Annotated in this window: 58 protein-coding genes and 9 tRNA genes (2 of these 67 cut by a window edge); 37 read left to right on the forward strand and 30 right to left on the reverse strand. The window is 40.9% G+C overall.

Going from position 1 to position 57671, the window contains the following annotated elements:
• The 5 genes from LS71_RS04240 to LS71_RS04260 all read left to right on the forward strand — a co-directional run.
• On the forward strand, positions 1-130 hold the 3' portion of the coding sequence (locus tag LS71_RS04240) for a CinA family protein (RefSeq protein ID WP_081946216.1). Its footprint begins 425 nt before the window's first position; 130 of the gene's 555 nt are visible here — the last part of the coding sequence; its start codon lies beyond the left edge, outside the window; it ends in the stop codon at positions 128-130.
• 102 nt (positions 131-232) lie between these two features.
• A tRNA-Lys gene (locus LS71_RS04245) sits at positions 233-308 on the forward strand.
• A gap of 13 nt (positions 309-321) precedes the next feature.
• Positions 322-396, forward strand: a tRNA-Glu gene (locus LS71_RS04250).
• A 24-nt stretch (positions 397-420) separates the two neighbouring features.
• Positions 421-496: transfer RNA gene (locus LS71_RS04255), tRNA-Val, on the forward strand.
• Positions 497-540: 44 nt separating this feature from the next.
• A tRNA-Asp gene (locus LS71_RS04260) sits at positions 541-617 on the forward strand.
• A 127-nt stretch (positions 618-744) separates the two neighbouring features.
• Here LS71_RS04260 and LS71_RS04265 read toward each other — a convergent pair.
• A complete protein-coding gene (locus tag LS71_RS04265; protein WP_034352400.1) occupies positions 745-1152 on the reverse strand; it encodes a helix-turn-helix domain-containing protein in 408 nt (135 codons plus the stop codon).
• A 365-nt stretch (positions 1153-1517) separates the two neighbouring features.
• Here LS71_RS04265 and LS71_RS04275 point away from each other — a divergent pair, with 365 nt between their 5' ends.
• From LS71_RS04275 to LS71_RS04330, 13 genes are all read left to right on the forward strand, one after another.
• A complete protein-coding gene (locus LS71_RS04275; RefSeq protein WP_052057759.1) occupies positions 1518-2213 on the forward strand; it encodes an ion transporter in 696 nt (231 codons plus the stop codon).
• Positions 2214-2270: 57 nt separating this feature from the next.
• Positions 2271-3077, forward strand: a complete 807-nt coding sequence (locus tag LS71_RS04280; protein WP_034352398.1) for a hypothetical protein — start codon at positions 2271-2273, stop codon at positions 3075-3077.
• 422 nt (positions 3078-3499) lie between these two features.
• Positions 3500-4780, forward strand: coding sequence for a phosphoribosylamine--glycine ligase (gene purD, locus LS71_RS04285; RefSeq protein ID WP_034352395.1), 1281 nt, complete (start codon positions 3500-3502; stop codon positions 4778-4780).
• Positions 4777-5247 carry an RDD family protein gene (locus LS71_RS04290; protein WP_034352392.1) on the forward strand — a complete coding sequence of 157 codons (471 nt, stop codon included), beginning with the start codon at positions 4777-4779 and terminating at the stop codon, positions 5245-5247. The genes purD and LS71_RS04290 overlap by 4 nt, the downstream gene beginning before the upstream one ends.
• Positions 5248-5306: 59 nt before the next feature.
• Entirely contained in the window at positions 5307-7424 is a 2118-nt protein-coding gene (locus LS71_RS04295; protein ID WP_138109829.1) for an LPS-assembly protein LptD, read from the forward strand.
• Between the two features lie 7 nt (positions 7425-7431).
• The gene (locus tag LS71_RS04300) at positions 7432-8094 is read left to right on the forward strand and encodes a phosphoribosyltransferase (RefSeq protein ID WP_034352387.1); all 663 of its coding nucleotides are present in this window, start codon (positions 7432-7434) and stop codon (positions 8092-8094) included.
• Complete coding sequence (locus LS71_RS04305) at positions 8094-10211, forward strand: polyribonucleotide nucleotidyltransferase (RefSeq protein ID WP_034352385.1); 2118 nt, start codon at positions 8094-8096, stop codon at positions 10209-10211. Before LS71_RS04300 ends, LS71_RS04305 begins: the two co-directional genes overlap by 1 nt.
• A 97-nt stretch (positions 10212-10308) precedes the next feature.
• A complete protein-coding gene (locus LS71_RS04310; RefSeq protein ID WP_034352382.1) occupies positions 10309-10620 on the forward strand; it encodes a F0F1 ATP synthase subunit C in 312 nt (103 codons plus the stop codon).
• 32 nt (positions 10621-10652) lie between these two features.
• A tRNA-Leu gene (locus LS71_RS04315) sits at positions 10653-10737 on the forward strand.
• Between the two features lie 40 nt (positions 10738-10777).
• A tRNA-Leu gene (locus LS71_RS04320) sits at positions 10778-10864 on the forward strand.
• A gap of 134 nt (positions 10865-10998) precedes the next feature.
• Entirely contained in the window at positions 10999-12459 is a 1461-nt protein-coding gene (locus LS71_RS04325) for a Na+/H+ antiporter NhaC family protein (protein WP_052057783.1), read from the forward strand.
• A gap of 58 nt (positions 12460-12517) precedes the next feature.
• A complete protein-coding gene (locus LS71_RS09430) occupies positions 12518-12688 on the forward strand; it encodes a hypothetical protein (RefSeq protein ID WP_194145662.1) in 171 nt (56 codons plus the stop codon).
• Between the two features lie 95 nt (positions 12689-12783).
• The gene (locus LS71_RS04330) at positions 12784-13194 is read left to right on the forward strand and encodes a class I SAM-dependent methyltransferase (RefSeq protein ID WP_034352376.1); all 411 of its coding nucleotides are present in this window, start codon (positions 12784-12786) and stop codon (positions 13192-13194) included.
• 18 nt (positions 13195-13212) lie between these two features.
• Here the strand turns inward: LS71_RS04330 and LS71_RS04335 are convergent, their stop codons facing one another.
• The 11 genes from LS71_RS04335 to LS71_RS04385 form a co-directional block, all read right to left on the reverse strand.
• Positions 13213-13830, reverse strand: coding sequence for a threonine/serine exporter family protein (locus LS71_RS04335; RefSeq protein WP_034352365.1), 618 nt, complete (start codon positions 13828-13830; stop codon positions 13213-13215).
• Positions 13831-13846: 16 nt separating this feature from the next.
• Positions 13847-14704, reverse strand: a complete 858-nt coding sequence (locus LS71_RS04340) for a threonine/serine exporter family protein (RefSeq protein WP_238700328.1) — start codon at positions 14702-14704, stop codon at positions 13847-13849.
• Positions 14705-14758: 54 nt separating this feature from the next.
• On the reverse strand, positions 14759-15493 hold the full coding sequence (truA, locus tag LS71_RS04345) for a tRNA pseudouridine(38-40) synthase TruA (RefSeq protein WP_034352361.1): 735 nt from the start codon (positions 15491-15493) through the stop codon (positions 14759-14761).
• Positions 15493-16512: an LptF/LptG family permease gene (locus tag LS71_RS04350; protein ID WP_034352359.1), complete on the reverse strand. Its 1020-nt coding sequence runs from the start codon at positions 16510-16512 to the stop codon at positions 15493-15495. Before LS71_RS04350 ends, truA begins: the two co-directional genes overlap by 1 nt.
• An 11-nt stretch (positions 16513-16523) precedes the next feature.
• Complete coding sequence (locus tag LS71_RS04355) at positions 16524-17195, reverse strand: prepilin peptidase (RefSeq protein WP_034352356.1); 672 nt, start codon at positions 17193-17195, stop codon at positions 16524-16526.
• Positions 17192-17824 carry a protein-L-isoaspartate(D-aspartate) O-methyltransferase gene (locus LS71_RS04360; protein ID WP_034352353.1) on the reverse strand — a complete coding sequence of 211 codons (633 nt, stop codon included), beginning with the start codon at positions 17822-17824 and terminating at the stop codon, positions 17192-17194. The genes LS71_RS04355 and LS71_RS04360 overlap by 4 nt, the downstream gene beginning before the upstream one ends.
• Positions 17825-17839: 15 nt before the next feature.
• Positions 17840-18550, reverse strand: coding sequence for a carbon-nitrogen hydrolase family protein (locus LS71_RS04365; protein ID WP_034352471.1), 711 nt, complete (start codon positions 18548-18550; stop codon positions 17840-17842).
• Between the two features lie 13 nt (positions 18551-18563).
• Positions 18564-19607, reverse strand: a complete 1044-nt coding sequence (locus tag LS71_RS04370) for a ribonucleotide-diphosphate reductase subunit beta (protein WP_034352350.1) — start codon at positions 19605-19607, stop codon at positions 18564-18566.
• A gap of 127 nt (positions 19608-19734) precedes the next feature.
• Positions 19735-19819 (reverse strand) — tRNA-Leu (locus LS71_RS04375).
• A 45-nt stretch (positions 19820-19864) separates the two neighbouring features.
• Positions 19865-21217, reverse strand: coding sequence for a peptidase U32 family protein (locus tag LS71_RS04380; RefSeq protein ID WP_034352347.1), 1353 nt, complete (start codon positions 21215-21217; stop codon positions 19865-19867).
• Between the two features lie 26 nt (positions 21218-21243).
• Positions 21244-21918, reverse strand: a complete 675-nt coding sequence (locus LS71_RS04385) for a hypothetical protein (protein ID WP_034352344.1) — start codon at positions 21916-21918, stop codon at positions 21244-21246.
• Between the two features lie 276 nt (positions 21919-22194).
• Between LS71_RS04385 and pseH the strand changes: the two genes are divergently transcribed.
• The 4 genes from pseH to miaA are packed head-to-tail and all read left to right on the forward strand — an operon-like array spanning position 22195 to position 26894.
• On the forward strand, positions 22195-23823 hold the full coding sequence (gene pseH, locus LS71_RS04390; RefSeq protein ID WP_034352341.1) for a UDP-4-amino-4,6-dideoxy-N-acetyl-beta-L-altrosamine N-acetyltransferase: 1629 nt from the start codon (positions 22195-22197) through the stop codon (positions 23821-23823).
• Positions 23820-24839: a pseudaminic acid synthase gene (pseI, locus tag LS71_RS04395; RefSeq protein ID WP_034352338.1), complete on the forward strand. Its 1020-nt coding sequence runs from the start codon at positions 23820-23822 to the stop codon at positions 24837-24839. Before pseH ends, pseI begins: the two co-directional genes overlap by 4 nt.
• 41 nt (positions 24840-24880) lie before the next feature.
• Positions 24881-25999: a pyridoxal-phosphate-dependent aminotransferase family protein gene (locus LS71_RS04400; protein ID WP_034352335.1), complete on the forward strand. Its 1119-nt coding sequence runs from the start codon at positions 24881-24883 to the stop codon at positions 25997-25999.
• Between the two features lie 4 nt (positions 26000-26003).
• The gene (gene miaA, locus LS71_RS04405) at positions 26004-26894 is read left to right on the forward strand and encodes a tRNA (adenosine(37)-N6)-dimethylallyltransferase MiaA (RefSeq protein ID WP_034352332.1); all 891 of its coding nucleotides are present in this window, start codon (positions 26004-26006) and stop codon (positions 26892-26894) included.
• Between the two features lie 263 nt (positions 26895-27157).
• Here miaA and LS71_RS04410 read toward each other — a convergent pair.
• Positions 27158-27234 (reverse strand) — tRNA-Arg (locus LS71_RS04410).
• A 117-nt stretch (positions 27235-27351) separates the two neighbouring features.
• On the opposite strand from LS71_RS04410, the gene rpsU reads away from it, so the two are divergent.
• Positions 27352-27564, forward strand: coding sequence for a 30S ribosomal protein S21 (gene rpsU, locus LS71_RS04415; protein ID WP_011115619.1), 213 nt, complete (start codon positions 27352-27354; stop codon positions 27562-27564).
• Positions 27565-27701: 137 nt separating this feature from the next.
• Here rpsU and ftsZ read toward each other — a convergent pair whose 3' ends face one another.
• From ftsZ to LS71_RS04440, 5 genes are all read right to left on the reverse strand, one after another.
• Complete coding sequence (ftsZ, locus tag LS71_RS04420) at positions 27702-28865, reverse strand: cell division protein FtsZ (RefSeq protein ID WP_034352328.1); 1164 nt, start codon at positions 28863-28865, stop codon at positions 27702-27704.
• A gap of 10 nt (positions 28866-28875) precedes the next feature.
• A complete protein-coding gene (gene ftsA, locus LS71_RS04425) occupies positions 28876-30267 on the reverse strand; it encodes a cell division protein FtsA (RefSeq protein ID WP_034352325.1) in 1392 nt (463 codons plus the stop codon).
• A 7-nt stretch (positions 30268-30274) separates the two neighbouring features.
• Complete coding sequence (locus tag LS71_RS04430; RefSeq protein WP_034352323.1) at positions 30275-31771, reverse strand: peptidylprolyl isomerase; 1497 nt, start codon at positions 31769-31771, stop codon at positions 30275-30277.
• Between the two features lie 199 nt (positions 31772-31970).
• Positions 31971-32047, reverse strand: a tRNA-Ile gene (locus tag LS71_RS04435).
• Complete coding sequence (locus LS71_RS04440; RefSeq protein WP_081946219.1) at positions 32009-33151, reverse strand: FtsW/RodA/SpoVE family cell cycle protein; 1143 nt, start codon at positions 33149-33151, stop codon at positions 32009-32011. Before LS71_RS04440 ends, LS71_RS04435 begins: the two co-directional genes overlap by 39 nt.
• Before the next feature lie 84 nt (positions 33152-33235).
• Here LS71_RS04440 and LS71_RS04445 point away from each other — a divergent pair, with 84 nt between their 5' ends.
• From LS71_RS04445 to LS71_RS04495, 11 genes are all read left to right on the forward strand, one after another.
• Complete coding sequence (locus tag LS71_RS04445) at positions 33236-34330, forward strand: RluA family pseudouridine synthase (protein ID WP_034352316.1); 1095 nt, start codon at positions 33236-33238, stop codon at positions 34328-34330.
• Positions 34314-35534, forward strand: coding sequence for a fibronectin type III domain-containing protein (locus tag LS71_RS04450; RefSeq protein WP_238700329.1), 1221 nt, complete (start codon positions 34314-34316; stop codon positions 35532-35534). Before LS71_RS04445 ends, LS71_RS04450 begins: the two co-directional genes overlap by 17 nt.
• Positions 35534-36730: a tRNA (guanosine(46)-N7)-methyltransferase TrmB gene (gene trmB, locus LS71_RS04455; RefSeq protein ID WP_034352311.1), complete on the forward strand. Its 1197-nt coding sequence runs from the start codon at positions 35534-35536 to the stop codon at positions 36728-36730. Before LS71_RS04450 ends, trmB begins: the two co-directional genes overlap by 1 nt.
• Positions 36731-36733: 3 nt before the next feature.
• Complete coding sequence (locus tag LS71_RS04460; protein ID WP_034352308.1) at positions 36734-37402, forward strand: cell division ATP-binding protein FtsE; 669 nt, start codon at positions 36734-36736, stop codon at positions 37400-37402.
• Positions 37389-38198, forward strand: a complete 810-nt coding sequence (locus tag LS71_RS04465; RefSeq protein ID WP_034352306.1) for a hypothetical protein — start codon at positions 37389-37391, stop codon at positions 38196-38198. Before LS71_RS04460 ends, LS71_RS04465 begins: the two co-directional genes overlap by 14 nt.
• Entirely contained in the window at positions 38195-39406 is a 1212-nt protein-coding gene (locus LS71_RS04470) for a murein hydrolase activator EnvC family protein (RefSeq protein ID WP_138109830.1), read from the forward strand. Before LS71_RS04465 ends, LS71_RS04470 begins: the two co-directional genes overlap by 4 nt.
• A gap of 67 nt (positions 39407-39473) precedes the next feature.
• Positions 39474-39866 carry a FlaG family protein gene (locus LS71_RS04475; RefSeq protein ID WP_034352301.1) on the forward strand — a complete coding sequence of 131 codons (393 nt, stop codon included), beginning with the start codon at positions 39474-39476 and terminating at the stop codon, positions 39864-39866.
• A 43-nt stretch (positions 39867-39909) separates the two neighbouring features.
• Entirely contained in the window at positions 39910-41958 is a 2049-nt protein-coding gene (fliD, locus tag LS71_RS04480) for a flagellar filament capping protein FliD (RefSeq protein WP_034352300.1), read from the forward strand.
• A gap of 10 nt (positions 41959-41968) precedes the next feature.
• Positions 41969-42352: a flagellar export chaperone FliS gene (gene fliS, locus LS71_RS04485; RefSeq protein ID WP_034352298.1), complete on the forward strand. Its 384-nt coding sequence runs from the start codon at positions 41969-41971 to the stop codon at positions 42350-42352.
• Positions 42336-42569, forward strand: a complete 234-nt coding sequence (locus LS71_RS04490) for a hypothetical protein (RefSeq protein WP_034352297.1) — start codon at positions 42336-42338, stop codon at positions 42567-42569. The genes fliS and LS71_RS04490 overlap by 17 nt, the downstream gene beginning before the upstream one ends.
• A gap of 140 nt (positions 42570-42709) precedes the next feature.
• Positions 42710-42997: an HU family DNA-binding protein gene (locus LS71_RS04495; protein WP_034352295.1), complete on the forward strand. Its 288-nt coding sequence runs from the start codon at positions 42710-42712 to the stop codon at positions 42995-42997.
• A 37-nt stretch (positions 42998-43034) separates the two neighbouring features.
• Here LS71_RS04495 and LS71_RS04500 read toward each other — a convergent pair whose 3' ends face one another.
• Complete coding sequence (locus LS71_RS04500; RefSeq protein WP_034352294.1) at positions 43035-43970, reverse strand: NAD(P)H-dependent glycerol-3-phosphate dehydrogenase; 936 nt, start codon at positions 43968-43970, stop codon at positions 43035-43037.
• A 33-nt stretch (positions 43971-44003) separates the two neighbouring features.
• On the reverse strand, positions 44004-44732 hold the full coding sequence (locus LS71_RS04505; RefSeq protein WP_420810250.1) for a hypothetical protein: 729 nt from the start codon (positions 44730-44732) through the stop codon (positions 44004-44006).
• Between the two features lie 237 nt (positions 44733-44969).
• Between LS71_RS04505 and gatB the strand changes: the two genes are divergently transcribed.
• Entirely contained in the window at positions 44970-46394 is a 1425-nt protein-coding gene (gene gatB, locus LS71_RS04510; RefSeq protein WP_034352291.1) for an Asp-tRNA(Asn)/Glu-tRNA(Gln) amidotransferase subunit GatB, read from the forward strand.
• Positions 46395-46448: 54 nt separating this feature from the next.
• Here gatB and LS71_RS04515 read toward each other — a convergent pair whose 3' ends face one another.
• From LS71_RS04515 to LS71_RS04560, 10 genes are all read right to left on the reverse strand, one after another.
• Positions 46449-47246: a glycosyltransferase family 2 protein gene (locus tag LS71_RS04515; protein WP_034352289.1), complete on the reverse strand. Its 798-nt coding sequence runs from the start codon at positions 47244-47246 to the stop codon at positions 46449-46451.
• A 39-nt stretch (positions 47247-47285) separates the two neighbouring features.
• Positions 47286-48551: a glycosyltransferase gene (locus tag LS71_RS04520; RefSeq protein ID WP_052057758.1), complete on the reverse strand. Its 1266-nt coding sequence runs from the start codon at positions 48549-48551 to the stop codon at positions 47286-47288.
• Between the two features lie 161 nt (positions 48552-48712).
• Positions 48713-48946, reverse strand: a complete 234-nt coding sequence (locus LS71_RS04525; protein WP_138109831.1) for a hypothetical protein — start codon at positions 48944-48946, stop codon at positions 48713-48715.
• Between the two features lie 72 nt (positions 48947-49018).
• Complete coding sequence (locus tag LS71_RS04530; protein ID WP_034352285.1) at positions 49019-50344, reverse strand: glycosyltransferase family 4 protein; 1326 nt, start codon at positions 50342-50344, stop codon at positions 49019-49021.
• A complete protein-coding gene (locus LS71_RS04535) occupies positions 50284-51279 on the reverse strand; it encodes a glycosyltransferase family 2 protein (protein WP_052057756.1) in 996 nt (331 codons plus the stop codon). Before LS71_RS04535 ends, LS71_RS04530 begins: the two co-directional genes overlap by 61 nt.
• Entirely contained in the window at positions 51263-51715 is a 453-nt protein-coding gene (locus LS71_RS04540) for a glycosyltransferase family protein (protein ID WP_034352283.1), read from the reverse strand. The genes LS71_RS04535 and LS71_RS04540 overlap by 17 nt, the downstream gene beginning before the upstream one ends.
• Before the next feature lie 87 nt (positions 51716-51802).
• The gene (locus LS71_RS04545) at positions 51803-52780 is read right to left on the reverse strand and encodes a glycosyltransferase family 10 domain-containing protein (RefSeq protein WP_034352281.1); all 978 of its coding nucleotides are present in this window, start codon (positions 52778-52780) and stop codon (positions 51803-51805) included.
• Between the two features lie 9 nt (positions 52781-52789).
• Entirely contained in the window at positions 52790-53656 is an 867-nt protein-coding gene (locus LS71_RS04550) for a glycosyltransferase family 2 protein (protein WP_034352279.1), read from the reverse strand.
• Positions 53653-54678, reverse strand: coding sequence for a dihydroorotase (pyrC, locus tag LS71_RS04555; RefSeq protein WP_034352276.1), 1026 nt, complete (start codon positions 54676-54678; stop codon positions 53653-53655). Before pyrC ends, LS71_RS04550 begins: the two co-directional genes overlap by 4 nt.
• A gap of 53 nt (positions 54679-54731) precedes the next feature.
• Complete coding sequence (locus LS71_RS04560; RefSeq protein WP_034352275.1) at positions 54732-56150, reverse strand: phosphomannomutase/phosphoglucomutase; 1419 nt, start codon at positions 56148-56150, stop codon at positions 54732-54734.
• Positions 56151-56352: 202 nt separating this feature from the next.
• On the opposite strand from LS71_RS04560, the gene hisC reads away from it, so the two are divergent.
• Both hisC and fliF read left to right on the forward strand, forming a co-directional pair.
• The gene (gene hisC, locus LS71_RS04565; RefSeq protein WP_034352273.1) at positions 56353-57468 is read left to right on the forward strand and encodes a histidinol-phosphate transaminase; all 1116 of its coding nucleotides are present in this window, start codon (positions 56353-56355) and stop codon (positions 57466-57468) included.
• An 8-nt stretch (positions 57469-57476) separates the two neighbouring features.
• Positions 57477-57671 carry the 5' portion of a flagellar basal-body MS-ring/collar protein FliF gene (fliF, locus tag LS71_RS04570; RefSeq protein WP_034352271.1) on the forward strand. 1518 nt of this gene lie beyond the right edge of the window, so the window shows 195 of its 1713 coding nt (coding positions 1-195); it begins with the start codon at positions 57477-57479; its stop codon lies beyond the right edge, outside the window.

Here is a 57671-nt window from a genome sequence, read left to right on the forward strand (position 1 = left end):
GCGAGGGAGCAAAATGCAAGAGGGTAAGACAATCGTGAGCTATAATCACTTTTCTGGTGATAGGCAGAGTGTGCAGCTGCAAAGCTGTGCTAAGGCGCTTGAAATGCTCCTCACACTCCTAAACTCTTGACAATTTATGCCAAAATCACTATAATGCGCTCTTTTGTGTCATTGCAGACGCGATGAGATGCTTTAAGCTGCAAAGGCGCAAGGCGAGGGTGTAAGGATAGATGACCCGTTAGCTCAGTTGGTAGAGCAATTCCCTTTTAAGGAATGGGCCGTTGGTTCGAATCCAACACGGGTCACCACCAAAATAAAAGTGGCCCCTTCATCTAGCGGTTAGGATACCACCCTTTCACGGTGGCTACAGGGGTTCAAATCCCCTAGGGGTCACCACTTTTATTTTCTTCATACTTCTTTGGTCGCTTAGCTCAGTTGGTAGAGCGCCACCCTTACAAGGTGGATGTCACAAGTTCGAGCCTTGTAGCGACCACCATTTGTTTAAAATCCTTAGACTTCTATACGAGGGTTTTGGGCGTTGGAGCGGTAGTTCAGCTGGTTAGAATACATGCCTGTCACGCATGGGGTCGCGGGTTCGAGCCCCGTCCGCTCCGCCACTTTGCGATACTTCTTTATCTTTCTTGATTTTTATAGAATCTAGCCTTAGCCTAAAGCGCCATATTTTGCGTTATAGATTTAGTCTTTATAGAATCTAGGCATGATATAAGGTGTAATAATTGAGGTTTATAGGTTTTGTATAATCTTATTAAGCTCAATAGTTTTTTGCTTTTGATTAATGAGCGTTTGCTCAAGCGTTTCAAGCGTTTTTGGTGAAATATAATCAAGCAGTTCTACAATGTGATTATATTTGATATGAGTAGGATTGTGAGCATAGACTTTGCGCAGGATTTTATGCGAGTCTGTATTGCCAAAAAGCTCTTGTTCGCATACATCTAGGGCTTCAGCGATAAAGGGTATCATATCGGCTTTAAGCTCGATATTGCCATTAAGATAGGCATAAAGGCTTGATTTTGCAGGGATTTCGCCCGTTTTGTTTGCTTTCATATCAAGATTGATGAGGCGCTCCACAAGCTCTTTTTTACTCATCTTTTTTGCTTTCAAAATTTCATTGATTCTATCGACTACTTTCATGGGCAGTATTATAAAATGTTACATTATACTTAAGAAAAAACTAATTATCGTTTAAATATAATAATATCGCTGTTTATACTATATCTGTATAAAAGACAAATTTTATTTTTAAAGGATGAAAAATGGCAGTTTATACTTGCAAATATTGTGGAAAGCAGTCAAGTGCAGCTTCTTTTGCCAAAAACTCATGTTCTAAAAGTCCCACCAAAAGTCATGTCTTAATGGAAGCGACTACAAAATTATCAAAATATGTTTGTAAGCATTGTGGCAGTTCAAGTTCAGTGTCTAGTTTTGCCGCAAACTCATGTTCTAAAAGTCCTACGAAGAGTCACGAATTAATAGGGTAAGGATTTAAGTAGGGTTTCATGCAGTTTTTACAAAAGTGTGTCAGATCCTCATTTTTTAGTTACTTTATCCTTGCTATGATAGTGCTAAATGCCATTGTTCTGGGGCTTGATACCATAGAACCCATTCAAACAAAAATTAGAAATACACTTAATTTCTTAAGCAATTTTTGTCTTTTTATTTTTCTTGTCGAGGTAAGCTTAAGAATAATTGTGTTCAAAAAAGATTTCTTTATTGGCAAAAACAAGGGCTACAATTGTTTTGATTTGTTTGTTACGCTTGTGAGTTTAGGCGGGCTTTCACAGCTTTCTATGCTTAGAGCTTTTAGTATTTTTAGAGTGCTTAGGCTGGTATCTGTTTTACCCTCAATGCGCCTTGTGGTCTCTGCTATGCTTAGAACTTTGCCCGCAGCTCTACCTATTGCGGTCATTTTGTTTATTTTCTTTTATGTCTATGGCGTGCTTTGTGTGAATTTGTTTGGCAAGGATTTCCCGCAGTTTTTTGGCACATTAGGCGAGAGTTTTTATACACTTTTTCAAATTATGACTTTAGAGGGCTGGAGTGAGGGCATAGTGCGTCCTGTGATGGTGCTTTATCCTTATGCGTGGCTAGTTTTTACAAGCTTTATTTTTATAGTAAGCTTTGTAGTGATGAATTTAGTTGTGGGCATTATCGTTGAGAGCATTGCTGAACTTAAAACGCAGGATAAAAAATAATACTTTTGCTGCAGATTCTAAAGCTTAATTTTTACAATACTTAATAGGGGGCTAGCGATGTTTTATAATCAAAATATACAAGAGCGCTTTAGCGTTAAAAATCAGGATAAGTATATTTATAGCTTTATAGATTCTCACTATAAGCCAAATGTCATTACACGCACCGCAAACGGCAATGGTGGGCAGAAGTTTAGAGCATTTTTTGATAAGTTTTGCCAACATTTGTTTGATATAAATCTCACATTGCTTGAGGATATGGGGGAGTTTCCTATCGCATATACTGAAGCGCAACAAAGTGCGCAAATTGCCATTGCGCTTTCACGCCTTACGCCATTTGTGATGAGTGAATATCGCGTGGATTGCAGAGGGATAGGCATTACAGATTATGAGGGGAGAGAGAGGAGTGGGCGGAGCATTGATTTTTGGTGTTCACCTTATGAAAACAATAAGACAGATTTTGATATATGGATAGAATCTAAGTCTTTATGGCTTAATGTTGGTGTGCAAGCGCAATGGAAGTTTGACACAACTTCTAAAAAGCGCATATATGATGCCTTAAAACAAATTGAAAATATTGATGAGCTTAAGGCAGGTGGTAGGCTAGTGGAGTTTCATGATTTTAAGGTTGCACTTTTTAGCATTCATGTGTATTCTCAGCGTGGGCAAGAGCCAGATATAAATGAGCTAGATTCTATCCCGCAAAGCATAGCAGACCAAATAGCCACGCTTTCTAGCGCAGATAAGGACGATAATATGGGTGTGCTGTGCGGTGTTTTAGATTTGCGTAAATGTGAGAAATATTGCCACTTCTTTAGGAATCACTATATGCCTTTTATCGTTGTGGCCGGTGCTGTGCGGGTGTAGCTCTCTTAAATAGTTGTGCTTTAATCAAGCTACTTCAATCTATGTATTTTATAGAATCTGCGCCTTTTAAAGCCTTATGCGGGAAGACAAATAAATCCTAGAGCAAACCCTCTAAATGCGGGCATTATAGAATCTAGATTCTATAAATATAACTTGTTTTTAAAACTCATCTGCTATAATGCCTCCTCCAACCTAGATGACGCGCCTTTCCTTTCATATCGCTAGTCTGTTACTAAAAGATTGTTGGGCTAATTGTAGTGATTTCTGTGTGTCGGTGTTTCTGCTTGAGCTATGCAAATAGTGAGGATTTGCCGCCTAAGGGGATTCTCTTGGCTCTGTTTGTGGCTTTTTTAGGCTACGCACATTGGGGTAACGCTCATTTGGGCTTTTATAATATTTCTACATAATTTCAAAGGATAATAATGCAAGAGCGCATACTCATTATCGGCAATGGCGGGCGTGAATACGCTATGGGGCGCGTGCTAGCAGCAGATAATAGAGTAGCAGCACTTTACTTCGCGCCGGGCAATGGCGGCACGCAAAATCTTGGCACAAACATCGCTTGCAATAAGCCAGCAGAGATACTAGATTCTATAAAAAAGCTTAATATTTCACTTGTTATCATCGGTCCTGAAGCGCCTATTAGCGAGGGATTAGGCGATTTTTTGCGTGAAAATGGAGTGCGTGTTTTTGCGCCATCTATGAAAGCGGCGCGTTTAGAATCTAGCAAGGCATATATGAAAGATTTTGTAAGTCAAGCCCATATCCCCACAGCGCGCTATGTGCAATCAAGCGATATAGAGGAGATTTATCATTTTATCGACACGCTCACCCCTCCTGTTGTGGTTAAAGCCAGCGGATTATGCGCGGGCAAGGGCGTTATCATCGCTCAAAGCCATAAAGAGGCAAAAACTTGCGCTAAAGATATGCTAAGTGGGGCATTATTTGGCGAGGCGGGTAAATGCGTGGTGGTGGAGGAGTTTTTGGAGGGCTATGAACTTTCAGTCTTTGCTATTTGTGATGGCAATGATTTTATTTTACTCCCCGCTTGTCAAGACCACAAGCGGCTTTTAGCAGGCGATAAAGGACCAAATACGGGTGGTATGGGAGCTTATACACCTACACCGCTTTGTGATGAAGCATTGCTTACAAAAATTCGCACACGTATCATCGCTCCAACGCTTAAAGCTTGCAAAGAGCAGGGTGAGCCATTTTTGGGCGTGCTATTTGCGGGCATTATGGTGTGTGAAAAAAATGGTGAGCTTGAGCCGTATTTGCTTGAATTTAATGTGCGCTTTGGCGACCCTGAATGCGAGGTGCTTATGCCTTTATTGCAAACGCCCTTGCTTGATGTGATAACTTATGCCATTGATGGCAAAATAAACCAACTACAATGCGCTTTTAAACCCCTTTATGCTGTGGCTGTGGTGGCTTGCTCAAAAGATTATCCCTACAAATCAAGCGCGCCTGCGCCAATTAGCATACATCATTTTAATGAGAATCTAGGACATATCGTGTATGCGGGCGTGGAGGTAGATTCTAAAGGGCAGCTTTTAGCAACTGGTGGGCGTGTGCTTTTGGCTGTGGGAATGGGGGAGAGCCTAAAAATTGCGCGTGATAATGCTTATGAGATTTTAGGGCATATATCATTTGCAGGTATGCAATTTCGCGATGATATAGCTCATAGAGCCTTAGCCTTATGAATGATGATAAAATCTTAGATATGCTAGAGCGAGAGAATCTGCACCTTGCTGATAAGGGTGTGCGCACTCTGGCGTGGTTTATTGATGTGTTTTTGCTCTCCATTATTTTTACACTCATTCATCTTGATACATTTAAGCAGCTAAGCGATACACAGGGGAATATAGATTATTATAAATTAAGAGATTTTATGGGGCTGTATGCGTGGCAAGTGTGGATTTTAAAAGTGAGCTATGATAGCTTTTTTGTGTGGTATTATGGTAGCTCCATTGGCAAGATTTTATGCAAGATACGCGTAGTGAGTGTAGATTTACTTGATAAACCAAGCTTTTTTATGTCATTTGTGCGCGCCTGTGGGAAATATATAGGGGAAAATCTGCTTTTTATTACTTATCTTTTTGGTTTTGCTGATAGATTCTCACGCACCTTGCATGATAGATTGGCAAAAACTTTGGTGATTACATATTGAAAAAATACATCTTAATGGGGTTTTTTATATGCTCAATGCTTTTTGCTAAAGAGCAAGATATGTTTGATTTATCCGCTGATGATGTGCAGGCAAAGGGTGATATTATCACGGCTAGTGGCAATGCGTTTTTGTTTTATGGCGACATATACATGGTGGCGCAAAAAATTATTTATAATAAACAAACCCAAGAAGTGCAGCTTGAAGGCGGTGCAAAAATCTATCAAGGTAATGTCATGTATCTTGATGTAGAGAGAGTGGATATAACTTTGCAAGATAAATTTATCAAAATGAGCCATTTATATTTGCAAAGTGCTATGGGGATTTGGATTATGGCAGAGCAGGGGCAGGGAAAAGATGGACATTATACCTTTAAGCGTGGGGTGATTTCAGGCTGCGATATAAGGAGTCCTTTGTGGCATTTAAATGTTACTTCAGGCACTTATGATACGCAAAAAGAATATATGAGCGTATGGAATCCACGCTTTTACATAGGGCGCGTGCCGGTGTTTTATCTGCCTTATTTTGTCGCACCAACGGGCAATGTGCGCAAAAGCGGCTTGCTTTACCCTGAAATGTCTTTTAGCAATCGCCAAGGCTTTATGTATATGCAGCCGCTTTTTATCGCGCCATATAATCGATGGGATATTACCCTTTCACCGCAGATAAGGACTAATCGCGGCTTTGGGGGTGAAGTGGAGTTTAATTTTGCCGATACAGATAATGAAGTCGCACGCCTGCAGGGGCGGTATTTTCAAAATAGCGATGATTATATGAATGTTAATAATCTCAAAAATCAGCATATTTATGGCGGGACTTTCCTTTATAAAACGCATAATGTGCTAGTTAAGAATAGTGAGCGTGTAAATGATGGCTTTTGGGCGAATGTTACTTATATGAATGATTTGGAGTATATGCGCTTACAGAGTTTAAATGCTGTGTTTAACACACGCCTTTATGAATCGCGCATAAATTATTTTTTAAATTCTAATAAACATTACTTTGGCACTTATTTGAAATACTATTTGGATTTATCTAAGCCTAATAATGATGACACTTTTCAAGCCCTGCCGCAGATTCATTATCATCACTACACAGATTCTTTATTTTTTAAGAATCTGCTTTACACTTTTGATTATCAAGGCAAGCATATTACGCGTCCTTCCGGCTATGGGTATTATCAAAATACCATGTCTTTGCCTATTGGCGTGGCATTTCCTATTGCTAAAGATTATTTTAGTTTAGGGGGCAGCCTTGATATGTATGCCACTTCTGTATTGCTTAAAGATGCCTTTGGGCTAACTGACGCCACAGGCAGCGCGTTAAATAAAAACATTAACTATGGTGTGGGCAGCTATAATGTATCTATTAATTCAGACATAGCCCGCCCATATAAGCATTTTTTTCACTCTATGCACTTTGAGGCGATTTTTAGCGGCGCGCTGTATAAATATACTTCTTATGCTGTAGCAGATGATAAATATCAAGCCTATAATGCACTCATTGACCAGGGACTATCCACAGAGGCTTTAAGTATGTATTGGAATCCTAGTGATATTGTTGATGTGGTGAAAAATAAGCACAAAGTGGATTTAAAACTCTCACACTATTTTTATGGCAAAAATGGCAAGGAATTATTTTATTGGCGTATATATCAGCGATTATTTTTGCAAGATAGCTTTTTGATGAGCAATCAAGTCCTAAGAAATGAAATTGGGTTTTTACCCTTTAGCGGGCTTAATGTGAGTGCTTCAGCATTTTACTCCTACACGCGCAAAGCTTTTAGTGAAGCTTCATTAAATGCCTCATTTAGCCGATGGGGGTTAGATTCTAGCCTTACTTATTATTTTAAGCTTGACCCGCTATATCTGGCTTCAGGCTTATATTCTGCGCAAGGTAATACTGGCTTTGCGCGCGCAAATTTGGGCTATGACTTTGGCTATTTTAGGCTTAATGCAAATGTGGGCTATGATGTGGGGCTTGGATATTTAAAGGATTGGTATGTTACAATCTCCAAAGATATTCGCTGCTTTGGTATTGGGCTAAAGTTTGCGCAAGATGTGCGCCCTATTTTGACGGCTGATAATCAAATTACGCCGATTACTAATCAATATGTCAAAATTGAATTTCGTTTCGTGCCTTTGGCAAATACAGGGCTTACTTATAGATTTGAGGAGTAGAGAGTATATGCAGCGTATTGTGTTTGAGGATACAGAATCTGCCATTAAGCCATTGCTAGATTCTGTAATGATTAAAAATCTTTCTTTAAATGATGCTATTTTGGTGGCTATTGGCAGAGATGGCATTATGCTAGCAGCTATGCTTGCCAAAGCGCTTAAAATCCCTATGACATTTCTTTTTACACAAATTATTGCCTCCCCTCTTAATCCTGAATGCCCCATTGCCGTAGTGAGCGAGGATATGGAAATTGTAATTAATGAAGAGCTAGTTAATGCCTTTGGGATTAGCCTTGATTATGTGTATGGGGAGGCTCAAAGGCAGTATGAGGAGGCGATTTTACCTGCGCGTTATCAATTAAGAAAGGGCGAGAGTTTAAGCTCATTTCATAATAAGGATATTTTGCTTTTTGACATAGGCATAGAAACGGGCTTGCGCGTGGGCGTGGCGATTAAGACTTGTATGAATTTGCTCGCAAAAAGTATTTGTGTTATTGCGCCTGTTATGCCTAAGAATATTTATGATTTTTTAAGTGAGATTTGTGATGATGTGTGCTGCCCTTATCCCATTGAATACTATGTATCAACTGCACATTATTTCCCACATCTACAAATGCTTGATGATGAGGCATTTGAGGAAATACTCACTAAAACCACCGCAAAGGATATGTAATGCACGAAATTCACATAGAGCTTGAGAATCTAGCTGAAAAATACACGCTTAATTATGTTGCGCAGGCTTCAAATGGCGCGCTTTTGTATCAAAATGGCGGGAGCGTGCTGCTTGCAAGCGTGTGTGCGCAAGAAAATGAGCAATATGATGATGATTTTTTGCCACTTAGCGTGCAGTATATTGAAAAATCTTACGCAAGCGCGAAGTTTCCCTCCGGCTTTGTCAAGCGCGAGGGCAAGCCAAGTGAATTTGAGATTCTCACCTCAAGGCTTATTGACCGCACTTTGCGCCCGCTTTTTCCTAAAGGCTACACGCTTAATACGGCTATTGTGGTAATGGTGCTAAGCTATGATGGCAAGAGCGATTTACAGCTTAATGCGCTTAATGCCGCTGCAAACGCGCTTTATATATCCAATCTACCATTGCCAAGTTTGCGAGATAATGCCGTTTGTGGTGTGCGCATAGGGCGCAAAAATGGCGCATTTATCATTAATCCCACAATGGAACAGCTTAGCCAAAGCGAGCTTGATTTATTTGTGTCTGGCAGGGGTGATGAGCTGCTTATGATTGAGATGAAAAGTATAAGGAGCGAAAATGGTGCTAATGAGCTTGATGAGTATGATTTCTTAAAAGCGCTTGAGTGCGCTAAGTCTTATATTAGTAATGCCACACAGGCGTATCATACGCATTTTTCGCCGCACAAAAAGCCGCCGCTAGCACTTGAAATTATAGAATCTAGCCTAGATTCTATAATATTAGAGCAAATTGCCACGCGCTACCACGCCCAGCTTACACAAGCCATTACGCATATGGCAAAATCAGAATCTCATGCCAAGCTTCAATCACTCATTAAGCAAGTAGCCAGTGAGTGTGAGCTGCCCCAAAAGGAAGCTCAAGCCTATGTGATGGCGTGTAAAAAGCAAATCGTGCGTGCTATGATTTTGCAAGATAAGCGCAGAGCCGATGGGCGTGGATTGAAAGAAGTGCGCCCCATTAGCATTCAAACTAATATTCTGCCCTGCGTGCATGGCAGCGTGCTTTTCACAAGAGGGCAGACGCAAGCGCTTGTGAGCGCGACTATTGGTGTAGAAAATGATGCGCAAAGCTATGAAATGCTAGGGAGCAAAACTGCGCTAAAAAAGCGGTTTTTATTTCATTATAATTTTCCGGGCTTTAGCGTGGGCGAGGCAAGTATGATAGGCGCTGTAGGGCGCAGAGAATTAGGGCATGGCAATTTGGCTAAGCGCGCTTTAGAATCTAGCCTTAAATCACCAGATAAAACTATCCGCCTTGTGTCTGAAATCTTAGAATCTAATGGCTCAAGCTCTATGGCTAGCGTTTGTGGAGGCTCACTTGCGTTGTGCGCGTGCGGCATCGAGGTAGATTCTCTCATCGCAGGCGTGGCAATGGGGCTTATTACACAAGATGATGAATATGCGATTTTAACAGACATTAGCGGACTAGAAGACCATGATGGCGATATGGATTTTAAGGTAGCAGGCGGTTATAAGGGCATAAGTGCTATGCAAATGGATATTAAACTAGGTGGCATCACACATACAATCCTCACACAAGCGCTATTTCAAGCCAAAGAGGCACGCGAGCAGATTCTTGGCATAATGGAGGGCGCAAAGGCACGCATTGTGCTAAATAGCGCGATTTTACCTAAAAGCGAGAGCTTTTTTATCCCTCCTCATAAAATTGCTGAAGTCATCGGCGCTGGTGGGCGCGTGATTAGAGATATTATTGAGCGATTTGGGGTTGGCATTGATTTAGCGCGTGAGAGTGGTGCTGTGCATATAAGCGCGACCAATTTAGAGAGCTTGCAAAAGGCAAAAGCCTTTATTTTGGGGCTTGTGGGTGATAAGGCGGAGAGAGTGGATTGGGAGAGCTATGCGGTGGGCGAGCGATTTATTGGTAAGATTAAAAATATTGTTGATTTTGGTGTGTTTGTGGAGCTGCCGCGCGGCGGCGATGGGCTTATTCATATAAGCAAGATTGCAAGGGATAAGTCTAAGAGTTTGAATGAGTTTTTACAAGGTGTGAGTGAGGTGGAATGCGAGGTGCTATCGCAGCATAAAAATAAGGTCGAACTTGGGCTTGTTAGGGTGATTTAATATTGTTTTTATCAAAGCTTAGGCATAATCCTACCTCCAAAGCGACAAGTAGGGGACATATCCGAACAGGCTTTGAGATAAAAAACGAGGTGATACAATGAGAATTTTAGCTCTTTTGTGCTTAGGTTTAGTAGGCTTTGCATTTGGTGCAGAGGTAAGTGGTATTGATATGATTAAATCATATTCAATCGCGGGTGCAATTATTGGTTTGGGTATTGCAGCACTTGGTGGCGCGATTGGTATGGGACATGCAGCAGCAGCGACTATTTCAGGGACAGCGAGAAATCCCGGCATTAGCGGTAAGTTACTAGGAACGATGTTTATTGCACTAGCTTTGATTGAAGCGCAAGTGATTTATACATTAGTTTTGGCTATCGTAGCCCTTTATTCAAATCCTTTTCTTGCCTAACCATAGGCAAATCCCCTAACTCTAGGGGATACGCGCTGGTGGTGGAACTGGTAGACACACCATCTTGAGGGGGTGGCGGGGCGACCCGTGCGAGTTCAAGTCTCGCTCAGCGCACCATACTCTTTAATATTATAGAATCTGTATGAGTTTTTAAGTAGCCGGAGTGGTGAAACTGGTAGACGCGCTAGACTCAAAATCTAGTAGGGGCGACCCTGTGTCGGTTCGAGTCCGACCTTCGGCACCATGGGGTTATAGAATCTATGAGATACAATAAAGCTTTTATCTTTAAATAATGATTTTTCTCAAGGATAATTTTTGGAACATTATGGATTTGGACACTCGGCTTTAAGCCTTGTTGTGCCTATTTTTGTTATTTTTATGGTAGTGCTTACGCGCCGCGTGGTGCTATCGCTATTTTTGGGGATTTGTTTGAGCGGGGTTATGCTCTATGGCTTGGGCTGGCAGGCTTTGGAGTTTATATATAAATCCATAAGCCGCGTGTTTTATGATGGTGGCATAAACTGGAGCGGGGCTTTCATTTTTGGATTTTTAGTGATACTTGGCATCATTACGCAGCTCATTCTTTATAGCGGTGCGATTGGGGCGTTTGTCAAGTGGGCTAGGCAGCATATTAAATCTGCTCAAGGCTCGGAACTTTTGGCATTCATCGCAGGGGTGGTGATATTTATTGATGATTATTTTAACGCACTCACCGTTGGGCAAATCTCGCGCTCACTTAATGACAGCTATCATTCAAGCCGCGAAAGGCTGGCTTACATTATTGATTCAACCTCTGCGCCTATTTGTATCCTCATACCGCTATCAAGCTGGGGTGCGTATAATATCGGGCTGCTTGGTGAGCAGGGTATTAGCGAGCCTTTTATGGTGCTTATACAGAGCATTCCTAATAATTTTTATGCGTTTTTTGCCCTTTTTGGTGTTATCTTAACGATTTTTTGGAAGGTCAATCTTCCTCCTATGCGCAATAATATCAATGTCGGTATGGAGGAGAAAAGCACACATCTGCGCGTGCTTGAGCGTAGAGCTGCGCTTTTATATCTTATATTGCCTATAATTGCGCTTATTGTGGGCATTTGCTCTATGATTTTTTATACAGGGTATGTGCATTTGGAGGCAGGTGAAGCGGGCATAATGGCTATGCTAGCGCGCACAGATACGCCTCTTTCGCTTTTTTGTGGAGGTTTGTTTGCCCTTTTTGTGACGCTCTTACTCACGCTTGGCATTATAGAATCTAGGGCGTATCCTATGATTTTTTGGTGTGGGGCAAAAAGTATGTTTGGCGCGATTTTAATTCTTATTTTGGCTTGGGCGATTGGACCTGTGATAAAAGAGCATATCCAAACGGGCATTTATCTTGCAAATGTGGCAAAACACTTCCTAAGTGCGGATATGATGGTATTTATGCCTGTATTTTTGTTTCTCATCTCTGCGTTTATAGCTTTCTGCACAGGCACAAGCTGGGGGACATTTGCCATTATGCTGCCCATTGGTATGGAGATAACGCTTCAAAGCGGAGATATGACATATAGCGCGTTTCTTGCTCTATCGGCTATTTTATCTGGCGCGGTTTATGGCGACCATACTTCGCCTATTTCGGATACCACTATTCTTTCTGCCATAGGTGCTGGCTGCTCGGTGCAAAGCCACTTTATCACGCAGTTTCCATATACGACGCTTAGCGCGCTATGCGCAGGTGTAAGCTTTGTAGTCGTATCATTTACGCATAGCACTATTGCGGCCTTTTTAGTTGGGCTAGCACTGCTTGTAGGAATATTTTATATCTTAAAGCGCAGATACGGCGGCGACTTGCCCGTGTAGATTGCGATGTTGCAGTATTTTTGTTACAATGCACTATAATTTTATAAGAAGGATTTTTATGCGGCAAGAATATAAATGCACCCTCAAGGGTATGGCTAAGTTTGAGCTTATTAGCTTTTATGGGCGTCATTTTCTTTCATCACGCAAGCTTAGTATCCAACCCGGCACAAATTATCTTAATCTTGGTTGTGGTCATAATATCCAAGATTCTCTGGGGGGGGGGGTATAACCATTATCAATGCTGATTTTTTCTCCCACCTTAAGCCTTTTAAAAAATATACTACACCAAAACCCCAATGGCAGCTTGATTTACGCTATCCACTTTTGTGCGCCGATAATGTGTTTGATGGCGTGTTTTCAGAACATGTGCTTGAGCATCTTTATATTGATGATGCTAGAGCGCTTTTGAAAGAGATTTATAGAATCTTAAAGTCTGGTGGCACATTAAGATTGAGTGTGCCGGACTTAGCTTTTAGAGTAGCAGAATATCTTAAAGATAAACAAGATTCACAAAAGAGATTTCTAGCGAGTGAGCATATAAGAAAACTTACACAAGAGTATTTACACCTAAGTGTTTGGGATTATGATAGGCTATATTATGAGCTAAACGAGCTAGGATTTGTCAATATTGAGCAAAGCTCGTTTAAAAAAGGGCGCAATAGTGAGTTACTTTTTGATTTAGAAGATAGGGCTTATGAATCGCTTTATGTAGAGGCAAGCAAGCCATCTTTATAGAATCCAGATTCTATGTTCCTATTTCCTGCTCTTGCGTAAATCGCGGAAAATATTATAAATCGAAATCCTTTTATGACCGCGAGTCATTCTAAAACTTTGCTCATAAAAAATGATAAAAGTAAGCAGCGCCCCTGCCACAAGGGAAGTAGAGACCGAAAGCATAATGGTAATATTATTAAAAAACGCCAAAAGATAGCCTAGCTGCTCGGGTTTATCAGCATTTTGCGTAAATGCTAGAATGCTAAGAATGCTTTTATACCCATAACTGCCCGGAAACATCGGCAGCAGCGCAGGAAAGACAATCACTTCGGCAGGCACTTTATTGCGCTTAGCAAGCAGCATCGTAACAAGCCCCATGCAGCAGCTCGCACAAAAACTAGCCCCAGCAAGGCTAAAAATAGGGATATTCATCAAAATGCTGCGGATAAAAAAGCCCAGCCCAGCGATAAACACAATCGATACAAACACGCGCTTTGGCGGATTAAACGCATAGCTAAAGCCAAAACCAGCCACCATCGCAAAAAGCGTATTAATCAAAATATGCTCAATGGAGTTTGAATTAAAAAAATCTGTGTAGAGAAACTCCAAAATTTGCGGATAAGATTCTAAAAGATTGAGTTCTAAAAAATTAAACATACTGCTCCTTTAGAATCTAGATATGTATGAGGGTTACTTGCGTGATACTAAGCGTTAAATACGCACCTACAGCGATACAGATAAGAAAAATACCCATATTTACCCCACGACTAATGGCCATTAGCGTGTATTCATGCAGTACATCAGCGAGTGAATTAATAATCTGCACGCCCGGAATGAGATACAAAATGCTAAAGCCCACCGCGATTTCAGGCGTTTTTGTCAGCCCAAAATGCACGCCGATATAGGCTACAAAGCTACACACAAAGCTTACAATCACATACATCGCGCGAATATCCACATGGAGTTTGCCCAAAATATAGCGCACGATAAATCCAGCAAATGTCCCCATAAATACGCATACTTGCGCTCCCACATCGCCATTAAAGAGCTTGCAAAAGGTAGCATTAGCAATGCTTGCAAAAAGTAGCGAGGATACAAAGCCAAAGTTACGCTCCTGCATAATGTGCTTGTATCGCACTTCTGCTTCTTTGAGCGAGATATTCTCATCATATATTTGCCAGCTTAGCGCGGATAGCTCGCTTATAATGCGAAAATTTGCGCCAAGTGGGGGATTTTGACACACTTGTGTGCGGCGATTAGCGTAATTATCCTTTTGGTAGAGGGTGAGCGTAATGGACTTTATCCACACGACCATACTCACATCATAGCCATAAGCACTGCCAATGCGCTGCGTGCATTTAATCACTCTTGAGGTGTAAGCACCATTTGCCATAAGCGAGGAGGCAAAATTCCCTAAAAATCTTATAAGTTCCTCTATGTCTGCGCTTTTAGATTCTGTATGTATAGAATCTAGCGTGCTAGGAGTTGCGTAGTCATTATGCTTTTGCGCGGCTAGGGTGGGCTGCTCCACTTTGTCTCCTTTTTTGTATTTTTAAGCAATGCTTAAATGTATTATATAATGATTTTAACTGAATGCATACCCCACGCCGCAGAGGTATAAGCCATTAGGGCTAATAGGATAGGTATAATGCTTAGCCTTTAGAGAGAGCTGCTCTTTTAATGCTTTAAGCTCTAGTTCGCCTCTGCTTACACATAGGGCTGCTCCAACCATAAGCCGCACTTGCGCACGCAAAAAGCCATTAGCGCGGATATAGATGATATTAGCCCCCTTATATGTGTAGTGCTTGCAGGCAAAAATAGTGCGAATATCACTTTTGGTATAAGAGCCATTTTTTTTAAAATACATAAAGTTATGTTCCCCCTCAAATGCCTTGAGTGCTGATTTTAAAAGCTTTATATTGCCTATTTTTTCACAACTTACATAAGAAGAGCAAAATACAGAGGGATTAGTGTAAAATATAAAGCGATATGCGCGCCACAATGCCTCAAAGCGCGGGTGAAAATCATCATGTATTTTGCAAAGCGAGCGAAGTTTAATATGCGGATAAAGCTTAGTGTTTAATAAATCGCGCAAAAGCTGCGTATTTTTAGAATCTAGATGACAAGCCTTAAAGCTTATAACCTGTGCGGTGGCATGCACGCCCTTATCTGTGCGTGAAGCGCCAATGATTGGGCTTTCAATCCCTACTTTTAAAAAGGCTTTTTGCAAGGCTTCTAGCACGCTTGGGCGGTGCTTTTGCAGGGCAAATCCGCTAAAAGCACTGCCATCATAAGCAATCACGGCTTTGTAGGTGGGCATTAATAAAACTTTGCAATAAATTTTTTATACAATAAAAAACTTGCTAAAAGCCATGCTAAGGGGATAATCACAATGCCAAGTAGTGCGAAATGCTCTGATGCAATATGCATAAGCACAAAATATAATCCCACAGAGGCAATCACATAAAAATATGACATATTTGAGTGGAAGCGTGGATTTGCAATGCCAAAAAGTGGCACAAGAAAGATAGAGGCAATGGGGAAAAGCGATACTATTACCGCTTGAGCAAGTTTGCGTAATTTTTGATGAGAATTAGCACTAAAAGCCTCACTCCAATACTCAAACAAATCATAACCCCTAAGCTGCGGCTCGCCGACATTTTGTCGCACGCTCATAGTTTCATAATCCACTCGCTTAATCTCTTCAGGTTTGGCAAAATAAGAGCTGCCTTGAGCGAGATTAAGCTCAAATAAGCCTTGATTATTATTTGTTTTGCCAGATTCTGCTACGATAAAAGTATCGCCCTCAAAGCCATTCTCGGAAAATAAAACGAGATTTTGATATATACGCTTATGCGCGCTATCCACATACACAAGCCAATCACCAAGCTTTTGCCCAAACTCGCCGGGTTTAATATTCACATCAATATCTGCCTTTTTTTGTGCGACAAAATTTTTAGAAGCACTATTAGCAAGTGGGAGCATAATGAGCGAAAAAACAAATAAAATAATAGTCGCTAGCAGCGTAATGGGTAGAAAGAATTTGACTATATCAAGGGGCTTTGCGCCTAGCGAAAAGCACACCATAAGTTCATAATCATAAGCCAAACGCGAGATAGCTAGCACTAAGGCTGCAAAAAAAGTAATGGGGATAATAAAAAATAAGCTACCCGGAATGAGATACATAAATAATGTCCCCAAATCTATAAAGCTCATTTTGACCACATAAGTGCGCCCAGCAATATCAATGAGTAGCACCACAGAGGCGATAAATAATAGCACTAAAAAAAAGGGGAAAAACACTTGTGCAAAAGACATAAAAAGATAACGTTTAAGCATCTCATCTCACTTTAAAGCATAAAAATCGCCGCTATGAGCAAAAAAAGCACGCTTAAGAATATGAAAAAGCAAAAAGGCAGCCTAAGCGTTGTTAGGTTTGCATTATAAAATATTTTTAAAAAGATTGCGTATATGAGGGCGATAATGCTCCCCACAAATACAATAATAAATGCCTTTACCACACCAAAAGCGATGCCTAGCGCGCTTAGCACGATGATATCAGCCTCGCCGATAATATCCTTTTGCCTTAGGCTTTGATAAAAGATTTTTAGCACAAAAAATAATCCACCCACGCCAAAGCCTAGCATGATTCTCTGCCCAAAGACATAATCATCAAAGCCAAATTCGCCCATAGATTCTATAAATGCATAAAACACACACAACAAAAGCAGTGCAAAATTAAGCACATCAGGCACAGCAAGGCATTTAATATCAATAAGCCCTAGTAATAATAAAAGCATAAGCACAGCATACATAAAGCCTATATCAAACCAAAATAGCACGCTAAATGAAAATATGCATAAAAGCACAAAGTAGATTCTATAAAGCTTTGATGAAAGGCAAAAGTGCAGGAGTGCCCTGAAAGGTTTGGGATTTATTTGCGTATAAAAGGCAATAGTGAGCGCACCTACAAAGCCAAAAAGCAGTGAGATAAGCGCATACGCGCTAATTATTGCTATCATCGCACCACACCATCTTGCACAGGGACAAAGTGGCATGGGGCTAAATGCTCTTCATGAGCTAGCCTGCCATTTTGCTTTTTAAAGCGCTTAATAATTTGCTTTCCATTTTCTACAATGGGCGCTACTAGCACGCCGCCCTCTTCTAGCTGCGCGATTATGGCTTGGGGAATGCTTGTAGCACATGCAGAAAATAAAATCGCATCAAAGGGTGCATATTCCGCCCAGCCTTTTTGTCCATCATCAAGCTTTACAAAAATATTATGAGAATCTAGCTTTCTAAATCGCTCTTTAGCTTCATGCAATAATTTATCAATGCGCTCAATGCTAAACACACGGCGAAACATTTTAGAGAGTATCATCGCTTGATAGCCACTTCCGCAGCCAATTTCTAATACAGAATCTCCCCCATTTGGCGCGAGATATTCGCTCATTTGCGCCACTGTGAGGGGCGAGCTAATCCATTGAGAATCTACCATAGGCAGCGCATTAATCTCATAGGCTAAGTGCCTAAACACCGCAGGCACAAATACTTCTCTATCCACAGAGCAAAGCGCGGTAAGCACTTTGGGCGATAGGGGGAGGGTTTTTTGTATTTCATCACACATTTTTTGGGCTATTTTTTTATACATTCACTCTCTTTTAATCTATAATGGAATGCCTGTATTTATGTATTTTCTCATACGCACAGCCTCGCTAATATCCACTTCTTTGGCTATAAAGTCTTTTTTATCATTTTTATACACCACACCATAAGGCGTGATAATCGCGCTTCCCTTTGCCATAGTATCATTTGCACTATCGCTTGCTACCACAAAGGCTTGATTTGCCACCGCTAAAGCAGTGGATAGAATCTCAAAATGATTTTTGCGCGCTTTGCCCCATTGCGCGCTAACAAAGATAATCTGCGCGCCTTTTATTTGCTCCCACAAATCTGTAAATCTTAATTCAAAGCAAATAAGTGCCGCGCATTTAATGCCATTAATTTCAAAAATACTAATCTCATCTTTTTGCCCAGCTTGAAAGTGCAACTGCTCATCGCCGAGCAAAAAAAGCTTATTTTTGCTTTGCTTGTGGATAATCTCACCTTTATGAAAGACCTTTAAATTATTAAAAAACTTTTTATTTTTTTCCTCAATCATAGTGATAATAAGCGTATTTTTATATTTGGCGCTGCAGCTTAAAAGTCGCTCTGTGGCGAGCTTTGAAAACTCGCTTGCTTCTTTCATACGCTGATAGGCAAAGCCTGTTAGCACGACTTCAGGTGCGCAAATAATGGCATTTTTGCCGCATTGGGAGATGAATTCCTCCACGCGCTCAAGGTTTTTTGCAAAATTTTGCTTAGTTTTAATCTGCATTGAATAGAGTTTTTTAAAAGTCGTCAAAATTAATACTCCCTTTTGAATAATTTGTTACCTTAGCTTCAAAGAAATTCGTCTTTTGGTCGTTAAAGCTAGCAAAGTCATCTACCCATTTGATGGGGTTTTTAGTATGGTAAAGCTCTCTTAATCCCACTGCCCTTAGGCGATTATCGGCTAGATATTCAATGTATTGGCGGATAATATTTGTAGTAAGCCCTAGAATCTGCCCTTGTGTGATGTATTCTCCCCATTTGGATTCTATATCCACAGCCTGCCTAAACATTTCAAGGACTTCTTCTTCAAGGCTTTGCGTGAATAAATGCGCCTGCTCCTTGCGCAGAGAGTTAATCATATTTTGAAATATAAGCAAATGCGTAACTTCATCGCGCTGAATAAAGCGTATCATTTGCGTAGAGCCTAGCATTTTGCCACTTGCAGCAAGAGTATAAAAATACGCAAACCCGCTATAAAAATAAATACCCTCTAAAATTTGATTGGCAAACATAGCTTTTAGCAGGCTTGTTTCGCTAGGATTTTTAGCCAGCTCCATATATACATTAGCAATATTGTCGTTTTTGCTCTTAAGCTGCATATCCACGCGCCACATATCATAAATCTCATCTGTATTAGCAGAAATAGACTCCACCATAACGGCATAACTTTGCGAATGCAGAGCCTCCTCAAAAGCCTGCCGCACGAGGATAAGATTAATTTCAGGGCTTGTGATATAGGGATTGACATTATCGATGAGATTATTAGTTTGCAGCGAATCCATAAAAATAAGTTGCGCCAACGCCCTATCATAGCCTAATTTCTCTTGTGTAGTTAAGTTGCCATTATAATCGCGCTTATCGCCATTCATATTGACTTCTTCAGGAAACCAAGTATTAGATAGCATAGTTTTCCATAGGCTATATGCCCATTGATATTTGATTTTATTAAGTTCAAACATACTGGTAGGATTGCCACCAAAGATTTTTCTATCATTAACGCTTTCATTAGACTGCGGATTGTAGATTTTTTTGCGTGAAATATGTGTTTGTGTATTATTCATAAAAAACCCTTGAGAAAATAAGAAAATAAGTTTTGGATTGTAGGCAAAAATGGCTTAAAAAACGATATCAAACTCTAAACAAAAACAAAAGCAAATAAAAGAGTGATAAGTAAGCCCAAAGAAGCTGTGGTGCGGGAAAGAGGACTTGAACCTCCACGCCTTGCGGCGCCAGATCCTAAGTCTGGTGCGTCTGCCAATTCCGCCATTCCCGCTTAAAATCCACAAGCGCGGATTTTACTTGAATAATCTTTAAATTTTTATAAAACACTCTCGCACTTTTGGCGCAAGAAGCTAAAAGGCGGGAGGGTGAAAGGGAGCTTAAGGGCATTTGTATTCCCGCTATGAATAGCCTCTAAAGTCCTGCCATCACGCAAAAGAATGTGATTAAAGCGCATCATTTTCACGCCATTTTCTTCAAAAATCTCGCCCAATTCATTTTTTCCACACGCCACATCTCTACCCTGTGGCAGCACTAACTCTTTTGCCTCACCTGCGCGAATAGTGTGTTTGCACAGCGCCCATTGCCCGCTTTCATCAACTTCGGCATTGACTTGATAGCTACCCTCACTAATGGCAGTAGCATGATTTTGCGTATTAGATTTCTCATAAGGGCGGTGAACAATGTAGCCATCGGTAAATCCACGATTTTTAAGCGTGTTTAGCTCACTTGCATAAAATACACTATGATTTTGCCCTTTATAGTAGTCATCAATGGCTGCGCGATACGCTCTTGCTGTGATGCCTGCATAATAATTTGATTTTGTGCGCCCCTCAATTTTTAGCGCATCAATGGCTTTAGAATCTAAAATTTCTTGTATATGTGCGCTTAAATTTAAATCCTTAGAATTAAAAATATGCGTGCCTACGCCCTCTTCTTCTTGTAGCCTCATCATTACGCCGCTATCTGGATTTTTTACATAAAATTCGCGCCCATCAAATCTCACCAATTCATCATTTGCTACATTTCTTACAAAGTATTCATAATCAAAGCGGCAGTCATTTGCGCAGCTCCCGCGATTTGGCACGCGCCCACTTTGCAAGGCAGAAATCAAACATCGCCCAGAAAATGCAAAACACATACTGCCATGCACAAAAATCTCAATTTCTAAATGCGGCAAATGCTTTTTAATCTCTTTAGCATCTTTGAGGCTAAGCTCACGCGCGGCAACTATGCGCTTAACGCCCATTTCATAAAACACCTCCGCATCAAGGACATTAAGCACATTGGCTTGCGTGGAAAGATGAATGGGGATTTGTGGCGCAATTTGTTTGGCTAATCTCACCACGCCCGGTGCGGCGACGATAAAGGCATCAGGCTGCAGGGAAGCCATTTTCTCAATATGTGAGGCTAGGAGCTTGAGTTGGGAATTAAATGGGAAGCCATTAATAGTTACAAACACCTTTTTACCTAAACTATGCGCGTAACGCACGCCCTCCCCAAAATCCTCAAGGCTGAATTCTTTGCCTGCGCGCGTGCGAAGTGAGAAATGGCTTACACCGCCATACACTGCATCTGCGCCATAAGCTAGAGCGATTTTTAATTTAGTGAGATTGCCAGCAGGAGAGAGGAGCTGGACTTTAGATTCTGTATGGCTAGATTCTATACTCATAGAGGCACTTTATAGAATCTAGCGCATTATTTTGCGCCAAATGAGGCAATCAAAGCTTCAATATCTTCTTCATTAGCCACATCATCTTTATTGTCTCCCGTGATGAATACAGCAGACCCTACGCGCTTGCTATCATCGATTTTGCCCTCAAACAGAGAATTCATATATTGCGCAAGGGCGCGCATAACATTAATCACACGCTCAATTTTTTGCCTATGAATATCCTGATACTGCATTAAATCCATAGCCTGCATAGAAGCGTCATTAATATCATTTGCCGCATCGACAATAGCTTTAGTATTTTTTTTGGCTTCTTTGGTAGATTCTAGAGCTGTTTGAAAGCTTTGAATATGCGGAAAGGTCGCGCAAAGTTTATCGAAAAGCTCCTCTTGGCTTTTAATATAAGCATTAATAAGCTTTACTTGCTTTTCAATCTTGCCCGCACCATCGCCCATAATTTCAAGCTGGTCAAAAATCTGCGTGCCTTTAACCTCTGTATCTTTGGTTACTTCATCAAGTTGATGGACAACTTTGTGGTCTTCTGTGGGAGGTGGTGGGGGCCACTTCTTATCTGCTTCTACGCGAAAATCATTAGGGTCAAAAGTCTCCTTGGTAAATTCCTCTTTTGCCTCCGAAGGTGTATCAACTTCAGCCACATCAGGCTCTCCACTCATAAGAGAATCTAGCTCTTCTTGTGTCATTACATTGTCCTTTTTTGCGCATGAAATAAACGCGCATTATACTCTAATATTTGTAAGTCCTGTGTTAATAAGCAAAAATAGAGCCATTTTTAGTGTATAAAATAAGTAAAATGTGTATTTTATGGAACTAACTTTGCTGTATTTTCTACACTTTTGTCGTGTTTGCAAGCTTAAATTTAAAAGCTTGTTTTATATTTAAGCGCGTTTATTTAAGGCTTTTGTAAGGGTTTATTAAAGTCGCGCAGGGCAAGTGATTTTGGATTTTAAAGGGAATATATGCGCGTTGATATTTTTTGTGAAAGCGGCTCACAATATGGCTTGGGGCATTTTTATCGCTGCTTAAAGCTTCTTGCTATTTGTGCTACGCTGCCTTGTGTGCGCGCTATTACGCTGCATAATCGTGGAGATTTTGCGCCTACATCTTTAGAGGCATTTTTGCCAGATTCTTTATTTGCTACAGAATCTAAGCATATAGAATCTAAGCATTATGAGTGGCTCTCCACCCTGCCAGAGATGCTTGATATTGCCATTGTGGATAGTTATGAGGCGCAGGAGTGGTTTTATCATCGCTTAACTCATCACGCCAAAGCCCTTATATGCCTTGATGACACACTAAGAGATGTGTATCCGCCTAAAAGTTATATCCTTAATCCCACGCCGCACGCAATGGAGCATTTTGCTAGCAAAATATATAAGGCAAGAGGGTATCATTTATGGTGCGGGGAGGCGTATATGATTATGCCTATTTTGCCCATCTTAAATAATAAAATGAGCGATACAAGCGGAGTGAATGAGGCGAGTGAAAATTGTCTAGATTCTATAAAGCATATATTTGTGAGCTTTGGTGGGGTTGATAGCACAAATTTAAGCCAAGCTTTGCTCACCCAGCTAGATTCTATGACCCTAGATTCTGTAATACATTTTCATATTGTGCTTGGCGCGGGGTATGCTTTTAATTTGCATATACCGACATCTTTAAACGCTCATACAAACATACAAGTGAGCATTTATAAGGCATTAGCGCCTTATGATTTTCTAAACCTTGCTGCAAGCTGTGATTATGCCATAAGTGCAGGTGGTGGGAGTATGCTAGAGCTTATTGCGCTAAAAATACCTAGCATAATTATAGAATCTGCCTTAAATCAGCATTTTCAAATAACGCAATGGGCGCAAAAAGAGGCTATTTATGCTGCAGATTCTATATCTAGCGCGCTTAAGACATTGCGTGCTTGGCTTGCGCCTAATGGGCAAGATACACAAATACCCACAAAAAAAGCTACGCAAAATATCGCACAAAAAGCCGCGCTAGAGCGCATAGAGCATACGCTTTTATATATATCACTTGGCACAAAGCTCCCTTTAGCGCTTAAACACCTTATATGCGCTAAAGACACAGGCGCGCTTCAAGCTATTAACTTTTGTGATTTAAATACTAATCAATCCGCCCTTGTCCTCTCCATGCGCAATCACCCGCAAGTAGCGCGCTATATGTATATGCAAGCCATAAGCCAAAATGCGCATAATGAGTTTCTAGCCCAACTTAAAAGTGAAAAGACAAAAATATATTGGCTTTTTCAAAAAGATAGTGAATACATCGGCGTAGGCTCTCTCTCGCGCATCAATCTAGCGCATAAGCACGCATTTATCGGCATTTATGCTAATCCCTTAAGTCAGCTTTCCCACAAAGGTGCGCAGATTCTATCTTTTATGGAATCTTATGCATTTGGGCAATTAGGCTTACATACTTTGCATATTGAAGTGCTGTACGATAATGAGCGCGCCATAAGATTCTATACGCGTATGGGCTATGTGGAGCAGGGCAGACTTCATCACTTCATCGCGCGTAAAGAGGGCGGCAAGCTAGTGTATAGTGATGTTATTTTAATGTATAAGGAGCATGAATGAAACCGCTTATCATCGCAGAATTAAGTGCTAATCACAATCAAAGTTTGCAAATAGCTAAAGATTCTATCCGCGCTATTGCTAAAAGTGGCGCGCATGGCGTGAAGCTGCAAACCTACACGCCAGAGTGCTTAACGCTTAAATCCACAAATGCGCATTTTCAAATTAGCGGCGGCACTTTGTGGGATAAGCAGTATTTATATGATTTATACAAAGCGGCGCAAACGCCTTGGGAGTGGCATAAGGAGCTTTTTTGCCTAGCAAGGGAATTAGGGCTTATTATTTTTAGTTCGCCTTTTTCTGTGGAGGGCGTGGCGTTTTTAGAATCCTTGCAATGCCCTATGTATAAGGTGGCAAGCTTTGAAGTTATGCACTATGAGTTAATTAAAGCCATTGCTAAGACTAAAAAGCCAATTATTCTATCCACAGGTGTTGCTACGCATAAGGAGATAAAAACAGCCCTTGAGATATGCCTAAAATATAATTGCCGCGATATTACGCTATTGCATTGTGTGAGTGAGTATCCCGCGCGTTTAGAGGATACAAATCTGCTCTGTATGCCCTTGCTTGCTAAAACTTATAAAAAATATGGCGTAAAATATGGCTTATCTGACCATAGTCTTGGCACATTGTGTCCTATTATTGCTACAAGTTTGGGTGCGAGTATGATAGAGAAGCATTTTATCCTTGATAAATCGCTAGGTGGGGTTGATAGTGCCTTTAGTATGGATAAAGATGAATTTAAAATTATGGTCGAGCAGGTGCATAATGCAGGCTTAGCGCTTGGCAGTCCAAAGCCCCATATTTCAAAGCAAACACGCCACAAAAGGCGGCAATTTGCCCGAAGCATTTGGGTGAGTAAAGATATAGCAAAGGGGGAGAAATTTACCCATCAAAATATTAGCGTGCTGCGCCCAAATGGCGGCGCACACCCCAAATATCTGCCGCAGATTCTAGGTAAAAGGGCAAAGCATGCTTTGCGTGCTGCGCAGCCACTAAGCTTAAAGGATATTAAATAGTGTATAATGCGCGCTTTATTTTATTGCTATAAGGAGTTTTTATGCTGCTTTTTACGCCGGGTCCAACCCCAGTGCCAGAATCTATTCGCAAGGCGATGAGCGAGCCTACGCTACATCATCGCACGCCAGAGTTTGAAGCTATTTTTGCGCGCATGAGGGAGGGGCTTTTGGAGCTTATTAAAATGCCTGAAGTGCTTGTGTTTGCAAGCAGTGGAAGCGGAGCTATGGAAGCTTGTGTGCGCACCTTTACGCGTAAAAAAATGCTAGGCATTAATAGCGGCAAGTTTGGTGAGCGATTTGGTAAGATTGCAGAAGCTTATAAAATCCCATATTGCGAGATTATAAACGAGTGGGATACGCCAGCTAGCGTGCAGAGCGTGCTTAGTATGATTGAGCAAGATAAGCAGATTGATTGCCTCTGTATGCAAATGTGTGAATCTGCAGGAGGCTTAAGGCATGATGTGGAGGGCATTGCTAAAGCTATTAAAGCGCGCTATCCGCATATTGCTATTGTGGTTGATGCGATTACAGCTATGGGCGTGGAGGCAATTGATACCACACATATTGATGCGCTTATTGGTGGGTCGCAAAAAGCCTTTATGCTGCCGCCGGGACTAAGCATTGTGGGACTTTCTCAATATGCTTTGGAGATAATAGAAGAGCATAGCGTGGGCTTTTATTTTAATCTCAAAACAGAGCTTAAAAATCAAAGACAAAATACCACCGCTTGGACAGCGCCTACGAGCATTATCATCGGGCTTGTAGCGTATTTTGATATGATTAAAAAAGATTTTGCAAGCATTTATGCTAGCACCAAAGCGCGCTCTTTAGCCACACAAAAGGCTTTAGAATCTATTGGACTTAAGATGTATCCCAAAGTGCCAGCATTAGCGATGAATACCATTTATGAGCCAGAGTGCGCTGCGCAAATAAGAAAAGTGCTTAAAGATGTATTTATGCTTAATGTCGCAGGCGGGCAAGATAGGCTAAAAACAAGCATTGTGCGCATTAATCAAATGGGGCTAATTCCGCTTAATGAAAGCGTATGGGTGGTCAATGCCTTTGAATTAGCGCTTGAAAAAATAGGGCGCAGGAATTTTGATGGAAGCGCAAATAAAGTATTTTTAGAGCAGTATTATGCGCTATTAGGGGCAAATTAGGCTTATGCATAAAAAGGTCATCGCTATACTTGGCGCTAGCGGGAGTGGCAAAAGCGAGCTAGCGCACAAGTTGGCTTTGGAGTATGATTGTGAGATTTTTAGCCTGGATTCACTAAGTATTTATAAATATGTAGATATTGCCTCTGCTAAGCCTACACCACTTGAGCAGGCTCAAGTGCGCTACTATGGGCTAAATGTCTTAGAGCCAAATGAAAAAAGTAATGCTTTGCTTTTTTTTACACTTTTAACCCAAGCTTTGCAAGATTCTAAGCATAAGCCGCTGCTCATCGTGGGCGGGAGCAGCTTTTTTTTAAAAAGTATAATAGAGGGTTTAAGCCCTATGCCAGAGCTTAGGGCTTATCAAACATGGGTAGATTCTATAGGCGATATAAACGCGCAGTATGCGTATTTGCAGCACATTGATAAAGATTATGCGCGCCGTATAGATAAGCATGACACTTATAGAATCTACAAAGCTCTAGCCCTCTTTAAAGCCACAAATACAGCTCCTAGCGCGTATTTTGCCACGCATAAACCTAAAGCCTTAAATATACCTTTAAGAATTTATTCCCTCGTGCTTGATAGAGATGAACTAAGGGCGCGCATAGCTAAAAGGAGCGAAGAGATGATAATAAAGGGCATTGTGCCAGAAACAGAGTATATTTTACAAACCTTTGGCGCGCAAGCCCAAGCCTTAAAAGGCATTGGCACAAAGGAGTGTGCGGCTTATTTGCGCGGTGAGATTGCAGATACGCGCACTTTGCAAGAGCAGATTTTTTATCACACTTGCCAGCTTGCTAAGCGTCAGCGCACCTTTAATCGCACACAATTTAGCACTATCACGCACTTAGAGCGCGATGCCCTAGAGCAGGCTTTAAGAAAAGAGCTAGCTTAAGATATTTACTTTGCTGCAGTTGTGTGGCGAGGGCTATTAAACCTAGAGTTTAAGTCTTTATATTGCTGCATAAAGGGCGGTGCTTATTAGCTTTTTTTGTAGGATTTAATCCAAATTATAGAATCTAAAGCTTAAAAATCGCGCTAAATGGACATATAAAAGATATGGCGAGATGGGCATAAAGTTTAGTAAGGTTTGTATAAGATTTAGCGCGAAGCTTGCGCAAGATTTATGATGATTTAAAGTGATTGAGATATTGTAAATGGCGTGCTCGGAGGGATTCAAACCCCCGACCTACAGGACCGCAACCTGTTGCTCTATTCAGCTGAGCTACGAGCACAAAACAAACCTTGCATTCTAGCTAAAAATGCTTAAAGCTATATTTAAATTTTAAGCATTTTTAAACAAAATTTACATATAATGCCCGCTCAAATCTAAAAGAAAGCAGGTGAAGTCTATGCCCGGAATTAAAGTTAAAGAGAGCGAGTCTTTTGAAGAGGCTTACAGAAAGTTCAAAAAGCAAACCGACCGCAATTTGGTAGTAACAGAGGTGCGCGCGCGCAGGTTTTTTGAATCTAAAACCGAAAAGCGCAAAAAGCAAAAGATTAACGCTAAGAAAAAAATGCTCAAACGACTCTATATGCTCCGCAGATATGAGTCTAAGCTTTAGGCACATTTCTTCCCAAACATCTTAGTTTCACTTGCGCTGCTAGGTTTCTTTTAAAGGAGCTTGTAGCGCAGGTTAAGGAATTTAAATCCCCTCACTCGCTGCCGCGCTTTTATAGAATCTAGATTCTATAAGCAGCACTAATCTTTTTGATTGCGCAGATATGTAGGCACATCAATGCTGTCATTATTAAATAAGCTATAATCATCGCTTGCATGGTAGCTCTCTCCTGAAGCTCTGCGGAGCTGGAGGCTCTTGCGAGAATGCTCTAAATCCTTATCTGCTGGTGTTTGCACAGAGGGCGTGTCACCTACTACTTCTTTTTCAAAGCCTGTAGCGACCACTGTTATACGCACAAAATCTTGCTGCGCATCGCCTTTGAGCGTGCATGTGCCAAATACAATATCCGCTTCAGAATCTGCAGCAATGGCATCTACAATATTCATTGCCTCAGCAATTTCGGCTAGTGGATAATCTCTGTGGATTTCAAAATTCACAAGCACGCCTTTTGCGTCTTTAATGGAAATATTATCAAGCAAGGGGGATTCTAATGCCATACGCATAGCATCGCACGCGGCGCTATCGCCATTTGCCTCACCTGTTCCCATAAGTGCTAAGCCTTTATGACTCATAACCGTCCTCACATCGGCAAAATCCACATTTATGTCGTTTGCCCCACTGCTCAAAATAACGCCTGATATGCCATTTACCGCGCGCGCAAGCACATCATTTACTATTTTAAAGCTCTCTTGAAAGCCACAATTTTTGGGGATAATGGATAACAATCTTTCATTGGGGATAACAATAATACAATCGCTCTCTGCCTTAAGATTGCGCAAGCCCTCTTCGGCTAAGCGCGTGCGCTTGCCTCCCTCCCATTTAAAAGGCTTAGTTACAATAGAGACGGTGAGCGCGCCCACTTCTTTGGCAGCCTTAGCCACCACAGGGGCAGCCCCCGTGCCTGTGCCACCGCCAAGCCCTGCGGAGATAAAGACAATATCAGAGCCACTAAGCGTTTGCTTAAGCTCCTCATAAGTCTCCAAAGCAGCTTTCTCGCCAACATCTGGGTGCATACCTGCTCCTAAGCCTTTTGTGAGTTTCTCACCAAGCTTCATTTTAACATTAGCGTTCGCGCCCTCAAGATGCTGCACATCGGTATTTGCAGCAATAAGCTTAATGGCTTTATGTGGGTTAGTCTTTGCAAGATGGCTTATCATATTTGTGCCACCGCCACCAACGCCAATAGCGGTAATCACCGCGCCTTCTGGTCGAATTTCTTGTATGTTTAAGTTGATGTTTTCCATATAGCTCCCCTTAAAATAATTGACTAATCCATTGACTGACCCATTTATAGAATCTGACAAATATATTACTATGCTTGTCATTCTCAAAGGTTCTAAGCTGGGATAAATCATCTGGTTTATGCGTAATCTTTGCGCTTGATGTGCTAGTTTCTTGCAATGCGTTCTTTGGCAGCTCGATATTGCTCATATCATTGCTATCTACGCTGATATTGCTCTTGCGATAGCGAATCTTTTTTTCATAATCCATTTCGTAATTGGTATGTTGCCCTGCGCCGTGAAGTATTAAGCCCACCGCAGTGGCACTCTGCGTGCCTTTTAATCCATCAAAAAGTCCGCCAACGGCTGTAGGCTTTGAAATCCTAACTGGGCGTCTAAAAAATATGCTTGAGGCAAATTCCTGCATACCCTCAAGATTTGCCATACCGCCCGTGAGGGTGATGCCCGCACCGATTTTATCCTTTAAGCCACTTTTTTCAATACTTTTTGCTAAAAGTTGCAAAGTCTCCTCCACACGCGCAGAAATCACAGCATGCACAATCTCTAAGCTCACATTTGTAGTCGCGCTCTCACTTGTCATAACAGGGACCTTAATAGATTTTGTTTTATCCTCATCGCTTAAAATTAGTTTGCCATATTCGGTTTTAATCTGCTCGGCAATGCTTGGGTGGGCGTTTAGCGCAGTGGCTAAATCAACGGTGATATTATGTGAGCCCACACTTAAAAAATCGCTATATCGCATAGAATAGCCGCTATAAATCATTAAATCACAAGTTTGCCCGCCCATATCAATGCAGGCTACACCTAGTTCTTTTTCCTCATTGCTTAAGACCGCAATTGCCGAAGCATACGCGCTTAGGACAATATTTTCAATTTCTATGCCGCTTTCACGCACGGCGCGCTTTAGATTCTCTAATGCAGTTTTTTTGGCTGTTACAATATGCACAAAGGCCTCTAGGCGCGAGGCACTCATACCCATAGGGTCTTCGGCATAGCTTTGGTCATCAAGCCTAAATTCATAGGGCAAGGCGTGGATAAGCACATGGTCTTCGGGGATAACGGCATTATAAATGGCTGTTTGCATGACGCGATTAATCTCTTTTAGTCCAATCTCACTATTTGGCACATTTACCACCGCAGATTCTCTAATGCTTTTTGTGTATGCGCCAGAAAGTGAGATGATAGCTTTATCTACCTTTTCTCCTGAAACTCTTTTGGCGTCATTTACAGCATTTCTAATTGCCATTGATGCGAGCTCAATATTAGTAATAGAACCCTTTTTAATGCCATCAGCCTTATGTATGCCCGTGCCAATAATATAGGGCGTGCCATCTTCTTTAATTTCAGCAATAATGGCACAAATTTTTGTTGAGCCAATGTCAATGCCTAATATGATTTTATTCACTTTTGCCTCACTTGCTTACATCGATGTAAATAGTTGTCTTATAGGTTTTATTAAGATAATCTGCTAGCGCATTTAAAAGGGCTTCGTATTTAGCACCCTTAGCAAGCATAAGGGCTTCATTATTTTGCACTAAGGGCGTTGCGGATTGCTCTAATATGCGATATAACACAGCCTTATCATCAAAGAGGACATAGCCTTGCTTATTTTTAGATTCAAATACTTGAGAGATAAAATAGCCCCTCTCCTGTTCATTTAGCGTGAGTATAGCGCCATTATAGAATCTATCAACAAATCCCATATCGCTACCGCTAAAATTTGCGACACTTCTTTGAGCTAGCTCTGCGAGTGCTTCTTTGCGCTTATTGCGTTCATACAATGCTTTGACCGCGCTTTTAGCCTCTTCAAAGCTTTGGTTAGCGCTCTCTTTTTTGCTCATTAGTCTTAATGTCACAAAGCCCTCACTTGCCTCAATGGGCTTTAGCACTTGTCCTACTTGAGCAGCTTTCATATCTGCGACAACTAAATCTATGCCGTCTTTCACAAAAAAGCGCTCATTATCTTTGATAGTGATGATTTCGCCCTTTTTGCTGCTATTTTTGAGATTAATATACTCCCTTTTAGCCGCGCTTTCTGCCTCTATTTTCTGCACATCGCGCACAAGTTTTTCTCTACTCTCTTCTAGACTCATTAAATGCCCACTATCATCGATATAGTCGCTTTTAAAATCATCATAATGCTTTTTAAGTGCCTCATCATCGGGAGTATAGGCATTAAAAGGCACAAGGATATATTCAATTTCAAATTCCATAGGCGTTTTCCAATTCTGAGCATTTTGCTCCCAAAATGCTCTAATGTCTGCCTCGTTTGCTGTAAATTTTACTTGCGTGATAGGGAGGCTTTTTACCATAAGTCTATCGCGCACAGAGCTTGACATCTCTAGTGTAGCCACTTCTAGGGGTGTAACGGAGATGAGCATACCCATTTGATTAGCATTCACAACGCCCAAAAGTTTTTGCACAAGCATTTCATTGCGCAGCATTTCCTCAAAATCACTCTTGCTTATTTGCATACTTTGTAGGGCTCTCTCATAGACCTCGTGGCTAAAATTGCCCTTTTCATCGACATACACATTAGCATTTAATATTTCTCTGCCTACTTCCTCATCGCTCACCATTAAGCCTAAATCTTGCGCAAAATTGCGAATTTGAGCTTGCTGGATAATCCTCTGCAATGCGATTTGTGGTATGCCTAATTGTTTGGCTTGCGCCTCATCTAAAATACCGCCTAGCTGCGGAATTTTAGCATATTCGTTTAGGACTTGATTATATACCCTTTGATATTCATCGATGTGAATGTCAATATCACCTACACTCGCCACTTTATCGCTACCAAAGCCAAATCCGTAAGAACCCCAATTTACCGAGCCTGCACCAATAAATGCAATGGCGCTAATCCAAATAGTGATGACAAGCCATTTTTTATGCTTTTGCATCCAAGTAATCATTGAAGTTTAACCTTTGTAGCTTTTTAAAAGCGCGTATTGTATCATTAAAAGGCGAAAAAAACAAATATTGTTTGTATCTTTAGGCACTTTCAAGCAAATTTGATAAAAATTATTCGCCCAACATAAAAGATTGAAAAATAAAAGTAAAATTATATAAAAGTTATTGTAAAAAATTGTGGGAAGTGTGTAAAAAAGTCTCTGGTGGACCTTGCAGGATTCGAACCTGCGACCAATCGGTTATGAGCCGAGTGCTCTGACCAGCTGAGCTAAAGGTCCCCGCTTGCTAGGGGTGGCATTATACTCAAAAACGAATCTAAAGGCAAGGACATTTTCAAGGATTGTAAAAAGTGTGATAAAGGTAATAAAGCTTGTGCCGCCATAGCTCATTAAGGGCAGTGGGATACCAACCACAGGGGCTAAGCCAATCACCATACATATATTAATGCCTACATACAAAAATATTAAAATAGCAATGTAGCCTGTCACCACGCGCAAAAAATAATCTTTCCCATAGGTAAATCCCAAACTTAAAATATGCACAATAATGCAAAAAAAGAGTGTTAAAAGCCCAAATGCGCCCAAAAGCCCAAAACGCTCGACAAAATATGCAAAAATAAAATCTGTATTTGCATAGGGTAAAAATTTGAGTTGGGATTGCGTGGCTTCTTCTTTTGATTTCCCAACTAAGCCACTCGCACCTACAGCAATAAGGGCTTGATTAACCTGATAGGGATAGTTTTCGGATACAAAATCTGTAATACGCTTTTTTTGATAGTCTTTTAAAGGATTTGCCACATACGCTACAGGGGCTAAAATAAGCATAATAAGCCCTAGTGAAATCCAAATTTTTTTATTCACTCCCACTAGAAAAAGCGTGCCAAATCCAGTGAGTAGAATGACCATAGCTGTGCCTAAATCAGGCTCTTTTAGAATAATCATAAAAGGCACAAGGATAAAAGAGCTAATAATACAAAATTCTTTTATCCCGTAGCCTCCTTTTGGCGGGGGATTTCTAGCGATGTATGAAGCAAGCAGCAGCATAAGAAAAGTCTTTATAATCTCGCTTGGTTGGATAGAAAAGCTCGTAAAGGGGATATTAATCCACCGCTGCGCACCAAGCTTTTGCGTGCCGATAAAATGCACCAAAATAAGCAGCATCAAGCACACAATATATAAAGCCACAATAATGCCATTAAGCTTTCTAAAAGGCACAAAAAAAAGCACCACCATAAGCCCACAACCCAAACTTATATATTTTATTTGTTTGGCAAATAATACAGAATCTAGCTCATTAATGAGGAATAAAGATAGCGCTACAAGCGGCAACACCAGCAGCAGCAAAATATAATCAAAATGTGCTAAAATCCGTCTATCAATCACTCTTAATCCTTAAAATTTATAGAATCTAGCTTATAAAACGCTCAAAAACTAGTGAGCCAAAATGTGTAAAATTAGGCAGGTAAAATGCAAGCATTTATTGTATCAAATCTTGACTTAAAAAATGGCAAATTGCGCCTTGATAGCTATCTAAGCGCGCAGCTTGCCTGCAGTAAAAATCAAATTCATCATCTCATTAAAGCGCAAGTAGTCTCCATAAATGGCGTGCCTTGCCACAAAAATGGCATATATCTTAAAGCTAGCGATAGTGTTAGCATACATCTAAACACAGATGGTGTAGATTCTATAAATGCCGCAAATTCCACAGATTCTATACATACAGAATCTAAAGCATTGCAAGCCATTATGCAGCATGATGCGCGCTTTAAGATTGATATTTTGCACCAAGATGAGCATATACTCATCATTAATAAGCCCGCGCATTTAATTATCCACAAAGCTCCTAGTGTGAAAGAGCCAACGCTCACAGATTGGCTTAAATCTCAATCTCATATTTTACACACACTAAGTGGTGAGGAGCGCTATGGCATTGTCCATAGGCTTGATAAGCAAACTAGCGGGGCTTTAGCCATTGCTAAGTCGCATTTAGCTTATGCTGCTCTGCCCAAAGAGCTTAAAAGCCGTGAAATGGGTCGCTATTATTTAGCCATTATTGATATGCCGCTGCAAAAAAATCAGCAAGTATCCTGCTATATGGGGCGTGCAGCGCATAATCGCCTAAAAATGAGCAAAATCCACATTGCCAATAATGCTCCAATTCCCAAAGGTGTGCGAGATTCAAAAAGTTCATTTGTAAAGCTTGCCACTTCAAATAATGGCGCACTTGAGCTTATTGCCATAAAGCTGCACACCGGACGCACACATCAAATAAGAGCGCATCTTGAAAGCCTCTCTCGTCATATTCTTGGCGATACACTCTATGGCTATAAGATAAGCCCTAAAACGCACAACTATCAGGATAGAATCTTGCTGCATGCTTATATCCTTTATCTCATTCACCCCCAAACGCAGCAAAAATGCACTTTTAAAGCGCCCATTGCACTAGATATGTTAGAATTTATACAAACCCACTTCACAAAGGATTTGCCCGATGGCTGCGAGGATATTATGGAGCTACTTGAAGTTGATAGGATTATGGGGCTTTTTGAGTGTTTTTCTTAGCGCGTGTGTTTCATCTTTGAATGAGAATCTAAAAGAAAATACCGCCTTGCCGCAGCTAGATTCTGTAAATACGCTTGTTGATGTCTCATCTGTGGGCTTTGAGTGGAAGTTTCTAAATGATGAAGCGGTGCAGGGCTTTGTCGTGTATCGCGCGCAATCCCTAAGTGGTAAGGGCTTGCAGAGGATTGCTATTATTAAAAACCGCTTTGCTACGCATTATTATGACACAGGTTTATCGCCTCAAACTAAGTATATTTATGCCTTTGCCACGCTTGGCAACAATAAAGATGTCTCGCCAAAGGGTGAGCCTATACATATTCAAACTTCTTTTATTGATGCGGTGGAGAGCGTTTTTGCTATTAACAACCAGCCGCGCAGCATTAAGCTGATTTGGTCGCCGCATGCTAATCCTAGCGTGGAGACTTATCTGCTGCAGCGGCTTAATAAGGCAGGTGAGTTTGAGACTATAGCGCATATTCCCCATCGCTTAAGCGTGGAGTATTTTGATAGTGATTTAAAAGATGGAGAGACTTATACTTATCGCGTTATTGCTAAAAATTTTGAGGGGATAGAATCTAAGCCCTCAAAAAGCGTGAGTGTAAGCACTATCCCACAACCTGCACCTATTGAAAATCTGCACGCTTCCAATGATATGCCGCGTGCGATTAATCTTTCATGGGAGGCTGCACCTGATACGCAAGGGGTAAGCAAAAAATATTATAAGGTTCTCTACTCAAGCGATGATAAAGACTATAAGACGCTTGCTACGACTAATCAAACACATTACACGCATAAGCTAAAAGCGGACGAAAATGGCATAAGCTACTACTATCAAGTCGTGCTTATAGGCGATAATGGCTTAGAGGGGCGTATGAATACACAATCAGCCAAAGGCTCTAGCCTCCCTCCACCAAGCCAACCTACGCATTTTGAGGGCAAAATCATTGATGGTAAAGCCACGCTTTCTTGGCAAATCCCAAGCGATGATAGAATCCAAAGCTTTATTGTGTATCGTTATGAGGGCGCAATATGGGCGCAAAGCACGCGTTTTGTAGATATAGAGGGCAATAGCTTTGTGGATAAAGAAATGCAAAAGGGCAAGAAATATAGCTACAGCGTGGTGAGTGTGGATAAAAATGGTATAGAATCTGCTCCCACAAAGAAAATTTTGCTCTTTGTAGAGGCTCAAGGGGCAAAGGAGTAATGCCTCATTTTCTCGCTTCTAGCATTACCTTGCCTGCTTTGCCTTTTGCTTGTGGCGATTTTGAGTTTGTCTATGAAGCCTTTGATATGCGCCATAAAGAGCGCTCTCTTATCCTTGTGCGCCATAGGGGGCAAGATTTTTTCCTGCGTAAGATTAAAAGAGCATCAAATATGATTTTAAAATGTGAGAAAAGCTCCCACACGCAACCAACGGGCGTAATTAAAAATGCGTTAAAAGTGCTTTTAGATTACCAAAGTAGCATTTTAAGCCATAATCTTAATAATAATTCACTAAGACAGAATCTACAATCACCTTATGTGAAAACTATGGATTTTTTCTTAGATTTTGCGCAGCCTTGCCTTATTGAAGTGGGCTTTGGCTCGGGGCGACATCTTTTGCATTTAGCACAGCATAATCCTATGCTTACTTGCATAGGTATTGAAATCCACACACCCTCCATTGAGCAAATTCTTAGGCAAATTCAACTTTTACATCTTAATAATTTATTTATCATTAAAGGCGATGCGCGCATTTTGCTTGAGATTATGCCCTCACACATTGCGGAGGGTATCTATGTGCATTTCCCTGTGCCGTGGAATAAAAAGCCTCATAGGAGAGTATTTTCACATCATTTTTTGCACCAAGCCCTGCGCGTGCTAAAAGGGCATAAAATGCTGCATTTGCGCAGTGATGATGAGACATATATAAAAGATGCACTTCATCTTGCTTTGCAGCAGGAGCATATAAGCCTTGAAGTGCATAAAAATATAAAAGATGTTGTTACAAGCAAGTATGAAGCGCGCTGGGAGCGTGAGCATAAAGATATTTATGATATAAAAATTTTTAGCACACAAAATAGCGCGCAAAATCATCAAAATAGCACAAAAATTGCGCAAAATATGCAAAAAAACTTCCTTTTTGATAAGATTCTAAGAAAAAATTTGGATAATTACACCAATTTTCCTTATAAGAAAATCGCTAAAGATTGGTTTTTACATATTGATAATGTGTATTGTGCGGGGGATACTTATGTGCTGGGCTTGTGTCTTGGGGACTTTAATCAGCCTCAAAATAAATTTTTGCAAATTGGCTTTTGTGAAAGTCAAGTAGCCCACTATATCAATGGCACGCCCATTCCCACACTTGCAGCTATCAAAGCACATAAGCATTTAATGCAGATTCTAACACAGGAGTGAAGTTTGAGCGCAATCATCGAGGCAAAAAATCTTAACCTTGGCTATAATGATGAATTAGTCATTAAAGATGCGACTTTTAGCATTAATGCCAAAGAGTTTGTATTTATCACAGGGGCTTCAGGAAGTGGCAAAAGCACTATTTTGAGTTCATTTTTTGGGCATTTGGGCGTAAAGAGCGGGCATCTTAATGTATTTGGCGTGAGTATGCAAAAGGCTTCAAAAAATCGCATTAATCACTTGCGCCGCAGCATTGGTATTGTCTTTCAAGATTATAAATTGATAAAAGAGTGGAATATCGAGCGCAATGTTATGCTGCCTATGGTGATTAATGGTTATAAAAAAGAAGTGTGCAAATCACAAGTAGAAAAGCTACTTGTGCATATTAAACTTTCGCATAAGGCGAGTAAATTCCCACTAGAGCTAAGCGGTGGGGAGCAGCAGCGCGTGGCAATGGCTAGGGCATTAGCGCATAATCCTACGATTATTTTAGCCGATGAGCCAACGGGTAACCTTGATGATTACTCAAGCGAGCTTATTTGGAATCTGCTCAAAGGCGTGAATGAGCAGCTTGGTATCACGGTGGTTGTGGTTACGCATAGAATGCCAGATAGGCTTAATATCCCATATAGACGATTGCATATTGAAGAAGGAGTGGTGTATGAATTTGCTTAGGAGACATTTGGCACTAATTATCCCCCTTCTTGCCTTGCTTTTTAGTTTGGAGAGCATAATGCTAGTTAATCGCGCTGTAAGCAAGCATGAAAGCAAACTTTCAGATAATTACTCACTTGTGATTGCTTCAAAAAACGCACTCACACTTGATAAGATTCAGAGCTTTATTCGTGAGGCTAGGGAGCTTAAAGCCATTACGCCAGATTATTTAATGAATGAGTTTAAAAAAGATTTAAGCCGAGAGAGTCTTGAGACTTTGCAGAGAGAATTGCCATTTTTCTATTCGCTCAAGCTCTCAAGTTTTCCCGATGAAGAGCGATTGCAAAAGATTAATACTACCCTTTCAAAGCTAAATGGCGTAACCAAAGTAGAATCTTTTAGCAAAAGCCACTCGCAAGTGTATAAATTGCTGCTCATTATTAAAAGCTCTATTGTGGTATTTGCCTCGCTCATTGCGATTTTAAGCTATATTTTGATGATTAAACAAATTGAAATTTGGAAATTTGAGCATAGCGATAGAATGGAGATTATGGCATTTTTAGGTGCGCCAGCGTGGATGAGAAATGGCATTTTATTCCGCCTTGCGTTTATAGATTCTATCATTTCAACCATTATCATCATCGTGGGTATGGCGTATCTTATTAACTATAACAAAATGCAAGAAGTGCTTCAAACTCTTGAAGTTACAAGCGATATATTCCGTATGGGCAGCGATTTTATTATTTTGCTTTTCACATCAATTCTTGTTTCTATCGTATCAGTTGTTTTTGTCATTATTAAGCAAAAAGACCTATGATGAGGTATTTTGCGTGGTTTGCACTCGCTCTTATTGTAAGTGCGAGTATGGCAAATATTGACCAAGATATTGCTAAAAATAAAGACAAGCTCGCCACCGCGCAGTCCCAAGAAAAAGCCATAAGTAAAAAGCTTGACGAATTGGGCAAGGCTATTAATAGTAAAAATGCTGAATTGGTCCAGCTAGGCAAGCAAATTGAGAATCTGCAAAAAGACATCACGCAAAATCAGGGCAAATCTCTCTCTCAAGAAAAAAGCCTTAAAGATTCTAAAGCACGCCAGATAGCCCTCATAGAGCAAAAGCAAGCGCTTGAAGCGCAGATGATTAAGCTTATCGCACAAGGCATTGCTTTTCATATTATTATCGAGCGCGAGGGGAGCGCAGATTCTGTAGATGGAGTGATAGAATCTTATGTGTATCAAATCTTGCACAAACACACTAGAAGCAGTATTAAAACGCTTAATGCCAAACAAAGTATATTAAATAATGAGATTGAAAAAATTACTAGCACCATTTCCCAGCTCCAAAGCTCTATTAAAATCCAAACAGATAAAAAAGATAGCCTCCAAGCTGCAAAAGCGCAGCAAAATGCCATTCTTAGCAAGATGCAAGATGAGCTAAACACCTATAATGAGCAGCTTAAAGATATTGTCAAAGAGCGCAAAAATCTTGATGAGATTTTAGAGCAGCTTAATATTGTCAAAGAGCAGAAGCAAAAAAGTGCTAGCCAGCAAGCCTTTATCAATAATCAAAAAAATCCAAATAGCATTAAAGCCCCAAAGCAGTTTGGCACTTCATACCGCGATGTGCCAACTATTGCCTACAAGGGAGCTAAGACATTTGCTCCACTTGAGCGATATACGATTGAAAAGCCCTTTGGTCCATATTTTGACCCGGTGTATAAGTTTAAAATTTTTAATGCGGCTATTTTGTTTAATCCCACTTCGCGCAATGCGCAGGTGAAAAATGTGCTTGATGGCAAAATAGTGTATGCCAAAGATGCGCCCGGACTTAAAAAAGTTATCATTATAGAGCATACAAATGCTATTCACACTATCTATGCGTATATGGATAGTATAGAATCTAGTATAAAAGTTGGGCAGGCAGTTAAAAAAGGCGCGATTTTGGGCAGGGTAAATGAGCGCTTAAGCTTTGAAATCACGCAAAAAGATAAGCACATTAATCCTGCTGATTTTATTAAGCTTTGAAGTTAAAAAAATAATATTTTAGCCGATATGTCTCTTGTTATATTCTAGAATTTTGAAGGAGGACGCTATGATTAATGGTATTAATAATGCCGAAGGCACGAACAATGCTGTTAAAAATCAGCTAGTCAATATGGTAAATGCGAGCGGAAAGGCAGTTACGCAGGATACCCGACCAACCGAAGTGCGCCTGCAGGAAGAAACTGCCCAATATCAAGACAAGGAAAGCAAGAAGCAGCTTGAGAATGAATTGCGTGATTTGAGTAAAAAGCTCAATGATGAGATGAAGCGCATAGGCACGGATATTAATTTTTCCTATAATGAGAATATCCCCGGACTTATGGTAACAGTTAAAGAAAGCAATGGCGATAAAGTCATACGCGAAATACCCTCAAAGGAAGCCATTGAGCTTATGAAACGCATGAGGGAAGTGATTGGCGTTATTTTTGATAAGCAAGGCTAGATTCTATAAATTTATAGAATCTAATGCAGGATAAGGAGGTAGTATGGCACTTGGTTCGTTAAGCTCGCTCGGGCTTGGTAGCAAGGTTTTAAACCATGATGTTATTGACAAACTAAGAAAAGCCGATGAGGCGTCTCACGTCGACCCTATTGATAAAAAAATCGAAAAAAATGTTGAGAAGCAAACCGAGCTTGTAGCCATTACCTCCGCTTTGCGCGAGCTTAAATCAAGCACAAGCAAGCTTGGGGATTACTCCACTTATCTAGGGCGTTCAAGCAATGTCATAGGCGATGCGCTTAAAGCCACTATCTCCGCTGGTGTGCCTACACAGGATATTAAAATTGATGTAGATTCTGTAGCCACTTCAGACATTAATGAAATAGGCTCAAAATATGAGAGTAGAGAATCTGTATTTAGCCAAAAGGATTCTGTATTAAAATTCCACCACAAAGGGCAGGATTATAAAATTGATATTAAAGCCGGTATGGAGTTAGCTCAAGTCGCACAGCTCATTACAGATACTACAAAGGGCGAGGTTATGGGCATTGTGATGAAAACAGGCGGCTCAAATCCCTACCAGCTTATGATTAATTCCAAAGATACAGGCGAGGCTTCAAGGGTGTATTTTGGCTCTACAGCGAGCGGCTCTGTCGTGCCAAGAGGTCCATTTGAGCTAAAAGATGGTGATTTAAACATTACGCTTAAAGATAAAAAAGGCGTGGATAAAACACTCTCCATTAAGATTCCAAGGACAGCTACAGAATCTAAATCACAAGATAATGCCCAAACACTTAAAGAAGCTATTATCGCGGCAATCAAGGCAGATTCTAGCTTTGAGGGATTACTTGATAATGACTTAAATATCGGTATAGGTGGGGCAAATAGCGATTCGCTTACCATTAATGATAGACGCGGTTATGGGGTTGTTATCGAGGGTGCTATGGCACAGGCTCTAGGCTTTGGGGCTGATAATCAAAGCACTAAAAAAGATGATTTAATGGTAGCCACCAAAAGCGTGGGTGCGGGCAAACTCAAAGGCACTATCAATATAGGCAGCATTCCGCTTGATTTATCCACACTCACAAAGGAGAAAAATACTGCTGCACAAAATGCTAAGAGCATTGCTGAAGCCATTAATAATATCGCAGGTATTTATGGTTCTGTTAATGATGAGGGCAAGCTAGTGATTAATTCTGATACGGGTGAAGTTAATATCTATGCCAATAATGATGCAGAGAGCAAAAAAGCGCTTGAGGACTTGGGATTGAAGCCCGGCACTACAATGGATTATGCCAAAACGCAAGAAGAGCTTTTCAAAATCCGCAAGGTGCAAAGCGCTGAAGATGCGAAATTCTCATACAATGGTATTTCAATGAAGCGCCCAACAAACAATATAGATGATATTGTAAGTGGCGTAAATATCGAGCTACTCACTACCACAGAGCCGGGCAAGCCCGCTGTGATTAGCATTACGCGTAATGATGAGGAAATTACAGAGAGTGTAAAAAAATTTGTAGAATCTTACAATGAGCTGGGCTTAAAGCTTGATGAGGTTACGCGCTATGATGAAGATTCTAAAATCGCTGGCATTTTTAATGGCGATAGCGATATTCGTATGATTCGCCCTACACTCAATCGTATTTTTTCTACCACTATTCCTACAGAAACAGAGCTTAAAAGCCTTGCAAAATATGGATTAGCGCTTGATGAAAAGGGCAAGATGAGCCTTGATGTAAGTAAATTGCAAATGGCTTTAAGCACAGACCCACAAGGCACGCAAGAGTTTTTTTATGGGAGTGTGAAAAGCGCAGAATTTAAGGAGGTGCAAGTTGATGGTGTGTTTAAAAAATTTGACCAAGAGCTTGATAAGCTTCTTAACGGAGGCAATGCAAGGCTTAAATTACTTGAGGAAAGCCTCACAAAAGATGATAAAAAACTGCGCGAAGAGCGTAAAAAAGCAGTCGAGCAGCTCAATACGCGCTATGACATTATGGCACAGAGGTTTGCAGCCTATGATTCTCAAATCTCTAAAACCAATAATGCCTTTAGCAGCGTGCAGCTGATGATTGACCAATCCGTAGCAAAAAAATAAGGAGTAAATTATGTATGGCAACAACGCTTATAATCTCTACCAACAAAATTCCGTGTCTGTGGAATCGCCTGTCAAACTGGTTGAAATGCTTTATGAGGGGATTTTGAGATTCTGTTCTTTGGCTAAAAGGTATATGGAGGCAGAGGATATTGAGAAAAAAATCTATTATATTAACCGCACGACAGATATTTTTACAGAGTTGCTAAACACGCTTGATTATGAAAAGGGTGGCGATGTGGCAGTGTATCTTACAGGGCTTTACACACATCAAATTAAACTCCTTACACAAGCAAATGTTGCTAATGATACGACAAAGATTGATACTGTTATGAATGTGGCAAAAGGGCTTTTAGAGGCTTGGAGGGAAATTAATCAAGATGAATTGGCTCGATAGCTTAAAAGTTGCACTCCTTAATCAAGATGACAAAACCGCCTTTCTCCTTGTGAGTAATCTCCCCTCAAATCTCCATAGTGCGTCGCTTGAGGATAAACTGCAAGCCCTTGAGCTTATCGCGCAAACAAAGAGCCTTCTAGAATCTAGGCAGCTGCAAGTAAGGATTAATATGGAGCAGATTAAAGCAGCCAAAAAATTCCTTGAGAATGCGCATTAGACGCTCTTATTGTGGCTAAAATCCTGCAATGTGAGAGAGTTTTACAATAATTTTATGCAAAATGCGCGCTTACATCTTGACTTAAGGCTTAAAATCGTATAAAATGCCCGCGTTCAAAATTTAACAACAAGGAGTTTGTAATGAACAAGGCAGAATTCATTGATTTGGTTAAGAAAGTTGGCGAATATGACACAAAGAAAGATGCTGAAAAAGCAGTAAATTCTTTTGTAGATGCTATTTCAAAAGCGCTTTCTAAAAAACAAAGCGTAGAGCTTGTAGGTTTTGGTAAGTTTGAAACAGCTGTGCAAAAAGCAAAATCAGGTAAAGTGCCTGGCTCACACAAAACTTATACAACAAAAGAAAAGTCTGTGCCTAAATTCCGCCCAGGAAAAGGTTTAAAAGACCAAGTAGCTAAGGCTAAGAAATAACTGCTATTTAACCTAGCCTCCTTCCCATTGTGGGAGGCTAGGACATTAACGATTTCAAACTCTCTTTCACACTTTTTCCATTGATTATAAGGCTAATTTCTCTTGCGATAGGCACATAAATGCCCTCCCTCTGCCCAATTTGTGCAATGGCTTGAGCTGTAATTACACCTTCAGCCACCTCGCCTAATTCACTTAGAATCTCATCTATAGGCTTTTGCTGCGCTAAGCCTAAGCCCACTCTATAGTTACGCGACATGGTAGAATTTGATGTTAAAAACAAATCGCCAGCGCCCGAAAGCCCCAAAAATGTTTCCATTCTCGCTCCAAAATGTTCTCCAAATCGGCTCATCTCAACCAATCCTCTAGCGAGCAAAGAAGCTTTTGCATTCCCGCCAAATGACAGTCCATCGCAAATCCCCCCAGCAATAGCAATGACATTTTTATACGCTCCAGCTACCTCTCCACCCACGACATCAGGGCTTGTGTAGGTTTTAATAAAAGAGGGCATTAATACTTCAAATTCGCGGCTAAGGGTAAGATTGCGTGAGTGTATCATAAGCGCGCAGGGTAGGGAGCGCACCACTTCAGCGGCAAAGCTAGGACCGCACAAATAAGCCAAATGCTTATGTGGTATATATTCCTCCAAAATATCGCTCACAAATGCGCCACTCCCAGATTCTATACCTTTGCTTGCGCATAATATTTTAATGCTTTGTGGAAGTTTGACTAGAGAAAGCCACTGCCTTAGCGCACTTGTGGCAATGGTTAGGACAAAAAGTTCAGCCCTAAGTGCATCATTATGCGATACTTGCGTAATTACTCGCGCACCTTTACTTGCTAGATTCTCATTAAGTGGTGCAAGCAGGGAGCTAATATCTCGCCTTGAAACGATATATACCTCATTTTTTTGCGCCAAAGCAAAGGCTAAAGCCCTGCCCCAAGCGCCTCCACCAAATATGCCCACCTTTTTCATTATTGTTTCATCATTGCTTATAGTGAGAGATTTTCAAAATATATAGCTGTATGTGAGAAAAATTTGCGTAGTGAGCGCGTAAGGATTAGCCATAGTTTTATTGCTAGCGGGGACATTGGTTACTACAGGTGCATTTGTCATATTTTGCTCATTATTTACATTGAGCGCATTTTGCGTTTGTGCCACAGGTTGAGACACGCCCCCGCCCATTACCATAAGCGCATCATTAACAGAAATTTGCGTCTGCTTAAAGGTAAGCATAAAGCGATGTGCCTTACTAACAGTAACTGCCATACCTATGCTATTCACCCATGCAGGATACAGAATCCTACTGCCATAATCGTAGGCATTTTCCTCGTATTGCTGCCCACTATCATAGGCTTTAGTCTTGCCTCCACGCCTTTGGGCATTAATCTCTAGCGCATTTGAGGCGAAAAACTCCACCTCCACATTGGAATCGGGCTTAACAGAGTAGTTTAGCTCCACGCCAGCGCTATAGCGAGACATTGGCGCTTCAATTTCATTAGGATTAGCATTGCCTGTAGTAAGCTCAAGCTCGGAATATCCCTCATTAGCGAGTAAATCTGCCTTTATAGAGAGATTTTTGCTCACCTGCGCGCTTGCTTTGGTATCCTCGGTATGATTATTTTTTGTGAGATTTTCAGTAGGATTTGCTATCTCCTTGCTTGGCTCATGCAACTGCAACTCTTCAGCCCACAAGCAAGCCATCACCACACTCACCAGTAATATGACTTTTTTCAATGCTCTCACTCCCATTCGCGCACACTCGCGCTACACTTAAAAACTTATATATAAATCGGCATTTAGCATTTATTCTAAATACTACTCCAACGCGCCACACACCCTAACGCCTTATTCATTCACAAGTCAAAATTGGCTAGATTCTATCTTAAATCTTTTTAAAAATTTATAAATGTTTTATGTGCTTTAGCCTATACTAGCACTTTACATTCCAAATTTTCACATAAGGCAACTTTAATGTCAGCATTTGAAACCATTATCGGCTTAGAAGTCCATGTCCAGCTCAATACCCAAACAAAAATCTTTTGCTCTTGCGCTACAAGCTTTGGCGATGAGCCTAACAAAAATGTATGTCCCACTTGCTTAGGATTGCCCGGTGCACTGCCTGTGCTTAATCGTGAGGCGGTGAAAAAAGCTATTTCATTTGGCACTGCCATTAATGCTACTATTCATCAAAACTCCATTTTTGCGCGCAAAAATTATTTCTATCCCGACTTGCCCAAAGCCTATCAAATTAGCCAATATGAAATCCCCATCGTTGGCAGAGGCAATATAGAGATAAATTTAGAATCTTATAATAAGACCATTGGCATCACGCGCGCGCATTTGGAGGAGGACGCGGGCAAAAATATCCATGAGGGCAATATTTCTAAAGTAGATTTAAATCGTGCTTGCACGCCACTTTTAGAAATTGTGAGTGAGCCAGATATGCGCAGCAGCGATGAAGCCATAGCGTATTTAAAAAAATTGCACTCTATTGTGCGCTTTTTGGGCATAAGCGATGCGAATATGCAAGAGGGTAGCTTTAGATGTGATGCAAATGTCTCTATTCGTCCGCAGGGGGATTCTAAGCTTTATACGCGCGTGGAGATTAAAAATCTAAATTCCTTTAAATTTATCCAAAAAGCCATAGAATTTGAGGTTGAGCGCCAGCGTGAAGCGTGGGAAGATGGCAGATATGAGGAGCAAGTGGTGCAAGAAACAAGGCTTTTTGACACTACTCAAGGCGTTACACGCTCTATGCGTGGTAAAGAGGAGGCAGCGGATTATCGCTATTTCCCAGACCCAGACTTGCTCCCTGTATTTATCGATGAAGCCTTAATGAATGAGGGGCGCGCTATTCCAGAAATGCCCGATGAAAAAAAGGCGCGATTTGTGGAGCAGCTCGGATTAAAGCCCTATGATGCAGGCGTGCTCACAAGCAGCCTTGAGTTGTCAAATTATTTTGAAACTATGCTTGAGTGTGGCGCGAGTGCAAAGGGCGCGCTCACTTGGCTAACAACTGAACTTTTAGGACGATTAAAAGGAGAAAAAACGCTCACAAACTGCGGCGTAGATGCGCCCACACTTGCCACACTTGTGAAGTGCATTGAGGACAATAAAATTAGCGGCAAAAGTGCTAAAGATATTTTAGATGTGCTTGTCAAAGATGGCGGGGGCGATGTGGAGAGCCTCATAGATTCTATGGGATTAGCGCAGATTAATGATGATGGCGCGCTGCTTGAAGCCATAAGGGCAGTGCTTGAGGCTAATGCTGATAAGGTGGCTGAATACAAAAGCGGCAAGGATAAGCTATTTGGATTTTTTGTAGGGCAGGTGATGAAGTCTTGCAAAGGCGCAAATCCCGCGCGTGTAAATGAGTTATTAAAACAACATCTTTGAAAGGTCTTGGCTAGATTCTATATTTTGACTTAAACAAGCCTTGCTTGCGTGATTTTATGAGTGGTGCATACTTAAAAACATTAAAAGTTTATCCTTACATTTTCTTAAGATTTTTAAGCCTACAGAAAGCGGAGCATATTTGTAGCTGTGATGATTTTGCCGCCATGCGCGCATACACTGCATATTGGCGCGCAAAATATTTTTAAGACTTGCATTTGAAGTCCCACCGCTGCGCATTTTGACAAAGCATTCATTGATATAGAGGCTTTTTAGGCGGTATCTTTGCAAAAATCTTAGCATGATTTCATAATCTGCAGCGATATTATACGTAAGGTCAAATCCCCCATACTCCTCATATACGCGCCTTTTGACATAAAAGCTTGGGTGCGGCGGGTGAAGTCCTAGTGCAAAAAAATAGCGCGAAAACTCCCTCCCTTTAAGGTTTCTTAGCGGTTTGTGTTGGGCATTGACATACAGCACATTTGCGTAGAGAATATCAATGCCGCGCGGACTATCAAAACCCCACGCAATAAAGCGTAAAACTAAATTTGAAGCAAAAAAATCATCTGCATTCAAAAACCCCACAATCTGCCCTCGTGCGTGCTTTAAGCCTTTATTCATAGCATCATAAATGCCATTATCGCGCTCGCTCAAAATACGCAAAGCAATGCCTTTTTGCGCGTATTTAGCGCGATAAGATTCTATAATCTCAAGCGTATTATCGCTACTTTTGCCATCAATAATAATATGCTCAAAGTCGCTAAAATCCTGCATAATTACAGAATCTAGCGTGTGTTTAATCGTATGCGCGACATTAAATGTAGCCGTGATAATAGAAATTTTAGGCGACATCAAATCGCCTTTGTGTGTAAAGAGGCTTTGAGCTACAATCTAAGCGCATAGGGTGAGCCTTTGCGCGCTATGGATTGCTGTGGCGTGGGCTAAAATATTATACGCATAGCAGAAATGTGCTGCGATGTATCGCGTGGGCGCATATAGGGCTACATATTCGCTTCTGCCCCCCCCCTTGCGTAGCTCATAAGCCCTTTTGTAGAGCGCGATTATAGAATCTAGCATTTGCTCCTGTGTGAAATGTGCCAAAAAGCGCTCCCTTGCGCCTTTAGCAAAATGCGCGTAGCGAGATTCTATATCGTTTATAGCTTGAGCTATGGCTTTAGGATTTTTAGGCGGGATAACAAGCCCGCTTATGCCGTGTTGATTGACAAAGGCGCTGCCAGAGGGTGAAAGATTAGTGCTAATCACAGGCTTACTAAAGCTCATCGCCTCAAGCAGCACTACGCCAAAAGATTCTTGAATGGAGGGCAAAACAAATATATGGCATCGTTCATAATAATATGCCAGCTGCTCCCTTGGTATCGCGCCTACAAGAAATACACGATGAGTAAGATTAGCAGCACCAATAAGGCGCTTAAGTTCATTTCTAAGCGCGCCATCGCCGCCAATGCATAAAATATACTCTTGGCTTAAAAATTTCATACTTTCAATTAAATACACAAAGCCCTTATTTTGCGCTAATCGCCCGAGCGAAAAAATCATCTTTTTATGCGCGTATTTATCTAAAAAGTCTAAATGCTGCGTATGCGCGCAAGGTGGCTTAAGCAGATGCGCATTAATCCCAATAGGAATGCTTATACATTTTTGTCTAAAAGGCTTTAAAAAGCGTGATTGTGCGATGTAGTTTGGGCTTGTGGCGATGATAAAATCTGCTCGCTTTAAAAGCCATGTTTGCAAGGGTTTATAGAATCTAAGCAGATATTTTTGCTTAATAATATCACTATGCCAATGTAAAATGATAATTTTCCCTCTCGCCTTTTTTTGCAGCAAGAAAAGGGCTAGATTTGCCATAGGGTCTGGCAAATGCAGGTGGATAATATGATAGGGCGCAATAAGGTGTGAGAGCGCGCTAATCATCTGCGGGCTTATAGAAGTAGAGGCTACCTTGCCAAATGAGGCAGTACGGTAGATTCTAGCGCTCTTAGTAATATCGTATGCAAAACTGCGCGCAGAGTTTGAGCATAACACATCACAGATTAGCCCTCTAGCATTTAGCCCCTCGCAAATATCTTGCATGACAGATTCTATACCGCCAATATCTGGGGGGTAAAACTTGCCAAATTGCAAAATTCTAGGCAGCATATAAATCCTTAAAATGGGTGTTTTCTAAAAAATAGCCGCATTGTATTACAAAATAGCTCATAAAAAGCTTACTAAAGCTGCTTAGAGCCGAATACGCCCTAAGCTTAAGCTAAAAACCACTAGGCGCGCGAGATTTTGCCAGCGGAAGCTATAGCGCAGGCTTAAAAGTATGGAGTGCGCGTAGCAAGGCAGGAGGGATTTATTAAAGCCATTGTGAAAGCAGGCGAGCTGTGCGCGATAGAGCTAGGATTTAGACAATAGCGATATATGGGCGTTTTTGAGCCAATGTAGCGCTTAGATTCTAAACTCACCACTAGCACAAGCAAGCCATCTTCTAGCATCACAAGCGGGCGATTTATAAAATACAGCCTTACGCTTTGCATAATCTTTAGCAATTGCTATAGAATTATCCTGCCCACAATCATCAACAATAATAATCTCTATAGAATCTAGCTCAAAGTGGGATTTTAGATTATGCCCCCGTTAAAATATGCGTCTAAAAGCCCTTGCATATATGGCTTTTGGCGTAAAGACTTGATAGCGCGCGTGCGTTTGGAAGTAAAAAGCGCAAATGTGCGCGGATAATTTATAAGTAGCGCCTCAAGGCTTGATTGCAAATCATTAAAGCTAAAGCCGCCAAATCGCTTTGCTGTGATGCTTAGCTCTGGGAGATTTGAAACAAGTGCTGGGCAGCCTGCTAGCATAGATTCTACAATGCTTAGCCCAAAGGTCTCATAGCATAGGCTTGGGGTAATTGAGAGCTTTGCAATTTGCAAAATGGCTTTTATTTCTTCGGGCTTAAGATTACCTAAAAAGTCATAGCTTGAGGCTTGCATGGTGCGTCGTGCGAGATTCTCACACCTTGCCCTATCATCGCCCTTGCCAATGATGAGTAGCTTAAAATGCGCAAAATTAGGCTTTTTAATGAGATTTGCAAAAGCCTCAATAAGCAGAGTGATATTTTTCTCCGCGCTTAATCGCCCAAAAAATACTAGCACATCTTGCTTGTTAGAGAGTTTCACTAAGGGATTATAGAATCTCATTTCAATAGGATTGGTAAGTACTTGCAGCTTTGCCCTATCCCAGCCGTCATCTAAATGCTTTTGTAGTTGGAAACTACCCACACAAAGCACTTTATCAAAGAGAGTTTTAGTATTTAAAAATATGCCTTGATAGAATAGCGTGCGAATGCCTTTGAGTATAGAGTAGATTCTGCCGCGTCTGTCGCAATTTTTCCACATTATGGCAAGCTTGCAGCGTCCTATGCAGTATTCACAAGTGTGTTGTATAGCATAATTATAAAGCCCACCATTAGCGCAAGGTGCGTAACCATGCTCGGTATAAATAAGCCTTGTGCGCGGATATGCCCTCTTATAGGCTCTAAGTGCGAAAAGCACACTAGGACTAAGGCGTGAGAGGTAGTTTTGCGTATGGATAATATGCGGCTTATGTGTGAATAAAAAGGTTTTTAAGCGCGCATAATTTGTGTAATTAAAAATATACTTAAATGCTCCGCGTATTTTAGGATACTGCTCCCAATCATCAAGGCGCAGGAATTGTGAAGGCGCGATATTGCAAGGTGGAGCAACATCACAGCTTGCCACAAAGACATTAAACGCCTTAGAATCTAGGCTAGATTCTATAGTGTTGCGAAAGACAGATTCTGCGCCGCCTTTGTATGAATCTGAAGCAAGATGCAAAAGGATTTTGCGTTCAAATGGGACTTTGTGGGTTAGAGTTTGATTTTGCCAAGTGTGAGAATGGCGAGCATCATGCGCACATAGGTTTGCCATTTGCGATGATAAGCAAGAGATTTTATGCAGGCTCGCAAATAGGGAGAAAAGCATATTATGCCCCCCCCCCCGTTAGTTTGCTCATCATAGCGATGTTCTAATGCAATGACACTCTTTAAAATATTAATCGTGTGTTTTTGTGCGGGGAGAAAGGCGCTATTGGCGCGCACTTCTGGCACATTTGATAGAGAATCTAGCTCATTTATCACGCGCGAAATATCTGCAATTTTTCTATCGCGCGTGTGAAAGTCGATTTTGCGCGTAATGGAGCTTGTGCTTTCACAATATACATAGAGTTTATCATCTATGCCCACACTTTTTTGAGCTAGTGCGCATATCCAAAAGGATTTTAGCACATCTTCTGCCATTGTGAGGCGCGTATCCTCGCCCATATGTGCCACGAGCAAATTTATCGCGCGCGCGATGTGCGAAGCTTTATAAAGCTTCGCACATATGTGCCACGGAGGTGTGGCACAATGGGCGAAAACTTCATAAAGTATCTCCTCTTCGCGTAAGGGTTTAGTAATCACAGGCGGGCTTACACGTTTCCAAGTCTTTGGCTCAAAACGCATACCAAAAAAGACAATATCTGCTCCAGATTCTATGGCGACATCATACACGCGCTTGCAAGTTTGCGCCAAAAGATAATCATCTGCATCTAAAAATGTAAGATACTCCCCTCTAGCAGCCTTTATACCTTTAATACGCGCACCAAATGTGCCTAAATTCTTACTATTCCTAACAATACAGATTCTATCATCACGCTTTGCATAATCCTTAGCAATTGCTATAGAATTATCCTGCCCACAATCATCAACAATAATAATCTCTATAGAATCTAGACTTTGATTAGTGCAAGATTCTATAGCCCTTGCAATGTGTGCTTGCGCGTTAAACACGGGGATAATGATAGAGACTTTAGGATTGTTTGGCATTATAGAGGCTTTGGAGTTTAAATCGCAATGAGCGGGGCAAGAGGGACTTTATGCCATATTTTATGAGTGTGAGTGCGTATTTAGCGCAAAAAATGGGCGCATAGCCTGCATTTGTGCGCGCAATTATGCGCAGCTCCTCTTTAAAATACTGCCAGCTAGGCTTTGAGGATAGTCCATGGGCGTTATATACGCTCACAATTATGTTGATGTATAAAAATTTTGCGCCCTGTCTGTAAATATGCGTGAAAAATGCAGAATCTGCGCAGATTTTAAAGCTTGTATCAAATTTGTGTTGTTTTAATAAATCTGTGCGCACAAATACGCTTTGATGACAAAAGGGCATACGATACGCAGGATTATAGCTTATACGGGGGATTTTGGCATGATTCTCATCAAGCCAAAAGAGCGTATCGCCATAAATTGCAGCATAATGCATTATAAAATCCTTGTGGATAGAATCTATGTAAGGCTTAGCATAAAGGCAAAATCGCGCGATTATAACAAATTGAGTATGAAAAGCAAATTAACGCGCGCGTAGCCAAGATATAGCGCGCTTTGGGAGTTTGAGTGCAGAAATAAAGCGCGCATAATATTTATAGCGTTTTTCTTCGGAATTTTTAGGATAAGCGCGGCGGAAAGCCTGCGCATAGGGTTGATTAAAAATATGCACCAAAAATGCCTCTAGTTTTTCATCAAATTGCTCTTTATGATTGGTATCTAAAAATAGTGGCGTTTGCAGTATAGTGAGCTGCTTTTTGGGGTTAGATTCTATATCTTTAATATGAGCGATTAAATCTTGCAAACAGGCAAAATCATGCGCATAAATGAGAGCTTGTGTATTCACCCCCCCCCCGTTAAATAACGCACCTTTTAGCAGAGTATCACCCCAATAAATAGGAATAGTTTGCGCGCCTGCGGCTTGGATTAGCTTTTCTGTGAGATAGCCGGGTGAGGAGGAGTTCTCAAAGCAGAGTGAAAAGAGGCATTCTTTTTGAAAGGCAAATTTATCTTTTAGCGGCGCGCCAATATTATTTAAATATTTACCTCCAGAATCTACGCGCTTAAACTTGCATAGCTCGTGGAATACTTGTTCTCTGTAAGGGTCGGCATTATGCCCATTACTTACAATAAAATTACAAAAACGCTTTTTTTGCGCGAGTGTTTGGGGTGTGATAAGGCTGTGTTTATGAAGTGCGCGTGTATAATCTGCTTCATAAAACAGATAAAGCGGATAGCGCATGTAGCGGTCAAGGAAATGCAAATGCTCAAAACCAATGGCATAATCACAAATATTAAAATTAGGCGATACATTCTCCCCTGTGAAAAAGATTCTCACACAATCATATTTAATATGCTCGCTGCCAAAGACGGAATAGAAAATATATGAGGGAGTTATAGAATCTAAAATCACTTCAAAATGCTTTTTAAGCATTTCACATAGCGCATTTGCAATGCCTTGCATATCGCCAAAATCACAAAATGCAATACGAATTTGCTTCATATTTATCCTTTAGCTGTGGGTTTTACTTAAGTAGATTCTGGCACGATTGCGGAATTTGTGCGGGATAAGGCTTCTTATAATAAAGCGCGGAATGACATAAAAGAGATATTTGAATGTATGAAATATGGGGAAAAGGCGATTATATTTATAGCCTATGGCGCAATCCTCTTTGAACACTTGCCAAGAGGGCTTTGAGCTTATGCCCTCACATGTAAAGCTTGATATAATAATGGGCAGGTAGGTGAATTTAGCACCATTATTGTAGGCTTTGGTAAAAAAATCCGTATCGCCAGCGATTTTAAAAGCAGTGTCATATTTATAGCGCCGCATAAGGGGCGTGGCGATAAAGGCAGATTGATGAATAAAGCGATGATGATATTTATGGGAGGTGTCTTGCGCATGGAGGATTTTAGAATGAATATTATCATAGATGATGTGCGTATCACCATAAATAACATCACTATCCCCCCCCCCGTAAGATTCTATAAATTGCGTAAAAAGCTCTGTAATGGTATGAGTATTATAGAATCTATCTCCGCTATTCATAAAATTACACCATTCTCCGCTAGCAAGCTCAATGCCTTTATTCATCGCATCATAAATGCCGCTATCTTTTTGGCTTAAAAATTTAAAATGCACATTTTTTTGCCTATGCGTGGCTTCAAGATAGAATCTAGCTTCATCTTTATGCGTAATATGCGCAAGATTTGTGATGTAAGATTCTATACATTCTTTTGAGCCATCATGGCTTGCACCATCAATGATTATATATTCAATATACGGATAATCCTGCGTAATGACAGAATCCATAGTCTCAAGAATATGGGCTTTATCATTATAGACAATAGTGATAATGCTCACTTTAGGGAAAGTCATAGATGTATGTCTTTTATCCGCCAGGGGAGTATCTCGCCCGCGTAAAGTGGAATAACGCGCCCAAGTGGCGTATCAATATGAGAAGGCACTTCAAAATTTTTACGCTCTAAAATAATATCCTTTTTAGGGAAATCGCTTAAGGCATAATGCGTAATAGCGCGATTGCTAAGAAAATCTTGTATATGCTCAAGCGCGTTATGAGATTCAAAAAGTGCTACGAGTTTAGGCAGTAGCACAGGCGCGGAGAAAATGCCCGCTGCGCCTTTAGCACTAAGTTTGGCAGATTCTAAATGTGGGGCAGAATCTGAACCAAAGCTAATTTTTGGGTGCGCACTTAGGGCAGCTTGCAGTAATGCATCTCTATCTTTGGGCGTTTTTAGCATAGGCTTGCAGAAAAGGTGTGGATTAAGCGCGCCACCTAGCACATCATCAAGGCATAATGTGATGTGATGTAATGTGAGCGTGCCATAGAGGTTTTCATACTTTTCTATCATCTCAAGGCTGCGCCTATCGCTCATATGCTCAATAATCACCTTTAAGCGCGGAAAGTGTTGCGCGATAAAAGCAAAGACCTCCAAAAACTCATATTCGCGCTCCATACAAAATCCATAACTTTCCCCATGAATAGATAAAATAAAGCCCAAATCCTGCGCAAGCTCAAAGATATGCAATGTTTTCTCGCATAATATATCACCCACACCACCTTCACTTCCGGTAGTAGCGCCCTTTGGGTAGAGCTTTAAAATCTTAATACCAGCATCTTTAGCCTTTTGCAGCTCTGCTTTATCTAAGTTTGGTGTGAGAAAAATGCTCACAAGCGGCATAAAGGGCTTTGGGCTATTAGATTCTATATTTGCCTTATATGCTAGCGCTTGCTGTGTCGTGGTAATGGGCGTTTTGAGATTTGGCATAACCACACCCGCACTAAAGATATTCGCGCTAAAGGGCAATATGGCATTTAGCATATCGCCCTCGCGCAAGTGCAAATGCATATCCATAGGATTAGTGATGTGAAATGTCATCTTTGCCCCTTAAATTTATAGAATTTGCACATTATAGAATCTGCGTTTATTGGCTAGTGCGCGCTTATGCGTTTTTGCACTTGCGCAAGTAGGGCTAAAAGATGAGATTTGTAATTTTGGCAATCTTGTTCATTGGTAGCCTCAAAGCGCGTAACAAGCACAGGTGTAGTATTGCTCGCTCGAATTAAACCCCAGCCATTTTCAAATACTACGCGCACACCATCAATGGTGATAATGTCTTTAAGCGGCGGAAAGTCTTTGGGCGGATTTTTTAACGCTTCGCTTAGAGCTGTAATAATGGGAAATTTATGCTCCTCTGTGGTTGGGATTTTCTCTTCATTAGTGCTAAATGTAGGCGGCAGGGCGTTAATGGTAGATTCTAACTCATCTGGCGTGGCGTATAAAAATAGCTCTAATGCCCTAAGCGAGGCATAAATAGCATCATCATAGCCAAAATATCTATCATTAAAAAAGATATGTCCGCTCACTTCAGCCGCGAGGTGGGCATTTGTTTCTTTAAGCTTTACCTTGAGATTGCTATGCCCGGTTTTGTGCATAATGGCTTTGCCAATTTTATTAATCTCATCATACATAGTTTGCGAGCATTTCACTTCACCAATGACAATGGGGCTAAGACAATGGCGCTTCATGTCGCGCGCAAAAAGGATAGCTAGCTCATCACCTTTGTAATTGTGATGAGTAGTGAGCAGCGCTAGCCTGTCCGCATCGCCATCAAAGGCTATGCCAATGGGGATAGAATCTGCTTGCATTTTTGCTTTAAGCGCGTGGAGATTTTCCTCCTCGCTAGGGTCTGGGTGGTGGTTGGGAAAAGTGCCATCAGGCTCAAAAAATAGCGGTGTGTAAGTGATATTAAGATTTTTTAGCACTTCTTTAATGCCAACGCCTGCCACGCCATTACCGCAATCCACAGCAATAGGGTAGGGGAAGTTTTTTAAATCAGCAAAGGCTTGAGTGAGATAGTTGATATAAGCCTGCAGAGCATTTACGCGCTTTGGCTGTGTAAAGTCGCTGGGCTGTGTGGGTAGAGTGTTGATTATAGAATCTAGCTCCCTGCCTAGCGAGTAGATTTGCTCCCCATAGAAGGGTGCGCGCTCAAGCGTGATTTTAAAGCCATTGTATTGGGGTGGATTGTGCGAACCTGTAATCATCACAGAATTTGGGCAAGTGATAGAATCTATGGTGTTAAAAGTGGCAAAATACGCCACAGGCGTGGGGATAAGCCCTAATTCAAATACCTCAATGCCAGCAGAGACAAAGCCTTGAGTGAGCCACTCAAAGAGCGTGGGAGAGTGTGTGCGCGCATCATAACCAATATGCACAAGCGGGGGGAGTTTAGCCTCTAAAATGCGCTTGCCAAGCAGCTGCCCTATACCAAAGACTACTTTGAAAGTGAGATGTTCATTAAAAATGCCGCGAATATCATACTCGCGAAAAATATGTTTAAGCTCCATTATAAATCCTTGTGAGTGATGTCGCGCGAAATTGTATCAAAAATTTATTACTTAGATTCTATAAAGATGTATTAAAATACGATGAAATCTTAGAATGAGTATAGAAACTTAATCATTTTTAAGATAAAATAAGCAATTTTTTAATAAGGGAAACCCAAAAAAGGCATTTATAGAATCTACAAAACGGCGAGGTAATGCAGCAGTGTTCAAACAGACATTAAAGCAGATAGTAACTTATGAGGCAGGGAAGCCCATCGAGCTCGTTATGCGCGAATTTGGCATTAAGCAAGATGAAATTATTAAGCTAGGGAGTAATGAAAACCCCTATGGCACTTCTGCAAAAGTCATTCAAACATTACAAGATAATGCCTACAAAGCAAGCTTGTATCCTGATGATTCTATGTATGAGCTAAAAAATGCCCTGAGCGCGCGCTTTGGTATAGAATCTAAAGAGGTGATTATAGGTGCTGGGAGCGACCAAATCATTGAATTTTGCATGCAGGCTTTAAATCATCAAAATGCCTGTGTGATTATGGCAAAAGTTACATTTGCGATGTATGAGGTGTATGCGCGCTTAGCTGGTGTAGAGATTTGCAAAACAGCAAGCGAGCAGCATAATCTCACAGAGTTTTTGCAGCTTTATAATGAGTGCAAAAGTCGCAATATGCGCATAAGCGCTGTGTTTTTATGTGTGCCAAATAATCCTTTGGGTGAGTGCTTAGACGCGCAGGCGGTGGAGGATTTTATTAAGCAAATCGATAAAGATACGCTAGTTATTATTGATGGAGCATATCAAGAATTTGCCGCGCACAAAGACGCGCTTAAGGCTTTTAACCCTGCACATTTGGTGAGTGCATTTGAGAATGTAATTTATCTAGGGACATTCTCAAAGGCTTATGGGCTAGGTGGTATGCGTATAGGCTATGGTATAGCTAGCGAGGCAATTATAAATATGCTCTACAAAGTGCGCCCGCCTTTTAATGTAACCACACTAAGCCTGCAAGCCGCACTTGTGGCGCTAGAAGATAGGGCGTTTGTGGAAAAATATATAGAATCTAATGCCGCGCAAATGCTTTTATATGAGGACTTTGCGCGCGAAAATGGCTTTAGTTTTATCCCCTCTTATGCTAATTTTATTACCCTTACACATAAGTGTATAGAATCTACGCATTTATGCGATTGGCTTTTAAGTAAGGGTGTGATAGTGCGCAATCTTGCCTCATATGGCTTGAATGCGCTGCGTATAACCATTGGCACGCCGCAGCAAAATGTGCGCGTGTTTGAGCTTATAAAAACATATTTACAAACTCATAATTAGGGGTATTCGTGGATTTAAAACTGATTTTTGAACAAATTACCAAAGTTTTAAATAAGCTCAATAAAAAGCAGCGCATCATTATTCTTACCACTTTTGTTGTCATCATCGCATTTTTAACTTATTTAGTTTTATTTAGGGTGGAGACAAAAAACGAGTATGAAAATTATGAAGTGCTTTTTAGTAATCTTAATCCCGAAGATAGC

It is taken from the genome of Helicobacter jaachi (assembly GCF_000763135.2).
Classification (GTDB): Bacteria; Campylobacterota; Campylobacteria; order Campylobacterales; family Helicobacteraceae; genus Helicobacter_C; species Helicobacter_C jaachi.

Coding starts and splice junctions, on each gene's coding strand:
- LS71_RS04265 (WP_034352400.1), bottom strand. CDS start 1,152: ATGAAAGTAGTCGATAGAATCAATGAAATTTTGAAAGCAAAAAAGATG.
- LS71_RS04275 (WP_052057759.1), top strand. CDS start 1,518: ATGCAGTTTTTACAAAAGTGTGTCAGATCCTCATTTTTTAGTTACTTT.
- LS71_RS04280 (WP_034352398.1), top strand. CDS start 2,271: ATGTTTTATAATCAAAATATACAAGAGCGCTTTAGCGTTAAAAATCAG.
- purD (WP_034352395.1), top strand. CDS start 3,500: ATGCAAGAGCGCATACTCATTATCGGCAATGGCGGGCGTGAATACGCT.
- LS71_RS04290 (WP_034352392.1), top strand. CDS start 4,777: ATGAATGATGATAAAATCTTAGATATGCTAGAGCGAGAGAATCTGCAC.
- LS71_RS04295 (WP_138109829.1), top strand. CDS start 5,307: ATGTTTGATTTATCCGCTGATGATGTGCAGGCAAAGGGTGATATTATC.
- LS71_RS04300 (WP_034352387.1), top strand. CDS start 7,432: ATGCAGCGTATTGTGTTTGAGGATACAGAATCTGCCATTAAGCCATTG.
- LS71_RS04305 (WP_034352385.1), top strand. CDS start 8,094: ATGCACGAAATTCACATAGAGCTTGAGAATCTAGCTGAAAAATACACG.
- LS71_RS04310 (WP_034352382.1), top strand. CDS start 10,309: ATGAGAATTTTAGCTCTTTTGTGCTTAGGTTTAGTAGGCTTTGCATTT.
- LS71_RS04325 (WP_052057783.1), top strand. CDS start 10,999: ATGGTAGTGCTTACGCGCCGCGTGGTGCTATCGCTATTTTTGGGGATT.
- LS71_RS09430 (WP_194145662.1), top strand. CDS start 12,518: ATGCGGCAAGAATATAAATGCACCCTCAAGGGTATGGCTAAGTTTGAG.
- LS71_RS04335 (WP_034352365.1), bottom strand. CDS start 13,830: ATGTTTAATTTTTTAGAACTCAATCTTTTAGAATCTTATCCGCAAATT.
- truA (WP_034352361.1), bottom strand. CDS start 15,493: ATGCCCACCTACAAAGCCGTGATTGCTTATGATGGCAGTGCTTTTAGC.
- LS71_RS04350 (WP_034352359.1), bottom strand. CDS start 16,512: ATGCTTAAACGTTATCTTTTTATGTCTTTTGCACAAGTGTTTTTCCCC.
- LS71_RS04355 (WP_034352356.1), bottom strand. CDS start 17,195: ATGATAGCAATAATTAGCGCGTATGCGCTTATCTCACTGCTTTTTGGC.
- LS71_RS04360 (WP_034352353.1), bottom strand. CDS start 17,824: ATGTATAAAAAAATAGCCCAAAAAATGTGTGATGAAATACAAAAAACC.
- LS71_RS04365 (WP_034352471.1), bottom strand. CDS start 18,550: ATGCAGATTAAAACTAAGCAAAATTTTGCAAAAAACCTTGAGCGCGTG.
- LS71_RS04370 (WP_034352350.1), bottom strand. CDS start 19,607: ATGAATAATACACAAACACATATTTCACGCAAAAAAATCTACAATCCG.
- LS71_RS04380 (WP_034352347.1), bottom strand. CDS start 21,217: ATGAGTATAGAATCTAGCCATACAGAATCTAAAGTCCAGCTCCTCTCT.
- LS71_RS04385 (WP_034352344.1), bottom strand. CDS start 21,918: ATGACACAAGAAGAGCTAGATTCTCTTATGAGTGGAGAGCCTGATGTG.
- pseH (WP_034352341.1), top strand. CDS start 22,195: ATGCGCGTTGATATTTTTTGTGAAAGCGGCTCACAATATGGCTTGGGG.
- pseI (WP_034352338.1), top strand. CDS start 23,820: ATGAAACCGCTTATCATCGCAGAATTAAGTGCTAATCACAATCAAAGT.
- LS71_RS04400 (WP_034352335.1), top strand. CDS start 24,881: ATGCTGCTTTTTACGCCGGGTCCAACCCCAGTGCCAGAATCTATTCGC.
- miaA (WP_034352332.1), top strand. CDS start 26,004: ATGCATAAAAAGGTCATCGCTATACTTGGCGCTAGCGGGAGTGGCAAA.
- rpsU (WP_011115619.1), top strand. CDS start 27,352: ATGCCCGGAATTAAAGTTAAAGAGAGCGAGTCTTTTGAAGAGGCTTAC.
- ftsZ (WP_034352328.1), bottom strand. CDS start 28,865: ATGGAAAACATCAACTTAAACATACAAGAAATTCGACCAGAAGGCGCG.
- LS71_RS04430 (WP_034352323.1), bottom strand. CDS start 31,771: ATGATTACTTGGATGCAAAAGCATAAAAAATGGCTTGTCATCACTATT.
- LS71_RS04445 (WP_034352316.1), top strand. CDS start 33,236: ATGCAAGCATTTATTGTATCAAATCTTGACTTAAAAAATGGCAAATTG.
- trmB (WP_034352311.1), top strand. CDS start 35,534: ATGCCTCATTTTCTCGCTTCTAGCATTACCTTGCCTGCTTTGCCTTTT.
- LS71_RS04465 (WP_034352306.1), top strand. CDS start 37,389: ATGAATTTGCTTAGGAGACATTTGGCACTAATTATCCCCCTTCTTGCC.
- LS71_RS04470 (WP_138109830.1), top strand. CDS start 38,195: ATGATGAGGTATTTTGCGTGGTTTGCACTCGCTCTTATTGTAAGTGCG.
- LS71_RS04475 (WP_034352301.1), top strand. CDS start 39,474: ATGATTAATGGTATTAATAATGCCGAAGGCACGAACAATGCTGTTAAA.
- fliD (WP_034352300.1), top strand. CDS start 39,910: ATGGCACTTGGTTCGTTAAGCTCGCTCGGGCTTGGTAGCAAGGTTTTA.
- fliS (WP_034352298.1), top strand. CDS start 41,969: ATGTATGGCAACAACGCTTATAATCTCTACCAACAAAATTCCGTGTCT.
- LS71_RS04490 (WP_034352297.1), top strand. CDS start 42,336: ATGAATTGGCTCGATAGCTTAAAAGTTGCACTCCTTAATCAAGATGAC.
- LS71_RS04495 (WP_034352295.1), top strand. CDS start 42,710: ATGAACAAGGCAGAATTCATTGATTTGGTTAAGAAAGTTGGCGAATAT.
- LS71_RS04500 (WP_034352294.1), bottom strand. CDS start 43,970: ATGAAAAAGGTGGGCATATTTGGTGGAGGCGCTTGGGGCAGGGCTTTA.
- gatB (WP_034352291.1), top strand. CDS start 44,970: ATGTCAGCATTTGAAACCATTATCGGCTTAGAAGTCCATGTCCAGCTC.
- LS71_RS04515 (WP_034352289.1), bottom strand. CDS start 47,246: ATGTCGCCTAAAATTTCTATTATCACGGCTACATTTAATGTCGCGCAT.
- LS71_RS04520 (WP_052057758.1), bottom strand. CDS start 48,551: ATGCTGCCTAGAATTTTGCAATTTGGCAAGTTTTACCCCCCAGATATT.
- LS71_RS04530 (WP_034352285.1), bottom strand. CDS start 50,344: ATGGCAAACCTATGTGCGCATGATGCTCGCCATTCTCACACTTGGCAA.
- LS71_RS04535 (WP_052057756.1), bottom strand. CDS start 51,279: ATGCCAAACAATCCTAAAGTCTCTATCATTATCCCCGTGTTTAACGCG.
- LS71_RS04540 (WP_034352283.1), bottom strand. CDS start 51,715: ATGCATTATGCTGCAATTTATGGCGATACGCTCTTTTGGCTTGATGAG.
- LS71_RS04545 (WP_034352281.1), bottom strand. CDS start 52,780: ATGAAGCAAATTCGTATTGCATTTTGTGATTTTGGCGATATGCAAGGC.
- LS71_RS04550 (WP_034352279.1), bottom strand. CDS start 53,656: ATGACTTTCCCTAAAGTGAGCATTATCACTATTGTCTATAATGATAAA.
- pyrC (WP_034352276.1), bottom strand. CDS start 54,678: ATGACATTTCACATCACTAATCCTATGGATATGCATTTGCACTTGCGC.
- LS71_RS04560 (WP_034352275.1), bottom strand. CDS start 56,150: ATGGAGCTTAAACATATTTTTCGCGAGTATGATATTCGCGGCATTTTT.